At 64.5% G+C, this 54,828-nt stretch carries 57 protein-coding genes, 4 pseudogenes and 1 riboswitch; of the genes and pseudogenes, 31 read left to right on the top strand and 30 right to left on the bottom strand.

From position 1 onward, the window contains the following. Positions 1–322: 322 nt before the first annotated feature. The 3 genes from HGG74_RS17225 (at position 323) to HGG74_RS17235 (ending at position 3,145) form a co-directional block, all read left to right on the top strand. Positions 323–511, top strand: a complete 189-nt coding sequence (locus HGG74_RS17225) for a hypothetical protein (protein WP_205762096.1) — start codon at positions 323–325, stop codon at positions 509–511. Between the two features lie 77 nt (positions 512–588). Beyond that, positions 589–1,623 carry an LLM class flavin-dependent oxidoreductase gene (locus HGG74_RS17230; protein WP_168488364.1) on the top strand — a complete coding sequence of 345 codons (1,035 nt, stop codon included), beginning with the start codon at positions 589–591 and terminating at the stop codon, positions 1,621–1,623. Between the two features lie 73 nt (positions 1,624–1,696). Further along, positions 1,697–3,145, top strand: coding sequence for a lipase maturation factor family protein (locus tag HGG74_RS17235; RefSeq protein WP_168488366.1), 1,449 nt, complete (start codon positions 1,697–1,699; stop codon positions 3,143–3,145). A gap of 71 nt (positions 3,146–3,216) precedes the next feature. Here HGG74_RS17235 and HGG74_RS17240 read toward each other — a convergent pair whose 3' ends face one another. Beyond that, the gene (locus tag HGG74_RS17240; RefSeq protein ID WP_168488368.1) at positions 3,217–4,548 is read right to left on the bottom strand and encodes an MFS transporter; all 1,332 of its coding nucleotides are present in this window, start codon (positions 4,546–4,548) and stop codon (positions 3,217–3,219) included. Between the two features lie 220 nt (positions 4,549–4,768). Between HGG74_RS17240 and HGG74_RS17245 the strand changes: the two genes are divergently transcribed. The 5 genes from HGG74_RS17245 (at position 4,769) to galK (ending at position 10,830) form a co-directional block, all read left to right on the top strand. Beyond that, positions 4,769–5,641, top strand: coding sequence for a shikimate dehydrogenase (locus tag HGG74_RS17245; protein WP_168488370.1), 873 nt, complete (start codon positions 4,769–4,771; stop codon positions 5,639–5,641). 2 nt (positions 5,642–5,643) lie between these two features. Further along, positions 5,644–7,563, top strand: coding sequence for a bifunctional sugar phosphate isomerase/epimerase/4-hydroxyphenylpyruvate dioxygenase family protein (locus HGG74_RS17250; RefSeq protein ID WP_168488372.1), 1,920 nt, complete (start codon positions 5,644–5,646; stop codon positions 7,561–7,563). A gap of 23 nt (positions 7,564–7,586) precedes the next feature. Continuing rightward, entirely contained in the window at positions 7,587–8,390 is an 804-nt protein-coding gene (locus tag HGG74_RS17255; protein WP_168488374.1) for an IclR family transcriptional regulator domain-containing protein, read from the top strand. A 144-nt stretch (positions 8,391–8,534) separates the two neighbouring features. After that, on the top strand, positions 8,535–9,662 hold the full coding sequence (gene galT, locus HGG74_RS17260; RefSeq protein WP_168488376.1) for a galactose-1-phosphate uridylyltransferase: 1,128 nt from the start codon (positions 8,535–8,537) through the stop codon (positions 9,660–9,662). Beyond that, positions 9,655–10,830, top strand: coding sequence for a galactokinase (gene galK / locus HGG74_RS17265; protein ID WP_168488378.1), 1,176 nt, complete (start codon positions 9,655–9,657; stop codon positions 10,828–10,830). The genes galT and galK overlap by 8 nt, the downstream gene beginning before the upstream one ends. 55 nt (positions 10,831–10,885) lie before the next feature. Here the strand turns inward: galK and HGG74_RS17270 are convergent, their stop codons facing one another. The 5 genes from HGG74_RS17270 to HGG74_RS17290 all read right to left on the bottom strand — a co-directional run bounded on the left by HGG74_RS17270 (position 10,886) and on the right by HGG74_RS17290 (position 14,144). Further along, on the bottom strand, positions 10,886–11,389 hold the full coding sequence (locus tag HGG74_RS17270; RefSeq protein WP_168488379.1) for a hemerythrin domain-containing protein: 504 nt from the start codon (positions 11,387–11,389) through the stop codon (positions 10,886–10,888). Between the two features lie 9 nt (positions 11,390–11,398). Next, positions 11,399–11,863, bottom strand: a complete 465-nt coding sequence (locus HGG74_RS17275; protein WP_168488381.1) for a universal stress protein — start codon at positions 11,861–11,863, stop codon at positions 11,399–11,401. A 45-nt stretch (positions 11,864–11,908) separates the two neighbouring features. Next, positions 11,909–12,115, bottom strand: a complete 207-nt coding sequence (locus HGG74_RS17280; RefSeq protein ID WP_168488383.1) for a hypothetical protein — start codon at positions 12,113–12,115, stop codon at positions 11,909–11,911. Between the two features lie 93 nt (positions 12,116–12,208). Next, entirely contained in the window at positions 12,209–13,051 is an 843-nt protein-coding gene (locus HGG74_RS17285) for a DUF1206 domain-containing protein (RefSeq protein ID WP_168488384.1), read from the bottom strand. Between the two features lie 82 nt (positions 13,052–13,133). Continuing rightward, the gene (locus HGG74_RS17290) at positions 13,134–14,144 is read right to left on the bottom strand and encodes a GmrSD restriction endonuclease domain-containing protein (RefSeq protein WP_168488386.1); all 1,011 of its coding nucleotides are present in this window, start codon (positions 14,142–14,144) and stop codon (positions 13,134–13,136) included. 129 nt (positions 14,145–14,273) lie between these two features. Between HGG74_RS17290 and HGG74_RS17295 the strand changes: the two genes are divergently transcribed. Continuing rightward, positions 14,274–16,430, top strand: a complete 2,157-nt coding sequence (locus tag HGG74_RS17295; protein ID WP_168488387.1) for an amylo-alpha-1,6-glucosidase — start codon at positions 14,274–14,276, stop codon at positions 16,428–16,430. A 128-nt stretch (positions 16,431–16,558) separates the two neighbouring features. Here HGG74_RS17295 and HGG74_RS17300 read toward each other — a convergent pair whose 3' ends face one another. Beyond that, on the bottom strand, positions 16,559–18,103 hold the full coding sequence (locus HGG74_RS17300; RefSeq protein WP_246262991.1) for an amino acid permease: 1,545 nt from the start codon (positions 18,101–18,103) through the stop codon (positions 16,559–16,561). Between the two features lie 482 nt (positions 18,104–18,585). Continuing rightward, a riboswitch (glycine riboswitch) is annotated at positions 18,586–18,690 on the bottom strand. Positions 18,691–18,905: 215 nt separating this feature from the next. On the opposite strand from HGG74_RS17300, the gene HGG74_RS17305 reads away from it, so the two are divergent. After that, a complete protein-coding gene (locus HGG74_RS17305; RefSeq protein ID WP_168488388.1) occupies positions 18,906–19,634 on the top strand; it encodes a hypothetical protein in 729 nt (242 codons plus the stop codon). Between the two features lie 52 nt (positions 19,635–19,686). Here the strand turns inward: HGG74_RS17305 and HGG74_RS17310 are convergent, their stop codons facing one another. Both HGG74_RS17310 and HGG74_RS17315 read right to left on the bottom strand, forming a co-directional pair. Continuing rightward, on the bottom strand, positions 19,687–19,923 hold the full coding sequence (locus HGG74_RS17310) for a DUF6480 family protein (RefSeq protein ID WP_168488389.1): 237 nt from the start codon (positions 19,921–19,923) through the stop codon (positions 19,687–19,689). 77 nt (positions 19,924–20,000) lie between these two features. Then, positions 20,001–20,858, bottom strand: a complete 858-nt coding sequence (locus HGG74_RS17315) for an NAD(P)/FAD-dependent oxidoreductase (RefSeq protein WP_168488390.1) — start codon at positions 20,856–20,858, stop codon at positions 20,001–20,003. Between the two features lie 88 nt (positions 20,859–20,946). On the opposite strand from HGG74_RS17315, the gene HGG74_RS17320 reads away from it, so the two are divergent. Next, the gene (locus tag HGG74_RS17320) at positions 20,947–21,786 is read left to right on the top strand and encodes an SDR family oxidoreductase (RefSeq protein ID WP_168488391.1); all 840 of its coding nucleotides are present in this window, start codon (positions 20,947–20,949) and stop codon (positions 21,784–21,786) included. 29 nt (positions 21,787–21,815) lie between these two features. Further along, positions 21,816–22,163, top strand: a complete 348-nt coding sequence (locus HGG74_RS17325) for a hypothetical protein (protein WP_168488392.1) — start codon at positions 21,816–21,818, stop codon at positions 22,161–22,163. A 79-nt stretch (positions 22,164–22,242) separates the two neighbouring features. Here HGG74_RS17325 and HGG74_RS17330 read toward each other — a convergent pair whose 3' ends face one another. Beyond that, positions 22,243–23,103, bottom strand: a complete 861-nt coding sequence (locus HGG74_RS17330) for a hypothetical protein (RefSeq protein WP_168488393.1) — start codon at positions 23,101–23,103, stop codon at positions 22,243–22,245. 183 nt (positions 23,104–23,286) lie between these two features. Then, complete coding sequence (locus HGG74_RS17335; protein WP_168488394.1) at positions 23,287–23,481, bottom strand: hypothetical protein; 195 nt, start codon at positions 23,479–23,481, stop codon at positions 23,287–23,289. Positions 23,482–23,635: 154 nt separating this feature from the next. On the opposite strand from HGG74_RS17335, the gene HGG74_RS17340 reads away from it, so the two are divergent. Then, positions 23,636–23,842, top strand: coding sequence for a DUF2188 domain-containing protein (locus HGG74_RS17340; protein ID WP_168488396.1), 207 nt, complete (start codon positions 23,636–23,638; stop codon positions 23,840–23,842). A 29-nt stretch (positions 23,843–23,871) separates the two neighbouring features. Here HGG74_RS17340 and HGG74_RS17345 read toward each other — a convergent pair whose 3' ends face one another. The 4 genes from HGG74_RS17345 to HGG74_RS21700 form a co-directional block, all read right to left on the bottom strand. Next, entirely contained in the window at positions 23,872–24,159 is a 288-nt protein-coding gene (locus HGG74_RS17345) for an antibiotic biosynthesis monooxygenase (protein ID WP_168488397.1), read from the bottom strand. Between the two features lie 275 nt (positions 24,160–24,434). Then, positions 24,435–24,560 (bottom strand): hypothetical protein, encoded by a 126-nt coding sequence (locus tag HGG74_RS22025; protein WP_281356167.1) that lies wholly within the window; start codon positions 24,558–24,560, stop codon positions 24,435–24,437. 66 nt (positions 24,561–24,626) lie between these two features. Continuing rightward, positions 24,627–25,304 carry a DUF305 domain-containing protein gene (locus HGG74_RS17350; protein WP_168488398.1) on the bottom strand — a complete coding sequence of 226 codons (678 nt, stop codon included), beginning with the start codon at positions 25,302–25,304 and terminating at the stop codon, positions 24,627–24,629. 529 nt (positions 25,305–25,833) lie between these two features. Further along, on the bottom strand, positions 25,834–27,003 hold the full coding sequence (locus HGG74_RS21700) for a tyrosine-type recombinase/integrase (RefSeq protein ID WP_246262993.1): 1,170 nt from the start codon (positions 27,001–27,003) through the stop codon (positions 25,834–25,836). Between the two features lie 703 nt (positions 27,004–27,706). On the opposite strand from HGG74_RS21700, the gene HGG74_RS17360 reads away from it, so the two are divergent. The 7 genes from HGG74_RS17360 (at position 27,707) to HGG74_RS17390 (ending at position 32,198) form a co-directional block, all read left to right on the top strand. Beyond that, positions 27,707–27,943, top strand: coding sequence for a helix-turn-helix transcriptional regulator (locus HGG74_RS17360; protein WP_168488400.1), 237 nt, complete (start codon positions 27,707–27,709; stop codon positions 27,941–27,943). Between the two features lie 2 nt (positions 27,944–27,945). Continuing rightward, complete coding sequence (locus HGG74_RS17365; RefSeq protein ID WP_168488402.1) at positions 27,946–28,296, top strand: hypothetical protein; 351 nt, start codon at positions 27,946–27,948, stop codon at positions 28,294–28,296. 47 nt (positions 28,297–28,343) lie between these two features. Next, positions 28,344–28,562, top strand: a complete 219-nt coding sequence (locus tag HGG74_RS17370) for a hypothetical protein (protein WP_168488404.1) — start codon at positions 28,344–28,346, stop codon at positions 28,560–28,562. Continuing rightward, positions 28,559–28,993: a hypothetical protein gene (locus tag HGG74_RS17375; protein ID WP_168488406.1), complete on the top strand. Its 435-nt coding sequence runs from the start codon at positions 28,559–28,561 to the stop codon at positions 28,991–28,993. Before HGG74_RS17370 ends, HGG74_RS17375 begins: the two co-directional genes overlap by 4 nt. Before the next feature lie 276 nt (positions 28,994–29,269). After that, complete coding sequence (locus HGG74_RS17380) at positions 29,270–29,836, top strand: hypothetical protein (RefSeq protein ID WP_168488408.1); 567 nt, start codon at positions 29,270–29,272, stop codon at positions 29,834–29,836. A gap of 271 nt (positions 29,837–30,107) precedes the next feature. Beyond that, positions 30,108–30,899, top strand: a complete 792-nt coding sequence (locus HGG74_RS17385) for a hypothetical protein (protein WP_168488410.1) — start codon at positions 30,108–30,110, stop codon at positions 30,897–30,899. A gap of 291 nt (positions 30,900–31,190) precedes the next feature. Continuing rightward, positions 31,191–32,198 carry an endonuclease domain-containing protein gene (locus tag HGG74_RS17390; protein ID WP_168488412.1) on the top strand — a complete coding sequence of 336 codons (1,008 nt, stop codon included), beginning with the start codon at positions 31,191–31,193 and terminating at the stop codon, positions 32,196–32,198. A gap of 451 nt (positions 32,199–32,649) precedes the next feature. Here the strand turns inward: HGG74_RS17390 and HGG74_RS17395 are convergent, their stop codons facing one another. Then, a complete protein-coding gene (locus tag HGG74_RS17395) occupies positions 32,650–34,038 on the bottom strand; it encodes a hypothetical protein (RefSeq protein WP_168488413.1) in 1,389 nt (462 codons plus the stop codon). Between the two features lie 144 nt (positions 34,039–34,182). Between HGG74_RS17395 and HGG74_RS17400 the strand changes: the two genes are divergently transcribed. Then, on the top strand, positions 34,183–35,463 hold the full coding sequence (locus tag HGG74_RS17400; protein WP_168488415.1) for a DUF4357 domain-containing protein: 1,281 nt from the start codon (positions 34,183–34,185) through the stop codon (positions 35,461–35,463). 136 nt (positions 35,464–35,599) lie between these two features. Here the strand turns inward: HGG74_RS17400 and HGG74_RS17405 are convergent, their stop codons facing one another. The 4 genes from HGG74_RS17405 to HGG74_RS17420 form a co-directional block, all read right to left on the bottom strand. Then, a complete protein-coding gene (locus HGG74_RS17405; protein WP_168488417.1) occupies positions 35,600–36,010 on the bottom strand; it encodes a hypothetical protein in 411 nt (136 codons plus the stop codon). A 1-nt stretch (position 36,011) separates the two neighbouring features. Next, positions 36,012–36,575 (bottom strand): hypothetical protein, encoded by a 564-nt coding sequence (locus tag HGG74_RS17410; RefSeq protein WP_168488419.1) that lies wholly within the window; start codon positions 36,573–36,575, stop codon positions 36,012–36,014. A gap of 1 nt (position 36,576) precedes the next feature. Continuing rightward, positions 36,577–36,966, bottom strand: coding sequence for a nucleotide pyrophosphohydrolase (locus tag HGG74_RS17415; RefSeq protein WP_168488421.1), 390 nt, complete (start codon positions 36,964–36,966; stop codon positions 36,577–36,579). A gap of 240 nt (positions 36,967–37,206) precedes the next feature. Further along, positions 37,207–38,226, bottom strand: coding sequence for an FRG domain-containing protein (locus HGG74_RS17420; RefSeq protein ID WP_168488422.1), 1,020 nt, complete (start codon positions 38,224–38,226; stop codon positions 37,207–37,209). A gap of 736 nt (positions 38,227–38,962) precedes the next feature. Between HGG74_RS17420 and HGG74_RS21235 the strand changes: the two genes are divergently transcribed. Together HGG74_RS21235 and HGG74_RS21240 are read left to right on the top strand one after the other, a co-directional pair. Next, positions 38,963–39,709 carry a hypothetical protein gene (locus tag HGG74_RS21235; protein ID WP_205762099.1) on the top strand — a complete coding sequence of 249 codons (747 nt, stop codon included), beginning with the start codon at positions 38,963–38,965 and terminating at the stop codon, positions 39,707–39,709. 274 nt (positions 39,710–39,983) lie between these two features. Beyond that, positions 39,984–40,751 (top strand): endonuclease VII domain-containing protein, encoded by a 768-nt coding sequence (locus tag HGG74_RS21240; protein WP_205762101.1) that lies wholly within the window; start codon positions 39,984–39,986, stop codon positions 40,749–40,751. An 82-nt stretch (positions 40,752–40,833) separates the two neighbouring features. Here HGG74_RS21240 and HGG74_RS22265 read toward each other — a convergent pair whose 3' ends face one another. From HGG74_RS22265 to HGG74_RS22290, 4 genes and pseudogenes are all read right to left on the bottom strand, one after another. After that, positions 40,834–41,019 carry a GIY-YIG nuclease family protein gene (locus tag HGG74_RS22265; RefSeq protein ID WP_376766154.1) on the bottom strand — a complete coding sequence of 62 codons (186 nt, stop codon included), beginning with the start codon at positions 41,017–41,019 and terminating at the stop codon, positions 40,834–40,836. Between the two features lie 72 nt (positions 41,020–41,091). Then, on the bottom strand, positions 41,092–41,493 hold the full coding sequence (locus tag HGG74_RS17435; RefSeq protein ID WP_205762103.1) for a BRCT domain-containing protein: 402 nt from the start codon (positions 41,491–41,493) through the stop codon (positions 41,092–41,094). Between the two features lie 99 nt (positions 41,494–41,592). Next, positions 41,593–43,443 (bottom strand): GmrSD restriction endonuclease domain-containing protein, encoded by a 1,851-nt coding sequence (locus tag HGG74_RS17440; protein ID WP_168488426.1) that lies wholly within the window; start codon positions 43,441–43,443, stop codon positions 41,593–41,595. 105 nt (positions 43,444–43,548) lie between these two features. Continuing rightward, positions 43,549–43,899, bottom strand: a pseudogene (locus HGG74_RS22290) (IS982 family transposase); the annotation flags it as partial. A gap of 459 nt (positions 43,900–44,358) precedes the next feature. Between HGG74_RS22290 and HGG74_RS17450 the strand changes: the two are divergent. The 3 genes from HGG74_RS17450 to HGG74_RS17460 all read left to right on the top strand — a co-directional run bounded on the left by HGG74_RS17450 (position 44,359) and on the right by HGG74_RS17460 (position 46,293). Continuing rightward, a complete protein-coding gene (locus tag HGG74_RS17450; RefSeq protein ID WP_168488429.1) occupies positions 44,359–45,321 on the top strand; it encodes an AbiTii domain-containing protein in 963 nt (320 codons plus the stop codon). Positions 45,322–45,616: 295 nt separating this feature from the next. Beyond that, positions 45,617–45,886 (top strand): hypothetical protein, encoded by a 270-nt coding sequence (locus HGG74_RS17455; RefSeq protein WP_168488430.1) that lies wholly within the window; start codon positions 45,617–45,619, stop codon positions 45,884–45,886. Continuing rightward, a complete protein-coding gene (locus HGG74_RS17460; RefSeq protein ID WP_168488431.1) occupies positions 45,874–46,293 on the top strand; it encodes a hypothetical protein in 420 nt (139 codons plus the stop codon). The genes HGG74_RS17455 and HGG74_RS17460 overlap by 13 nt, the downstream gene beginning before the upstream one ends. A gap of 123 nt (positions 46,294–46,416) precedes the next feature. On the opposite strand, the gene HGG74_RS17465 is transcribed toward HGG74_RS17460, so the two are convergent. Then, positions 46,417–47,082 (bottom strand): hypothetical protein, encoded by a 666-nt coding sequence (locus HGG74_RS17465; RefSeq protein ID WP_168488323.1) that lies wholly within the window; start codon positions 47,080–47,082, stop codon positions 46,417–46,419. Continuing rightward, positions 47,079–47,270, bottom strand: a complete 192-nt coding sequence (locus HGG74_RS17470) for a hypothetical protein (RefSeq protein ID WP_168488432.1) — start codon at positions 47,268–47,270, stop codon at positions 47,079–47,081. The genes HGG74_RS17465 and HGG74_RS17470 overlap by 4 nt, the downstream gene beginning before the upstream one ends. 137 nt (positions 47,271–47,407) lie before the next feature. On the opposite strand from HGG74_RS17470, the gene HGG74_RS17475 reads away from it, so the two are divergent. Beyond that, the gene (locus tag HGG74_RS17475) at positions 47,408–47,830 is read left to right on the top strand and encodes a hypothetical protein (protein WP_168488433.1); all 423 of its coding nucleotides are present in this window, start codon (positions 47,408–47,410) and stop codon (positions 47,828–47,830) included. A gap of 127 nt (positions 47,831–47,957) precedes the next feature. Then, positions 47,958–48,266 carry a hypothetical protein gene (locus HGG74_RS17480; RefSeq protein ID WP_168488434.1) on the top strand — a complete coding sequence of 103 codons (309 nt, stop codon included), beginning with the start codon at positions 47,958–47,960 and terminating at the stop codon, positions 48,264–48,266. A 2-nt stretch (positions 48,267–48,268) separates the two neighbouring features. On the opposite strand, the gene HGG74_RS17485 is transcribed toward HGG74_RS17480, so the two are convergent. After that, on the bottom strand, positions 48,269–48,676 hold the full coding sequence (locus tag HGG74_RS17485; RefSeq protein ID WP_168488435.1) for a hypothetical protein: 408 nt from the start codon (positions 48,674–48,676) through the stop codon (positions 48,269–48,271). Positions 48,677–48,830: 154 nt separating this feature from the next. Further along, a pseudogene (locus HGG74_RS17490) lies at positions 48,831–49,983 on the bottom strand (IS3 family transposase). A 215-nt stretch (positions 49,984–50,198) separates the two neighbouring features. Between HGG74_RS17490 and HGG74_RS17495 the strand changes: the two are divergent. Next, positions 50,199–50,915 carry a hypothetical protein gene (locus HGG74_RS17495; RefSeq protein ID WP_168488436.1) on the top strand — a complete coding sequence of 239 codons (717 nt, stop codon included), beginning with the start codon at positions 50,199–50,201 and terminating at the stop codon, positions 50,913–50,915. A 10-nt stretch (positions 50,916–50,925) separates the two neighbouring features. Continuing rightward, positions 50,926–51,795: a hypothetical protein gene (locus HGG74_RS17500; protein ID WP_168488438.1), complete on the top strand. Its 870-nt coding sequence runs from the start codon at positions 50,926–50,928 to the stop codon at positions 51,793–51,795. A gap of 46 nt (positions 51,796–51,841) precedes the next feature. On the opposite strand, the pseudogene HGG74_RS22295 reads toward HGG74_RS17500, so the two are convergent. Further along, positions 51,842–52,452, bottom strand: a pseudogene (locus HGG74_RS22295) (transposase); the annotation flags it as partial. Positions 52,453–52,880: 428 nt separating this feature from the next. Between HGG74_RS22295 and HGG74_RS17510 the strand changes: the two are divergent. Then, a pseudogene (locus HGG74_RS17510) lies at positions 52,881–53,796 on the top strand (IS5 family transposase). A 245-nt stretch (positions 53,797–54,041) separates the two neighbouring features. On the opposite strand, the gene HGG74_RS17515 reads toward HGG74_RS17510, so the two are convergent. Beyond that, positions 54,042–54,683 (bottom strand): hypothetical protein, encoded by a 642-nt coding sequence (locus HGG74_RS17515; protein WP_168488440.1) that lies wholly within the window; start codon positions 54,681–54,683, stop codon positions 54,042–54,044. Positions 54,684–54,828 lie beyond the last annotated feature (145 nt).

Raw genomic sequence — 54,828 nt, forward strand, 5'->3', positions numbered from 1 at the left:
GGCGGCGAAGGCAGCGGTGCCAAGCACCGCCCTGCGGCGGTCGGCGGCGGTGGGTTCGTTCATGGGCACCATTCTGCATCGCCCTCCCCCGGCCGGCCACGGGCGGCGGGGCCGGACCGCCGGCGGCTGTTCCGGCGGGCGCCGCGATGCTCTGCTCCCTCCGGCCGGAAGGATGGCTTCATGGCTCTTGATACCGCCCGGATCCGCGCCCATTTCCCGTCCCTGTCCTCCGGCGGCACCCTGGCTCCCGACGCCACCGGGCCGGCCGCTGCCCGGCCTGCTCGAATCCAACCGGGCGGACAAACTGCTGCCGTCAACCAGCATGGTGCCCGAGCGCTTCGGGTACGGCACGCTGCCCGGCGAAGTCCTGGGCGGCGTCGACGCGGTCGCCGTGCACTCGAGGGCAACGTCCCGCACCGCCACTAGGCCGCTCACCGTCCGCGGACGGGAAGCCGCCGGCATCAGCAGGTTCCTGGCCGGAGGGAATGTCCAGGACTCCGCGCAGGAATAACGTGCGCCCGCGCCCGGTTGCGTGAAAAGATGCAAATGCATCAATTTTACCGACACCGCACCAGGAAGGCGCCGCACATGGCACACGCAATCGAGCTCGGCCTCGACACCTTTGGGGACGTCACCTACGGCCCCGACGGGAAGCTGCTGCCCCACCACCAGGTGGTGCGCAACGTCGTCGAGGAGGCCGTGCTCGCGGACGAGCTGGGCCTGGACTTTATCGGCATCGGCGAACACCACCGCGAGGACTTCGCCGTCTCCGCCCCGGACGTGGTGCTGGCGGCCATCGCCGCGCGCACCAGCCGCATCCGCCTCGGCTCCGCCGTCACCGTGCTCAGCTCGGACGATCCGGTCCGGGTCTTCCAGCGCTTCGCCACGCTCGATGCCGTCTCCAACGGCCGCGCCGAAGTGATCCTGGGCCGCGGCTCCTTCACCGAGTCCTTCCCGCTGTTCGGTTTCGACCTGGGCCGGTACGAGGAGCTGTTCGAGGAAAAGCTGAACCTCTTCACCGAGCTGCGCAAGGAGGAGCCGGTCAGCTGGTCCGGCAGCACCCGGCCGCCGCTGCAGGGGCAGCGGGTCTACCCGCCGACGGCCTCCGGTTCCCTGCCCACCTGGATCGCCGTCGGCGGCACCCCGCAGTCGGTGGTCCGGGCCGCACACTACGGACTGCCCCTGATGCTGGCCATCATCGGCGGGGCACCGCTGAACTTCGCCCCCTTCGTGGAGCTGTACCACCGGGCGCTGGAGCAGTTCGGCCAGCCGCAGCTGCCCGTCGGCGTGCACTCCCCCGGCTACGTCGCCGCCACTGACGAGCAGGCCCGGGAGGAAATGTGGCCGCACTACGTGGCCATGCAGGAGCGCATCGGCCGCGAGCGCGGCTGGAGCCGGATGAGCCGGGAGCAGTTCGAGGCCGAGGCAGGCCCGGACGGGGCCCTGTTCGTCGGCTCCCCGGAGACGGTGGCGGCCAAGATCGTGGCGGTGGCGCGGGGGCTGGGGCTCTCCCGCTTCGACCTGAAGTACAGCCTGGGCACGCTGCCGCACGAGCAGCTGATGACCAGCATCGGCCTCTACGGGCGCGAAGTGGCCCCGGCGGTGCGCGAGCAGCTCGCCTAGCCAGCCCTGCCGCCGTCCGGGCCCGGCGGCAGGCCTTGACACCCTCGGGCGCCGTTCTAACGTGGAAAATGCCATGGACTGGTTCAACGCCGAGGGATTTGAGCTGGCGCGGCAGGTGCTGCAGCGGGGCATCGCCGCGATCTACCTGATTGCGTTCCTCTCCGCCGCCGCGCAGTTCCCGGCGCTGCTGGGCGAGCACGGGCTGCTGCCGGTCCCGAAGTACCTGGGCTGGTCGGGGGCCCGCGGGCCGACCCTCTTCCGCCGGCACTACAGCGACCGGCTGCTGCTGGCCGTGGCCTGGACCGGGGCCGCAGTGTCGGCGCTGCTGGTGGCCGGGCTGCCGCAGGCCGGGCCCTCGTGGCTGCCGATGCTGGCGTTCCTGCTGCTGTGGGGTCTGTACATGTCGATCGTGAACGTGGGGCAGACCTTCTATGCCTTCGGCTGGGAGACGCTGCTGCTGGAGGCCGGCTTCATGGCAGCCTTCCTCGGTTCCCACCAGGTGGCCCCGCCGTACCCGATCCTGCTGCTGTTCATCTGGCTGGCCTTCCGGCTGGAGTTCGGCGCGGGGATGATCAAGATGCGCGGGGACCGCTGCTGGCGGGACCTGACCGCCCTCTACTACCACCACGAAACCCAGCCGATGCCCGGGCCGGCCAGCTGGTTCTTCCACCACCTGCCCAAGCCGCTTCACCGGCTCGAGGTGCTGGGCAACCACATCACCCAGCTGGTGGTGCCGTTCCTGCTCTTCGCGCCGCAGCCGGTGGCCAGCGTGGCCGCCGCCGTCGTGATTGCCACCCAGCTGTGGCTGGTGATCTCGGGCAACTTCGCCTGGCTGAACTGGCTGACCATCATTATCGCCTTCGCCGCCGTCAGCGACCGCGCGGTCCAGGCAGTGCTGCCGGGCCTGGGGGACTTCACTCCCGAGTACGGACCCACGCCCGCCTGGTTCACCGTCGTGGTGCTGGCCGTCTCGGCCCTGCTGCTGGTGCTCAGCTACTGGCCGGCGCGCAACCTGCTCTCCCGGCACCAGCTGATGAACAGCAGCTTCAACCGCTGGCACCTGGGCAACGCCTATGGGGCCTTTGGCTCGATCACCCGCCAGCGCTACGAAATCATCGTGGAAGGCTCGCTGGACGGCGTCGACTGGCGCGAATACGAATTCAAGGGCAAGCCCGGGGACCCGGCCCGGATGCCGCGGCAGTTTGCCCCGTACCATCTGCGGCTGGACTGGCTGATGTGGTTCCTGGCCCTGGGCTCGCGCGGGGAGAACTGGTTCATCCCGTTCCTGCGCAAGCTGCTGGAGGCGGACCGGCCGACCCTGCGGCTGCTGCGCGTGGATCCGTTCGACGGCGAGGCCCCCAAGTATGTCCGGGCGCGGATCTTCCACTACCGGTATTCGACCTGGGCGGAGAAGCGGGCCACCGGGCAGTGGTGGATCCGCCGGCCCGCCGGGGTGCTCGTGCAGCCGCTGACGCTGGCGCGGGGCAGCCAGCGCCGGGCCTGGCTGGGCGACTGGAGCTGAGGCCGGGGCCGGGAACCGGGAAAAGCACGCAGGCCCCGCGGCGATGCCGCGGGGCCTGCAGGTGGGACCGGCTAGACCTTGGCCGGCTCGCGCAGGCCCAGCTCCGCCGTCGGCACCTGGTAGGTTTCGCGGGCGGTCAGCGCCGAGACCGCGGCAACGGTGCAGATGGCCGCGGTGAAGATGCTGGTCGCCACCCAGCCGCCCGGCTGCAGGCCGCCGATGGCTGCGACGATGGACGGCGCGAACCCCGCCATGAGGAAGCCCAGCTGCGTGCCGATGGCCAGGCCGGAGAACCGGACGCGGGCGCTGAACATTTCGGAGTAGAACGAGGGCCAGACGGCGTTGGCCGCCGCATAGCCGCAGGAGAAGACCAGCACGGAGAGGGCGAACTGCAGCAGCATGTTGCCCGATTCCATGGACAGCAGGTAGAGGGGCATGGCCACCGCGGATGAGAGCGCCCCGTAGATGAACACCGGCTTGCGGCCGATCCTGTCGGCGAGGTTGCCGAAGAAGGGCTGGGTGAACAGGGCCACGACATTGCCCGCGACCACGAGCCAGAGCGTGATGCCCTCGTCGACATTGCCGACCTCGGCCCCGTACTTGATGGCGAGGGTGCCGTACACGGTGGAGACGGCGGCGATGAAGGCGCAGCAGATGACGCGCAGCACGTCGCGCCAGTGGTTCTTCAGCAGCACCCCGACCGGCAGCTTCGCGATCTCGTTGTTGGCCTTGGCCGCCTCGAAGGTGGGGGTCTCGTGCAGGGAGCGGCGGATGAAGTAGGTGACGATGACGACGACGGCGCTGAGCCAGAACGGGATGCGCCAGCCGATGCCGTACTTGATCTCGTCCGGCAGGGCCACCACGGGCACGAAGATCAGGGCGGCGAGGATCTGCCCGCCCTGGGTGCCGGTCAGGGTCCAGGAGGTGAAGAAGGAGCGGCGGTTGTCCGGGGCGTGCTCCAGGGTCAGGGAGCTGGCACCGGCCTGCTCGCCGGCCGCGGACAGGCCCTGCATCAGCCGGCAGAGCACCAGGATGGCGGGGGCCCACCAGCCGATCGTGGCGAAGCTGGGGATGCAGCCGATGACGAAGGTGGCCAGGCCCATCAGCACCAGGGTGAACATCAGGACCTTCTGGCGCCCGATGCGGTCGCCGAAGTGGCCCACGAACACGGCGCCGACGGGCCGGGCGATGTAGGCGAAGCCGAAGGTGGCCAGCGACATGATGCTGGCCTGGGCGTTGGCGTCCGGAAAGAAGACGTGCGGGAAGATCAGCGCGGCGGCCGAGCCGAAGATGAAAAAGTCGTAGTACTCGACCGCGCTTCCCATGAAGCTGGCCAGCGCGGCTCTGGCCGGCGTCTTTTGGTGCACAGCGCTGTTTTCGCCGGTGGGCGCCGAGGCTGTCATGGCATCTCCTTGCTACTGTCCCGTCGGGACGTTGGGGACCGGCTTCCGGCGCTAGGGCCGCCGGGCGGTCCGGCTGCAACATTTGTGCGCTTTCCGCACGCTTGTGCAGCATTCGAACGTCACAACAATGTAGCCGGGACCACACCCCAATGCAAGCCGCTTCACATTTTCGTGCGCTATGCGTACGATTGTGCAGAAATCGAACAGCGGAAGGACCACCGTGAGCACAGTGTCGGAATCCTATTTGGTTGGACTGATCGGCGAGGGCATCACCATCTCGCTCACCCCGCCGATGCACGAGCGCGAGGCGGACCAGCACGGCCTGCGCTACCTCTACCGCCCGATCGACCTGTCCGCCATCAACCGCCCGGCCGGGTCCGTCGGCGAGCTGCTGCGCCAGGGCCGGGACCTCGGCTTCAACGCCTTCAACATCACGCACCCGTGCAAGCAGCTGGTCCTGGAGCACCTGGACGAGATTTCCGACGACGCCCGCCGGCTGGAGGCGGTCAACACCGTGCTCGTCCGGGACGGCAAGCTGATCGGACACAACACCGACTTCTCCGGGTTCGGCACCGCCCTGGCCTACGGCCTGCCCGGCGCCGGGCTCGGCTCGGTGGTGCAGCTGGGCACCGGCGGGGCCGGTTCGGCGGTGGCCTATGCCCTGCTCAAGTCCGGAGTCCGGACCCTGACGCTGACCGACCTGGCCCCGGAGCGGGCCGCCGCCCGCGCGGCCGCCCTGGCCGCCCTCTTCCCGGACCGGCAGGTCGGGTCGGTGCCGGCCGCGGACCTGCCGGCGGTGCTCGCCGCGGCCGACGGCGTCGTCAACGCCACCCCGGTGGGCATGCACACCCACCCGGGCCTGCCGCTGGACACCGGCCTGCTTGAGCCCCGCCACTGGGTCGCCGACGTCATCTACCGCCCGGTGGAAACCGAACTCATCACGGTGGCTGCGGCCAAGGGCTGCCGGACCCTGGACGGCGGGCACATGGCCGTCGGCCAGGCCGTGGACGCGTTCCGCCTGATCACCGGACTGGAGCCGGACCCGGCCCGCATGCGCGCGCACTTCCTGGACCTGCTGGCCGAGGGCCGCTGAGCATGCGCACCTCCATTGCCACCGTCTGCCTCAGCGGCACTCTGGAAGAGAAGATGCATGCCTGCGCCAGGGCGGGCTTCGACGGCATCGAGATCTTCGAGCAGGACCTGCTGGTCTCCCCGCAGAGCCCGGCACAGATCCGCGCGCTGGCGGCCGAACTGGGCCTGAGCCTGGACCTGTACCAGCCGTTCCGCGACTTCGAGGGCGTGGACGAGCAGCAGCTGGCGGACAACCTCTACCGCGCCGAGGCCAAGTTCATGCTGATGCGCGAGCTGGGCATGGACCTGATGCTGCTGTGCAGCAATGTCGCCACCGCCACCCTGGGCGATGATGGGACCGCCGCCGCCCAGCTGCGCCTCCTCGGGGATCTGGCCGCCCGCTACGGCATCCGCATCGCCTACGAGGCGCTGGCCTGGGGCAGGTTCGTCAACGACTTCGAGCACGCCTGGCGGATCGTCGAGCTGGCCGACCATCCCAACATCGGCACCTGCCTGGACAGCTTCCACATCCTCTCGCGCGGCTGGGATCCCGCCGGCATCGAGAAGATCCCGGCGGAGAAGATCTTCTTCGTCCAGCTGGCCGACGCCCCGCAGCTGAGCATGGACATCCTCTCCTGGAGCCGGCACTACCGGGTCTTCCCCGGCGAGGGCGCGTGGGCACTGGACCAGTTCCTGGGCCACCTGGTCCGCGGCGGCTACGCCGGGCCGGTCTCTTTGGAAATCTTCAACGACGTCTTCCGCCAGGCCGACGAGGTGCGCACCGCCGTGGACGCGATGCGCTCGCTGATCTGGCTGGCCGAGCGCACCTCGGTCCACCTGCAGGAGACCGACGGGCCGCAGGCGCGCTACCCGATGGAGCTGGCCACGCTGCCGCAGGTGCCCGAACCCACCGGCTTCAACTTCGCCGAGGTCAAGGCCGAAGACACCGGACAGCTCCAGACGCTGCTGGGCCAGCTCGGCTTCACCTTCCAGGGCCGGCACCGCACCAAGGCGGTCCAGCTGTGGACGCAGGGCCGGGCCCGGATCATCATCAACGAGCAGCAGGCGCGGAACCAGGAGCCGGCGATCGCGGCCCTGGGCTTCGACGTGGCCGACCCGGTGCGCGCCGCCTCGCGGGCGGTGCAGCTCAAGGCCGAGCCGGTACCGCGGCAGAGCCAGGCCGACGAGGAGGTCCTGCAGGGCGTGTACGCCCCGGACACCACCGAGGTCTTCTTCTGCCAGGGCACCGGCGACGGCACCGCCGCCTGGACCCGGGAGTTCGCCCGTCCGCAGGACAGCAGCGCAGCCGGCACCGCCGGGAACACCGGCCTGGACCTGGTCACCCAGGTGGACCACGTGAACCTGGCCCAGCCGTGGCAGCACTTCGACGAGAGCGTGCTCTTCTACGAGAGCACCCTGGCGCTGGCGCCCAGCCCGTCCACCGAGGTGCCCAGCCCGGTCGGCTTGGTGCGCAGCCAGGTCATGCGCACGCACGACGGCGCGGTGCGCCTGGCGCTGAACATTGCGCCGCTGGTGATGGAAAAGCCCGGGCCGTCGTCGGAATCGGCCTACCCGCAGCACATCGCCTTCGCCTGCACCGACCTGGTCGCGCTGGCCCGCCGCGCCGTCGCCGCCGGGCTGGAATTCCTGCAGATCCCGGCCAACTACTATGCCGATCTGCAGGCCCGCTTCCGGCTGGACCCGGCGCTGCTGGCCACCCTGCAGGAGCTGAACCTGCTCTATGACCGGGACGAGCACGGTGAGTTCCTGCACTTCTACACCGCCACCGTCGGCAGCGTGTTCTTCGAGGTCGTCGAACGCCGCGGCGGCTACAACGGCTACGGTGCCCCGAACGCCCCGGTGCGGCTGGCCGCCCAGTACCTGCTGGCCCAGCGCAGCCGGGACGGCTCCGCTAAAATCGCTGGATATGCCCGGAACCGGTGACTGCCGGGCGGAAAGACGGAACCATGACACAGCACACCGACGTGCTCGATGACGAAAACCCTGCCTACTGGGTGAAGTCGGTGGAGAAGACCTTCTCCATCCTGCTGGCCTTCAGCCCCGACGAACCGAGGCTGACCATCACCCGCGCCGCGGCCAAGGCCGACCTCAGCCGGGCCGCGGCCCGGCGGTTCCTGCTGACGCTGGCCGACCTGGGCTATGTGCGCATGGACGGCAGTTACTTCGAGCTCACCCCGCGCTGCCTGGACATCGGTGCCTCGTTCCTGGCCAACCTGTCGCTGCCGCAGATCGCCGAGCCACACCTGAAGGACCTGGCCGTCAAGCTGAACGAGACCGCCTCGCTGTGCGTGCTGGACGGGACGGACGTCGTCTACCTGGCCCGGGTGGCGGCCCCGCGGCTGCTCAGCGTCTCGGTCAATGTCGGCACCCGGTTCCCGGCCTGGGCCACCTCCATGGGCCGGGTGCTGCTCGCCGGCCTGCCGGAGAGCGTCCGGGAGGACTTCTACGCCTCGCTGAACCTGCAGCAGTTCACCCACCACTCGGTCAGCAGCATCGAGCAGCTGCGCGCCGAGGTGGACCGCGCGGGGCGGCAGGGCTTCTGCATGGTCTCCCAGGAGCTCGACGACGGGCTGCGCGGCGTGGCCGTGCCGGTGCGCCGCGGCAACGACCTGATCGCCGCGATCAATGTCTCGCTGCAGACCCACCGGGTGTCCGAGGCCGAAATCGCCCGGACCGTGGTGCCGGAGCTGCAGGAAGCCGCGCGGGCCATCGCCGACGACTTCGGCGGCCGGAGGGCCATCTCCGCCTGACCGCCCGGCCGCCCGGGGCCGGTCCGCCCCGGCAGCGGACGGGCAGCCATGGGCCAATTTCCCGTGCGGGCCGCATATCGGTTGGCCACTTTTTGCCCGCGGTGGGTTAGGTTGAACGGGACAGGCGCGAGGTAGGAGCCACGCATGGGCCCGATGACCATCACCCGGCTCGCGGACGGCCGGGAACTGTTCTATTTCGATGACGCGTTCCCCTCCGGCGGCGCTGCCGGGACCGCGGGTCCGCCGGCCTCCCGGGCGGTGCCGGATGAACGGCAGCTGCCGGAGCGGCCGCTCCCCGGCGAGCTGCGCTTCGATGTGCTCACCGGGGAGTGGGTGGTCGTGGCCGCCCACCGGCAGGACCGGACCCACCTGCCGCCGGCGGATGAATGCCCGCTGTGCCCGAGCAGCGGCGGACGGCGCTCGGAAATCCCCGCCCCGGACTACCATGTGGCGGTCTTCGAGAACCGCTTTCCCTCCCTGGGCCCGGATCCGGTGCCGGCCCCCGCGGACCCGGGCTGGGGCACCGCGGCCCCGGCCGGCGGCCGCTGCGAGGTGGTGGCCTTCACCTCCAGCCATACCGGCAGCTTCGCCGCCCTGGGTTCGGCACGGGTCCGGACCGTCATTGATGCGCTGGCCCAGCGCACCGGCGCCCTGAGCGCGCTGCCCGGAGTCCTGCAGGTCTTCTGCTTCGAAAACCGCGGCCCGGAAATCGGCGTCACCCTGCACCACCCGCACGGGCAGATCTACGCCTACCCGTACATCACCCCGCGCGCCGCGGTGATGGCCCGCGCAGCGCGGCGCCACTACGACGACGCCGCGGGGCGGGACACCCTGCTCGCCTCGGTGCTGCGCCGCGAGCGCCAGGACGGCAGCCGGATGGTGCTGGAAGGGCAGCTGTTCAGCGCCTATGTGCCCTTCGCCGCGCGCTGGCCGCTGGAAATCCACCTGGTGCCGCACCGCCACGTGGCGGACCTGGCCGGGCTCTCCGGCCCGGAGCGGGAGGAGCTGGCGGTGCTGTACCCGGAGCTGCTGGGCCGGCTGGACGCCCTCTACGGCAGCCCCACCCCGTACATCGCCGCCTGGCACCAGGCACCGGTGGATGCGTACTACCGCCCGGCCTGCTGCCTGCACCTGCAGGTCACCTCGCCGCGGCGGGCCGCGGACAAGCTCAAGTACCTGGCCGGCTCGGAGGCCGCCATGGGCGCGTTCATCAACGACACCGTGCCCGAGCAGATGGCCGCCCGGCTGCGGGAGGTGGCCGGCCGTGGCTGAACCGGACCGCTCCCCCGCCGGGCTCGCGGACGAGTTCGCCCGGATCTTCGGACACCGGCCGGAGGGCATCTGGGCCGGGCCGGGCCGGGTGAACCTCATCGGCGAGCACACCGACTACAACGCCGGCTATGTGCTGCCCTTCGCCATCGACCGCCAGACCTGCGTGGCCGTCGCGCGCCGGGCGGACCGCAGCGTGCGGCTGGCCACGATGCTGTCCCCGCACGAGGTGTCCGCCGCGGAACTGGACGAGGCGGGTCCGGGCCGGCCGGGCGGCCGGGCGCGGGACTGGACTGCCTATCCGTTGGGGGTGGCCTGGGCGCTCGGCGAGGCCGGCGTGGACGTGCCGGGGTTCGAGATGCTGGTCGATTCCACGGTGCCCGTGGGCGCAGGGCTGTCCTCCTCGGCCGCCCTGGAGTGTGCCGCCGCACTGGCCCTGGCCGAACTGGCCGGTGCCGGGCTGAGCCTGCCGCAGCTGGCCGCCGCCGGCCAGCGGGCCGAGAACGACGTCGTCGGCGCCCCCACCGGCATCATGGACCAGACGGCGTCCCTGCTCGGCCGCGAGGGAGCGGCAGTGTTCCTGGACTGCCGCAGCGGCAGGACCGAGACCGTGCCCCTGCGGCTGGAGGCGGCGGGCCTGGACTGCCTGGTCATTGATACCAAGGTCTCGCACGCCCACGCCGACGGCGGCTACGCGGACCGCCGCGCCGCCTGCGAGCGCGCGGCGGCACTGCTGGGCGTGGGTGCGCTGCGCGACCTGGCGGTGTCCGACCTGCCGGCCGTCCGGCGGCGGCTCGACGGCACGGCCTTCCGCCGCGTGCGCCACGTGGTCACCGAAAACGCCCGGGTGCTGGAGGCTGTCAGGCTGCTGCGCGGTCCCGGCCCGCTGGCCGTCGGCGGCGTGCTGGATGCCGGCCATGCCTCGCTGCGGGAGGACTTCGAGGTCTCCTGCCCCGAACTGGACCTGGCCGTGGAGGCCGCCCGCGCCGCCGGGGCGGCCGGGGCGCGGATGACCGGCGGCGGCTTCGGCGGCTGCGTGCTGGCGCTGGTGCCGCACGCGCGGCTGGCCGCGGTCAGCACCGCCGTCGCGGACGCCTTCGCCGGGCGCGGCTACGCGGCGCCGGAGGCCTTCACCGTGCGCCCGTCGGCCGGGGCACGCCGGCTCAGCTAGCGGACGGAACGGGCCCCAGGAGGCGGCGGCGCACCGCCGTCAGGGGTGGCCGCGGTCAGGGATGCAGGTGCGCCTCGCCGACCAGCGACTCCAGGCCTTCGACGGCGCCGGCCAGGGACAGCCCGGGAGCGCCTGCCAGCAGCGGCACCAGCAGCCGGTCCTCCTTCTCCACGTGCAGCGCGAAGGTCCGTTCGATGGCCCCGCCGAGCACCGCCGCGGCCACCCCGCCGGCCCCGCGCAGCTCCTCCAGCAGGCCGGCCAGCGCGCGGTGCTCGGCCAGCAGGGCCTCCACCAGCAGCCGCCCCTCGGGCAGGCCCGCCGCCGGGGCGTAGAGCTTCTCCTCCTCGGCCAGGACGTGCGGGATGAGGTCCGACTCGCCCCATTCGATCAGGACCGTCCGGGCTTCGTGTCCGGCGACAGCGTCCCCGGCGGCCACCGCGTCCGCCAGGGCCGAGGCCAGGGACTTCAGCCGGTGCAGCAGCTGCCCGTGGTGGTGCTGCAGGGCTGCACGCGCCGGGTCCCGGGCGGCGTCCGCTGGTTCCCCAAGTGGTCCGTTCATGATGTTCTCCTAACTGTCGTCGGCGCTGCCGGAGGTATCTTCCCCGGGGCCGGCCCGGACAATCAGCACCGGGCAGGGTGCATGGGCGACGCAGGCGGCGCTGACCGAGCCCAGCAGCAGGCCGGCGAACCCGCCCTGGCCGCGGCTGCCGAGCACGAGCATCCGGGCGTTGCGGGCGGCCTCGATCAGTTCCCCGGCAGGCTGCCCCTGGACCGTCCCGGACTGCAGCTCGGCCGGTGGCTGCCCGCCGTAGGCCCGCTCCAGGGTATCCGCGAGCACCCGCCCGGCGTCCTCGGCCGGATTCCACCGCACCGGAGCGACGGTGCCGGCGGCTACCTGGTGGTGCCAGGCGGTCACGGCCTCCACCACACAGCCGAGCGCGTCGGCGAGCAGCTTCGCGTGGCGCAGCGCCGCGACGGAGAGGTCCGAGCCGTCCACGCCGACGACGATCCGCTGCCGTCCCTGGTCAGCCATTGTCTGTCACCACCTTCGCGGTGAACCGGGCCGGGCCGGCGCAGCTCACGGTGAAGGCTGCGGCAGCTCGCACTCGACCTTCGGATTCAGCCCGGTGTAGTTCAGCGGCCCGGCAGCGATCGCCGCCGCCACCGTGCCGGCCTGTGCGCAGTTCTCCGGCGGCGCCCCGAAATAACCCCGCTGCGCCGCAGCCAGCACACCGATGGCCAGCCACACCACGACCAGCAGTCCCAGAATCGATCCTGCGCGCATCCTGTCCTCCCGACTCGGACACCGCGGCACACCGGGTGCCGTTGTGAGCAGATTATCCGCTCCCCCGCTGCCGCGGTCCAGCCTCGGCCGCGGTCACATCCTCCCGTACTTGGCCCGGATCATCGCGAAGATGCCGTACGCGATCAGCCCGGCAGCCACGGCGCTGAGCACGTAGACGCCGAGGGGATGGTCCCGCAGGGCCTTCAGGCTCCCGTCCAGCCCGGTCGACTCCGCCGGATCGTGCCGGACCGAGGCCACAATGACCAGCAGCCCCACCAGCCCGAGCGCGATGCCCTTGGCGATGTGCCCGAACACACCCAGGCTCGTCAGCAGCTTGCCCCGCTTGCCGTCCCCGAAGGAAAGCTCCTCCTTGAACCCCCGCCGCAGTGCCTTGACCACAAAATAGACGCCGATGCCGATGACGGCGGCGCCGATGCCAATCAGCACGGGCAGGCCGAAGGGCGTGCCCAGCAGTGCGGCGGTGAAATCGCTGGTGGATTCGCCTGAATCCGTACGCCGGCCGAGCGCGAAGTTGGCGAACATCAGGGCGACGCTGCCGTAGCCGATGCTCAGCCCGCCGGAGGAGACCGCCTTTTCCGCCCGCTCCCGCCGACGCCGGCGCCGCATCCTCAGCGTCGCCTCGCTCAACTGCCACAGCGATAGCCCCGCGCAGCCGGCAAACCCGGCCCACATGAGCACCGGTCCGAACGGGCTGTCCGCCAGCAGTTCGACGGCGCCGGCCGGGTCAGCCTCGCCGTCGCCGCCGAAGGCGATGACCAGCGCGATGGCCCCGATGAGGATGTGCAGCAGGCCGGTCACGGCGAAGCCGAAGCGCGCCAGCACATCGAGCGTCTTGGTGTCGGAAAGTTCCTCGGCGGCGTCCGCCGCCCGGGACGCGGCTTCCCGTGCCCCCTCGGCGGGGCTGGATTCCGTCATCGACCCTCCTGCGGTGCTGCCTGCCTTCCAGTGTCGCCCATCCCGCGTGTGCGCGGTAGGCGGCCGCGCGTGGCGGGACGGCTCAGGATTCGCAGCCCACGCCGTCGCCGTCGCGGTCGAACTTGGTGTCCCAGCCCGGGTCGCCGGCCCGGATCGGGGCCTCCCCCGCGGCCTTGACCTCGGTGCAGTTGCGGTAGGACGGCACTCCGGACCGGGATGCTTCGGCCGGGATCCGGGAGGTGCCGGCGGCCGCGGCCGCGGTGGTGCGCCTGGCGGCCACCGCGGCGGACGGGACCGGTTCCTGCGGGCAGGACGAGAGCACCCGGGCGATGGCATCGTGTTCGGCCTGCGTCATCCACAGCCCGTACTTGGCCTTGACCGCCGTCTGCCGGGCCACGTACCGGCAGCGGAAGCCCCTGTTCGGCGGCAGCCAGGAGGCCGCGTCCGAGTCGGATTTGGCGCCGTTGGCCGGCCCGTCGGCGGCGATCAGGTTCAGCGGGTCGTTGGCGAAGGCGAGGCGCTGCCGTGCGGACAGCAGCTGGGCGCCCTTCTGCCAGGCGTCCGACAGGGCCACCACATGGTCGATCTGCACCGCGGTACTGGTGGCGTTGCCGCGGACAAAACTGATCCTGGCAGCGGTATAGGGGTCGTTCAGCGTCCCGGAGGTGACAATGCAGCCGTGCGTGCCGGCCCGGTGCCGGATCCCGGCCAGGTCCCGGTTCAGGATGTCGTTGCGCGCGTCGCAGCCGTTGCCGTCGGGGTCCTGCCAGCCGTCGCCGAACCGGTCGCGGGAGTAGCCGGTCTTCGGTGCCCGTCCCTTGATGCCGATGGTCGACAGCTGGGCCAGCGCCGTGCCGGCCCGGGTCTCCGCCTGCTGCTGTGCTGAGGGCTGCTGCTGTGCAGGGGTGCCGGATCCGCCGGCCTCGGCGGTCCGGGCCGGCTGCGGCTGTGCCGGCTGCGAGGCTTCCGCCGGCTGTGCCGCAGTGGCGGCGGAAGCGCCGGCGGCGCCGGGCTGGCCGCAGCCGGCGGCACCGGCGGCCACCAGGACGGCGGCGAGGGCGGACAGGACTGTGGTGCGGAACGACACGTTCATGATCCCCGGCTGCTGTGAGTGGAACGCTGAATAGAACGTTTAATAGTACGGGATCCCGGGCGCTCTGGTGCCCCGGCCCGGGCAGGCGTAGATTCAAAAAAGCATGCAGGCACATCGAAGGAGCCAATCGTGGCCGCATGGAACGCTGACAGCATCGCAGGCCCTACCGGAGCCGGTGCCGTCACCTTGGTCGAGGGGGCCAACTTCTGCATCTCGCTGCAGAACGGGGACATTTTCCCCCATCATCCCCACGGGGTCTTCTTCCAGGACACCCGGATCCTCTCCCGCTGGAACCTCACCGTCAACGGAGAGCCCCTGGAGCCGTTGGGCGCGTGGACGCCCGCCCCGTACCAGGGCAGCTATGTCGGCCGGGCGCCGCTGGCGGACGGACGGGCGGACAGCCCGCTCACCGTCGAGCGCAGCCGGGAGCTGGGCGCCGGGATCCTCGAGGACATCACCGTGCGCAACTACGGCCTTGAACCTGCCCACTGCCTCATTGCGCTGGCGGTGGAGGCCGACTTCGCCGACTTGTTCGAGGTCAAGGAAGGCCTCGCTCACCGGCAGTGGCAGCAGACCCGGCGCACCAGGCGCGGAACGCTGACCATCCAGGCCGAATGGCAGGGGGTGCGCAAGGGTGTCGTCGTCCGCGCCCCCGGTGCCGAGGCCGGGCCCGACGGGCTGCTCTTCCGCGCCGTCGTCCCCGCCCACGGCAGCTGGGGCGTGCAGGTGGCGGTGGTCCCGGCCACCGGCGACAGGGCGTGGGCCGGTCCCTCGGTCATGCATTCCCCGGACGCCGTCTCGCCCCGGGACCGCCGGCAGCAGGCGTGGGAGGCCAGCATGCCGGCGCTGCGGATGGGCAACCCGTCCGTCCAACGCACGGTCCTGCGCAGCCACGAGGACCTTGGAGCCCTGCGGATCGTGGACCCGCGGCAGCCCGAGCGCATGGTGGTGGCCGCCGGGGCACCGTGGTTCATGGCCCTGTTCGGCCGGGACTCGCTGCTGGCCTCCTACATGATCGTGGTCCTCGACCCCTCGCTGGCCCTGGGCACGCTGCAGACCTTGGCCAGCCGGCAGGGCACGGTGGTGGACCCGCTGACCGAGGAACAGCCCGGCCGCATCCTGCACGAGGTCCGGCTCGGGGTCGGTACGCAGCTGGCCCTGGGCGGCAAGTCCGCGTACTACGGCAGCGTCGATGCCACTCCCCTGTTCGTGACGCTGCTGGGTGAGGTCAGCCGCTGGGGCGTGCCCGCGGAGGACGTGACCGCGCTGCTGCCGCACGCGGACCGGGCGCTGGACTGGATCCGCGACTACGGGGACAGCGACGGGGACGGCTTTGTCGAATACCGGCGGCTCAACGACCAGGGCCTGGCCAACCAGGGCTGGAAGGATTCCTGGGACGGCATCAACTTCGCCAACGGGCGCATGGCGGAACCGCCCATCGCCCTGTGCGAGGTGCAGGGCTACGTCTACACCGCCTACATCGCCCGGGCCTGGATGGCGTACGACGCCGGGGACCTGGCGTTGGCGGCCGACCTGCGGGACCGCGCGGCCCGGCTGAAGCAGCGGTTCAACCAACAGTTCTGGCTGCCCGACAAGGGCTATTACGCCATCGCGCTGGACAAGGACAAACGCCCCGTCGATGCCTGCGCATCCAATATGGGCCACTGCCTCTGGTCCGGCATCGTGGACAGCGACAAGGCGCCCCTGGTGGCCGGGAAGCTGATGTCCCCGGAGATGTTCAGCGGCTGGGGCGTGCGCACCCTGGCCAGCAACATGGGCGCCTACAACCCGGTCAGCTACCACAACGGCTCGGTCTGGCCGCACGACAACGCGCTGATCGTGGCCGGCCTGATGCGCTACGGCTTCGTTCCCGAGGCCCAGCGGATTGCCACCGCCCTGCTGGAGGCCGCCGACTATACCGGGGGCCGGCTGCCGGAACTCTTCTGCGGGTTCGGCCGCGCCGACTACCCGGAGCCGGTGACCTACCCCACGTCCTGTTCCCCGCAGGCATGGGCCTCGGCGGCCCCGGTGATGCTGCTGCGCAGCATGCTGCGCTACGAGGCGCACCTGTCCCACGGCGGCCTCTGGATGGATCCGGTCCTGCCCGACTCCTGGGGATACCTGCACGCCCCCAACGTGCCGCTGGGCCCGGCCCGGATCACCATCAACGTCTCCGGTTCCAAGGTCTGGGTGGAGGGGCTGCCCCCGGGCGTGGAGCTGCACCGCGGCACGCGCCCGCCGCTGACGGACCTGATGGAACTGGCCGGACCGCGCCGGAGCCGGTAACCGGCCGCCGGCAGCTGCCGGCCGCGGACACGGCGGAGGGCCCCGCACGTGTGCGGGGCCCTCCGTCAGGCCGGCCTGTTTGGGCAGCGGCCGGTGGTCCGGCTGCCGGTGTTATTCGGCTGCCGGTGTTATTCGGCTGCGCCGACGGTTGCCGGTTCGCGGTCACCGGTCTCCCGGCCCTCGGCCTGAAGCCGAGCGCGGAACGCCTCGGCGCGGGCCACGTGCAGCGGACGCCGGCGCAGCACGGCCCAGGCCACGCCCAGGACCGCGAACCAGACCGGGGTCACCAGCAGCGCCATGAGTGTGTCCGGCTGGGTGGTCAGCGCCCAGAGCACGAAGGCGAAGAAGGCGAAGACCACCGAGACCATCACGCGTCCGCCGGGCATCTTGAAGGCGGACGCCTCGTGCAGGGCGGCCCGGCGCCCGCGGTAGACCAGGTAGCTGGCCAGGATGATGGACCAGACGAACATGAAGCACACCGCCGAGACGGTGGTGACCATCTCGAACGCCTTGCCCACGTTCTCGCCGGCGTACAGCAGCACCACGCCCGAGAGCAGCAGCACGCAGGTCAAAAACAGTGCGTTGCGCGGCACCTTGCGCGGGGAGAGCCTGCCGAAGACTGCCGGAGCGTCGCCTTCCTGGGCCAGGCCGAACACCATCCGGGAGGTGGAGTAGATGCCCGAGTTCGCGCTCGACATCGCCGAGGTCAGCACCACCAGGTTCACCACCGTGGCCGCAATGCCCAGGCCGGCCAGGGAGAACATGCCGATGAACGGGCTGTGGCCGGCACGGAACTCGGTCCACGGGGTGACGGCCATCAGGATGACCAGCGCGCCCACATAGAAGAGCAGCACCCTCACCGGGATGGAGTTGACGGCCTTGGGCAGGTTCTTCTCCGGGTCCTTGGCCTCGGCCGCGGTCGTGCCCACCAGCTCGATGCCCACGAAGGCGAACACGGCGATCTGGAAGCCGGCCACGAAGCCCATGAACTCATGCGGGAAGAAGCCGCCGTGGCTCCACAGGTTGGAGAAGCCGGCCGGGCCGGCCTCGGAGCTGAAGCCGGAGAAGATCATCACCAGGCCGGTGACGATCAGGGCCACGATGGCGATGATCTTGATCAGCGCGAACCAGAATTCGGTTTCACCGAAGGCCTTCACTGTCGGCAGGTTCAGCACCAGCAGGATGGCCACGGTGGCCAGCCCCGGGATCCACAACGGGATGCCCGGGACCAGCTCGTTGGCATAGCCGGAGATCGCGATCACGTCGGCGATGCCGGTGACCACCCAGCAGAACCAGTAGGTCCAGCCGGTAAAGAACCCGGCCCACGGGCCCAGCAGGTCGGCGGCGAAGTCGCTGAAGGACTTGTACGCCAGGTTGGACAGCAGCAGCTCGCCCATCGCCCGCATGACGAAGAAAAGCATGAAGCCGATAATCATGTACACAAAGATCACCGACGGACCCGCCACCGAGATGGTCTTGCCCGAGCCCATGAACAAGCCGGTGCCAATGGCCCCGCCGATGGCAATGAGCTGGATATGCCGGTTGGACAACTGCCGCTCAAGGTGGGGTTCCTGGGCCGCGGACGAAACGGACGTACCTCCAGGGGTAGCGGAGGGCTGGGACGGATTGCCGGACGGGTGGCCCGACGCGGTTCCGGTGTTCCGGTCTGACATGCAGATTTCTCTCTTCCTTCTTGCGGTACCGCACCCGCGATGCTCGACGGCGGCGCGCGGTGGTGCACCTGTCCTCGCCCTTGAGGGCAGGCACGTTTGTTAAGCCTTTATGGCACAGGGATGTTGCGGTCCTGTTTCGGACGAACGGATCCTCCGGCATGGCCGGAGCAAGGGAGGCCACCCGGCGCTGCAGGGCGCCGTCACCTCAGCAGGGTCAGCGGCGCAGGGGTCAGCGGCGCGGCGGGGCCTGCCCCAGCCCCCGGGCAGTGCCGGGCAGGCGCGGGTGGATGCACAACGATGGCTGCTGCATTCCGTGGTGGTGGATCAGGGGAGGCTCCATGTGCTGTCAGGGGATGCCGGAGGGCCGGACTCCTCCCCGCTCTGTCATTGACCTGAGAGTTTCCGCCGCACGCCTGAAAGGCGCGCAGCTTGCCCCGTGGGTGAGCCCCGCTGGCTGGACCGGGACTGCTTTTCAGAGGTGCCTTGCCGCGGCGGTACAGGGGCCTGAGAGATTCCCGGGGAGGATTTGCTCCTTCGGCGCCTGCCGTGGATCGTTCACACCGGCAGGACTCTCCCGCCGCGGTTCGAAGGCATATTCAGTTCGTGATGCGTATCACAGGGTATATGCCGGAAGGCGGACTTGCCAAATCGGGGCCGTCCGTCGGCAGGAGCTCCGCCTGTCGCAATTGACATCCGGTTTTGCCCGGCGCCGGCGGCGTGGTCGAATCTTACAGTGCCAACCGCCCGGAGCAGGGTTATTGGCATGCCGTGTCCGCCCCAATAACCACTCCGAGGAAACCCCGTGAGCATTTCCACCGACTACCTGCTCTCCGACGGCTCGCCCCGCTACGGCATCCGCACGGAAACGGCCCTGCCCTCCAGTGCGCCCGCCTGGCCCGATGACGCCCGCCTGGTCCCGCGCGAAGCTTCCCGCCTCGGGCTGCAGCACCTGGCCGCCGCCATCGACTCCCGCCTCACCCGCGCCTGGGCGGACAAGGAGGATCCCCTGCTGGCCGCACTGCGCGCCGGACACCCGGCCGAACTGGCGGCCGCCGAGGACCTGGTCAATGCCGAACTCGGCGGGCGGACCGCCTGGCTGCGCAAGGCCCAGGCCAACCGCGCCGCCTTCCTGGCACCGGTCGCCGGCCGGCGCCAGGCGGACGGCAGGTACGGTACCGCCGTGCTCCAGCGCGCCGTACTCGTCCTGGTGCTGACCGGTGTGGCCGGCGCCGTGGCTGCAGCCACCCAGGGGAACCTGCTGCCGCTGCTCGCCGCCGGGCTGGCGGTCTGCGGCCTGGCCTATGTGCTGGGCAACCTGGTGACGGCGCGCCTGCGGCTGCCCGTTCCGGCCCGGCTGCAGTCAGCCTGGCTGGAGGAAATCCGCCGGGACATCACCGACGCGACCCTGCTGTCGATCCTGCGGAGCAAGGGTGTGGACGTGGACGAGCGGACCGCGCGGGCGGCCGTGCGCGGCTGGGAGCACCTGCGGTTCGTCGCGGCCAAGGTCGACGAGATCCACGCCGGAAGCTAGCCCGCCGCTGCGTCCCACGGCGCCGACTTGCCCCGGCTCCGCGGGACGCCAACTATTCCTCGTGGCCCTGGTCCGCACTCATCTGGTCCTCGGCCGGCGGCGTTTCGCCCGGCGGCACGCCGCCGCCGGGCTCCAGCCCGGTAATGTTCTGGGTCACCGGATCGGGATTGGCGGAGGCGGCTTTGTCCGCGGAGGTCCGTTCCTCGTTGTCGTTGTCGGGCCGGACGCGGCCCGTTTCGGCCGGCTGGTCAGGATTCTGCGGGTCCTTGTCCGGACGGAAGCTGCTCATGGTCCTGCCCTTCACTGGAAAACCAAGGTTGCTTACCCGATTCACCCTAGGCACACGGTCCAGGGGCGGCAAGCCCGTTAGGACGCCGATGCCGCCGCCCGCCGGGCGGCGGACAGGGCGAAGACCGCTCCCATGCCGGCCGCATGGCCCGAGCCGATGGCCAGGTTGACCTGCTGCGCCCCCGTGGTCTGGTCGCCCGCGGCGAAGACGCCGGGAACGGTGGTGAGGCCCCGGGGATCGGTTTCAAGGTCGCCCGATCCGGTGCGCCCGCAGCCGAGCATGTCGGCGATGCCGTCCCGGAGCCGGAATTTCTGCTGGGCGAAGACCCGCCCGAACTCCGCCTGCCGGCCGTCGGAGAAGCTCACCACCACAGGACCGTCGTCCTGCCCGCCGCCGTCGAGCCGTGCCACTTCGGACGGATCCGCCCAGGCGATATCGTCCACCCAGTTGGGAAGTATTTCGCGCATGTGCTCAAGCCACTCAGGCTCACCCAGGGCGAGCACCCGCAGGTTCCTGGATTCGTAGCCGTCGCAGAACGGGCAGTGGACCACCTTCGTGCCCCAGAGGGCGTCGACGCCCGGCACCGGGGACGGCTCGTAGTCCACGCCCTGGGCCAGGACCAGCGTCCGGGCCTGCTCGGTGCGCCCGGAGGCGGTCAGCAGCCCAAAGCCGCCGCCGTCGTTCGCCTGCGCTTCGACCACGGTTTCCTGCCGGTAGCTGAACGTCGGGTAGGCGCGCAGTTGCCGCAGTCCTGCCTCGTACATGGCTGCCGGCGTACCTCCATCGTGCAGGAAGACCCCGCCCGAATGGGACGTGCGCAGGTTGTTCTGCCGGCCCGAATCCAGAAGCAGGACCCTCCGGCGGGCCCTGGCCAGCACCATGGCCGCCGCGAGCCCCGCCACTCCCCCGCCGATGATGACGCACTCATACTCCATGCCGCCGCCCTCCCTTTCCGCTTCTTCTCATCCGGCCCGGACGCGGTTAGTTTGTAAGCCTACTTGCTTTTTCCCGAAAGGACCCACCATGAGCCAGCCTGCACAGCAACAGGAAGTACCCGGCACCCAGTCCGCCATGACGCCGGTGCCGGACTGCGGCGAGGACAGCTACCGCGGCACCGGCAAGCTCAAAGGCAGGGCGGCCGTCATTACCGGCGGCGACAGCGGCATCGGCCGGGCGGTCGCGATCGCCTTCGCCCGCGAAGGAGCCGACGTGCTCATTTCCTACCTGAGCGAAGACGAGGATGCCCGGGACACGGCCCGCCTGGTCGAGGAAGCGGGGCAGCGGGCGGTCCTGGTGTCCGGCGACCTGGATACGGCGGAGCAATGCCGGAAGGTCATCGACACGGCGGTGCGCGAGTTCGGCAAGATCGACATCCTCGTCAGCAACGCCGCGTACCAGATGACCCGCACCTCGCTGGAGGAGATCCCGGACGATGAATGGGAATACACCTTCAAGGTCAACATTTCGGCGATGTTCTACCTGGCCAAGGCCGCCGTGCCGCACATGGCCCCGGGTTCGTCCATCATCGGCAGTTCCTCGGTGAACTCGGACATGCCCAGCCCGGCCCTGGCCCCGTACGCGGCCACCAAGGCAGCCATCGCGAACTTCTCCGCGAGCCTGGCCCAGCTCCTGGGCGAAAAGGGCATCAGGGTCAACAGCGTTGCCCCCGGCCCCATCTGGACCCCGCTCATCCCCTCCACCATGCCGCCGGAAAAGGTCGAGTCCTTCGGCAAGGACACCCCGCTGGGCCGGGCCGGCCAGCCGGCCGAACTGGCCCCGGTCTATGTCCTGCTCGCCTCGGATGATGGCAGCTACATCTCCGGCGCCCGGGTCGCAGTGACCGGCGGACGACCCATCCTCTGACAGGCCTGCAGGAACGGAAGGACACGGGCATGGCGGTCCAACTCAACAAGAAGGGCTTCGAGCATGCCAAGGCCCTGATCCGCGAGGGAAAGGTCGTCCGCGACAGCCGCGACGACTGGAGCGAGCATGCGCCGTCCACGCAGGAGCTGAGCAAGGCCCTGGACCGGGACGGGCCGAAAGAGTATGCGCAGTGGTTCCTTGGTGTTGACGACGAGCACCCGGAGGAGAGCAAGGCCCACTACAAGTTCCCGTTCAGCGACCTGCACAAGATTCACCGCTGCGCGGTGATTTCGGGGGAAAGCCGGGCGAGCCAGAACAACTACGACGACATCCGGGACGCTTTGGGCGAGCTGCTCAAGCGCATCGACGAATCCTGATCCCGGCAGGCAGACGAAAGTGGCCGGCGCGCGCGAAGGTTCGCGGGCGCCGGCCGCTGCCGGGCGCGGGCAGTCCGGGCTACTGGCCCGGGACCGAGCCGGTGCCGTCCTCGGGCACTTCCGGCTCGGCCGGCTCCGGGGCCGGGAGCTCTTCCGGGGCCGCCGGTTCGGTACCGGGGGCCGGCTCTTCGGGCACGGTGGTGTCCGCTTCACCCGTCCCCGGTTCTTCGGGCGCGGGCTGGCCGGGGTCTTCACCGGTGGGGCCGCCGGTTTCCGTACCGGTGCCGTCCAGGCTGTCTTCGGCGGGCGCGGTCCCCTGCTCCTCCGGCGCGGCCGGCTCGCCCTCCTCCTCCGTCTGCTCCGTATTCCGGGAGGCCGGCTCGGTGCCGCCCAGGAACTGGCCCAGCGTCGTGGTCTGCTCCGCGGGGGCGCTGTCGCTGGTCGACGTCGCCCTCACCAGGTTGGAAATCGGCTTGTTGGTTCCGAATTCCACGGCGGTGATCCCCACCATGGCCAGAACGAACGCTGCGGCGCTGACGGCTCCGATCTTGAGCCACGTGCCCGGCGCCAGCTTCCGCCGTTCACGGGCCACTGCGGGTTCGGCCTCCGTGGCAGCCGCGGCAGCGGCAGCGGCGCCCAGCATGCCGCCGTTGGCCTCCGCCAGGCTCCGGCGCCCCGGGATCTTCTTCATCGCAATGGTGGTTGCCGTGGTGAGGGTGCGGGCATAAATAGCCCCGCCCACCGTGGCAATGACCGACCCCAGGGCGGCACCGATCAGCGTTCCGGCGACGCCGAGGAAGGACCCCACAAGGGCGGAGGTTACCGCGGCCAGGGCCGAGCCTATGGTCTGGGTACCGCTGAGTCCGAGGAGCGGTTTTGGCTTGTCGTCTTTGGGTTTGTCGTCTTTGGGCTTGTCGTCGGTATCGGAGTTTTGAGCCATGGTCACACGCATTCAGATCGGGCAGTATTACGAATAGGTAACGGTACCTTATCGCCGCCGGTTCCCGCTCTGAACCGCTTGGAACTGAGATGCTGGTCACAGCCGCAGCTGCCGCCGGAGCCGGACGGTTCCCCGGGACAGCGGAAGGCCCCGCCGGGGCGGGGCCTTCCTGACCGGTTGCGTCTAAACCTTTTCGCGGATGCGCTCCTCCGGAGCCGTGTCCTTGTCCTGGACAAGGAAGGCCCACAGCCTGTCATCATCCGCCTGCACCTGGGGCTCCGGACGCTCCTCAGGCGCTGGTTCACGCTGCCGTTCGGGCTTCCGGACGGCGTCCTTCCTGACGCTCCAGCCGAAATCCCGGTGCGATGAGTAGCACATCACCGACCTCCTTATGGTTGGCTGTCCTTTAATCGTCCTCCCGTTGAGCCGGCTAGTCGATGCCTGACCGGCCCAGTTTGGGAATATGCTTCCCACCGGCGCCGCTTGTGGGTAGCGTGGCAGGTATCCGTTCCTAGGCGGGAAGGAGTCCCCCATGCCCGCCGGCACCATCGAAACCTACTGGGAAGACGGCCACTGGATGAACCGTATCAAGGGCCAAAACAAGGTCATCTCCAGCTGCGGTTCCCGGGCCGTGGCCATCGAGCTGGGAAAGCGGGTCGCTAAGCTCCACGGCGTCCGGCATGTCATCCGGAAGCAGGGCGAGAACCCCGGGCCCACGTACGAGTCGATTCCGGAATAGGCATCGTCGCCGTACCGGCTTGCCGCAGGTCAGGCCGGGATGTCGCTGGCGGTCACCTCGAATTCCTCCACGCCCACGATCTCCATTTTGCTGTCGCTGCTCAGCTGGGCACGGAGCTTGTCGGCCGCCTGCCGGCTGGCGGTCATGGCCTCCTCGGAATCCCAGAGCGTAATGGCCAGGGACTTGCCTGACTCCTTCCCTTTGAGGAAATACAGTCCCCGGCACCCAGGCATCTCCAGCACCTTCCTGGCCTGCTCCTCCGGAGGCGACGGCGGTGTTTCCGGGCCGGTCCTGAAGGTGCTCACTCGTGCGAACATTGCTCCTCCTCCACTCGTTCCTGAGCTGGAGCCTGGCCGCGCCGGTTCCCTCGGAGCAGCCGGACCTTCGCCGGCTTCCGGACATGCTTCACCGGACGCTTCGGGCTCCTCCTACCAGTAAGGACCCGGCGGCGGGCCCGCGCAAGAGGCCGGCCCGCCGGGAACATCGGTGTGGTTCCCGCGGTTCCTGCCGCCGCCAAGTGGCCGGGCAGCAGGCAGGCATGTCACCGCGGGTCTGTATGCCCGGGCGGGGGCTCCTGCAGGACCTGGATACCCTATTCCTCCAGTTCCAGCATCCGGCGGATGCCCGTCGCGGAACTGACGATCCAGAGCACGCCCAGGTCCGGGGCCACCATGGCGACCCAGCCCCGGCAGGACGGTGCCGCCCTGCCGCGCTTCAATGAATCCGCCCTGAAGCGCCCATGGTCCATGCTGCTGGCTCGTCCGCAGCCGGGACACGGCGCGGCTCAGAGGGAAGCGACGAGCTCCTTCATCTGGTCCACTTCCGCCCGCTGCTCCGCCGCGATCTTCTTCGCCAGAGCCATCACCTCGGGGTTCAACCCGTCCTTGGCTTCCTGCTCCGCCATGGCGATCGAGCCTTCATGGTGTCTGGCCATTCCCGTCAGGAACAGGCGTTCGGCATCGATGCCCTGGGCCGACCTGAGCTCGCGAAACTGCTGTTCGCTCATCTCCACCCTTCGGTCGGATTCGTCGTTCTCGCCAGGCTGTCCGGCGTCACGTTCTCCCTCGTTACCGGCTTCGCCATCCCTGGCGTCCATGGACGGCCCACCGGTGGACATCGTGCCCGGTTCACCCCAGGCTTGGAGCCATTCCTTCATTTGTTCAATTTCCTGGGTCCGGGAAGCCTTCATGTCTTCAGCCAGCTGCTTGATCTGCGGATCGATGTCCTTCTTGCCGAGCATGATCTCGCTGACCTCCACCGCCTGCTCAAGATGCGGAATCATCTGGCTCAGGAATATCGTGTCTGCACGACTGTGTTCGGCCGAGGCAGCAGCAGTCTGGGCAGCGGTCCCGGGGGCGGAAGGGGCGGATCCCGGGCTCTCGGATGTGGTATTAGCGCCGCAGCCAGCCAGGACGAGAGCGGCGGCGAAAGCCATCGCCGGAATGGCGGTATGTCGCTTCATTGCGGGTAGTCCTTCGGGAATAGGTTCAGTCTGTGCTGTCAGTACCGGCCGTTTCAGGTCAGCGGACTTGTCCGGTTCGCTGGCTGAGGGACATCAGCTTTTATGCATGAATCCAGTCCTCTCCCGGGCCGCCAAGGACTCGTGCTGAACACGCAAGACGCAACGGCATCAAGGTTGTGAACCAGTGTATGCCCGTGCCGCCTGCATCCAGCAGGATCTGCACATTGCCCTGTGCGTCAGTTGGGCGACGACTGCTGGGATTGTGGTTCCGGTATTCCGATGGCTCTGGGAATCTGTCCGATGGCCGGCAGTGCATCCCAGACGTGGGCGGCTTCCCCGGAAACAGGCCCCGTTGACACGTTGCACACATGGCACTATTGACGGCACAGAAAAAGCCCCTGCCGAGCCGGAAAACCGCTCTAACAGAGGCTTTTATGAGAGCCCCCTGCCGGATTCGAACCGGCGACCCCCTGTTTACAAGACAGGCATTACTTCCTTAGCGTTGCTGGGTAGTAGAGGGACTAGCTTGCTAGTTACTTGCTAGCGCAAATCCTCCGACTTCCTGCAGCGCCTCGTTCAGCCGCTTCGCGCTGTCGTGCAGGTCGTCGTCGAACAGGTCACCGTACACGTCCAGTGTCATGGTTGCCGACGCATGGCCTGCGATCCGCTGGACCAGCTTGATGTTCGCCCCGGCGCTGATGGCCAGCGACACCGCGGTATGCCGGAGGTTGTGGAAGGTGGGCACGAGGAAGTCGGAGTCGCCAGGCACCAGCACGACCCGCTCCAACTCAGCCAGGCCGAGGGCGTGCCAGAGATCCGGCGTCGTCTGATCCACTACCGAGATCCCTGCAGACTTCTGGGCACGGTGCAGTGCTTCCAGCGTCTTGCCGCCGAACTCGGCCACGAGCTTGAACGTGTCGCCGTCCTGGACTCGCTTCTGCTTGTCTGTAACCCGGAGTGCATGCTGCAGCGTCTTGACGGCTGATGACGCCAGCCTGCCCGCCGGGCGGTAGTGGCGGTTGGCGAAGTTCTTGGAGTCAAGAACACGGCCGGTCGGCGATGGGAAGGCCAGGGCCTCCGGGGCCGCGCCGCCGAAGGACTCCTCCACCAGTGCGGCAACGGACTTGGGCACCGGCACCTCGCGCTGCTTCCGCGTCTTGGCCACGGCCTTCTCGACCACGACGGACGGGGTGTCTCCGAACTCGAAGTGCTTGCGGCGCAGGGTCGACACCTCGCCCCATCGCAGGCCGGTTAGTCCGGTGAACAGGACGAATGTCTGCCACTCCCCTGCGCATGCCGCGAGCCGCACCAGCTGGGGCAGTGTAAGGCGGACCTGTGTCTTCGAGCTTTCAACTTCGGGAGTGGCAATCTTACCGCCGGCGCGGTCACGCGCTGGATTGATCGGAACCCATCCCTCCACTACGGCATAGTCCAGCAGACGGGTGAAATACTTGGCGGCACGGTCCTTGCCGTAGGTGCTGGCTGGCTTGCCTGCCGGCGTGGCGAGCCCGTCGAGCCACTCCTCGACCAACCCGCGGGTAATGTTGGCGAGTGCCGTAAACTCCCATCGGGGTCGGACGTAGTGCTCCCAGTTGAACTCGTAGTCCTCCAGCGTCTTCTGCGATGCGGGCCGGTTACCTCGCGCTCCCTTGGCTGCCACGCGCTCGATCCACTTCCCCCAGGCCATCCCTACAGTCATTGACTTGGCCTTGGCCGGATCGACATAAAGCCCTTTGCGCTTGGCCTCCTCGACCTCCTCGAAGTATGCGGCAGCCTCCCGCTTCGTCTTGAACTGCGGCTGATGGCGTTTGCCTGCAGTGTCTACATAGCTGGCAATCCATTTGCCATGCTTGTTCTTCCAGACCCCCCATGCGCTCCCCTCCCAACGATCAACTGTCTTGCAAGAATAACAGTGGGTTCAGGGCAGCTATCGCTGCCCTGCCTTCCCCATGGTCACCACCAAGACCGCTGGTTCGGATTCCATCCGGGCAAGATCGGGACATGACCGTGACACGCCGAGGAAAGGACGACACGCGCTCCTCCTCTTGCGGAAATCTCATCCACAATCTGTGGACAATTCACCGCCTCCGGCGCAGATCCAGGCCTTATTGTGCTGCAAGTTTTGCCCGTACCTGTGGATTCGGAGGGTGATAAATGACATGTGTGTAATACATCCTCAAGATATTCAGAATCGAAGGCTGCAGTAGATGTAGGATGGAGAACGAAGGCGGGTGGTGACCCGCCGGAGCTTATCAGGGCTCCGAAACGACCGAGATGAACACGGTCCAAAGAGCACCCCTCGGGCACTCGGGCACACTTGGCGCGCTCCATCTCAGCGCGTAGCCAACGCCGCAATCCTTTATTGACATGCCGCCATGCGCGGCACGATGCGCAGGAGAAGCGTGCCTTCTTTCGATTCACATACTGACCACCTGCCGGTTACCGCCGTGACCGCGCGGGAGATCACCGGCAATATCTACCTCAGCCGGGCCGAAGCTGCCGCGTACCTAGGCCTTGCACCCAAGACGCTGGCCCAGCACCGCCACGACGGCCCGCCCTACTCACGGTTCTTCGGCGCCGTGCGCTACAAGCTGGCCGACCTTGAGAACTGGGCGCGCCAGCAGCGCGTGGTGCGCTGACGATGGCGGCAGGGACAGCCCTTGACTGGCTGGCCGCCATTGAACCCCGCTCGGCCCTGAGCGACGATGCAAAGACTATTGCCGCCCATCTCACCTACGGATGGCAGGGGATTGGCCAGGACATGCGCCTTGGTCAGCCGGGTTTGCAGCAGTTCACCGGATGGCGGACCCGCGGCCGCATCATGGCCGTCGCGCATGAGCTTCGCCGGGCCGGATTCCTGACCGGCTACGGGACCAGGGAACGCAGGTTCCGCCCCACAGATCCGGCGGAACGTCTGCCCAAGGCCCGTGAACAGGCCGCCGTCAACGATCCTGGGCGCAAGCTCAAGGCCCTGCGCGGCGGCGCCCGGTGAATCCGCTGCGCGCCGTATGGCCATCTGCCGCGCTCGCAGATCCCGGCATGGACGAGAACGTCCGGAAGATCGCAGAGGCCCTGGTCGAGGCCGTTACGGGCCTGTCTCCGGTCTCCCGCACCAACTGGCGCAAGCTCTCCCGCGACATCGGCACGCCGCGGCAAGCCGTATTCGACGCGCTGGAGGCTCTGACCGCCGCCGGCTACATCTCCGGATGGGTCAACGGCGCCGGCTACCGGCTGGCCCTGCCGGAATCGGGAGGGTGACGGCGGCATCCCTGCCTGACTGGGAGCTCCAGAATGCCGGCCGTTACTGGCTCAAGGTAGCCAGGCACCGGGCCGGCAACTGGAATCCCGCGGAGCAGTACGACGCCGGGGAATACCTGGTGGCCGTGGAAGCCTCCGGCCTTAAGCCCAAGGTCAAGCGGACGATCATTGCCACCGCCGGCACCGCCGACCACTGCGGCACCACCACCATAGACCGGGCCACCGTCGCCGCCATGGTGGGATGCCGGAAGCTGGACACCATCACGGCGCACTGGCAGGCAGCCGAGCGGCTGGGGCTGATCCACTCCCGCCGGCGCTGGAACACCTCGAAGGTACAGGCAATGACCTTGCCGCACTGGAGGTTCGAACTGGCCGACGACGTGGCGCCCCTGCCCTGGCCGGACAAAGGCCAGGCCGACCCGCCGTTCTGAGGGCGTGGCAAAAAACGGGTTATCCCATAAGCCATCCACCCCAGTAAAGGGAAAAAGACAGGCAACCAGGCTGCGGCAGCAGGGAGCGAAGCGACACCTGATGCAGTCTCAGCGGCGCTTGTCAGCGGTTTTCAGGCCTCTACCCCCGGCGACACATCAAGGGCACATAGCGGAGCCGCGCCAGCGGCTCCGGCTGGAAGTCTCCAGCACATCAACAAAAGAACAGAGAACCGCTGACGCGGTTCTCCTGAATGACTCAAGGAACGGAGTACCCACATGAGTAAGACCCCATTGGAAGCTGCCCAGGCAAAGCGTTCTGCCACCATGGCCAATCTGGATGCCGCCAGGAACAACCTCCAGATCCAGACCAACGACGCCCAAGCCTCCGTGGCCGAGGTTAACCGCCTCAAGGCCGCCATTGCGGCCGGAGATGCCTCCGTTGCCGGGCAGCTGGTCACCGCCAAGGGCAAGGCCGATGACCTCGCCGCCGTGATTGAGCCGTTCCGGCAGGCCGTCGCCGCCGCCGAACGTGCCGAACGTCCGGCATGTCTGGAGCTTGTGGCAGAGACCTTGAAGGATGACCGCGGCGACCTGCTCACCGCTGCCGAGCTGGCCGAGCTCGAGGCCGAGACGCGGGCAACCATCGACGCCGCGGCCGCCAAGCTGGGGGAAGCCATCCTCAAGCACAATGCCGCCCTCGCGGCAGGCATGGCAGAAGTCCGGGAGGCACAGAAGGGATTGACTCCCAATGTCTCCGTGCTGGTCACCGAATCCGGCTACGGCTCCAGCTTCACCAGGGCATTGTTCATTGACGGTCAGGACTACCGGGAGGCATCCCCGTAGGCTGCCATTGACCGGACCACCAACCGCACCGCCTGCCGGTGATTCGACGCTGCCAATGCCGCCGGGCTGGAGGCCCGGCGCGCGGCCCTGGAGGCCAGCCGCGCCAAACAGGCCGCCTTGGTCAATGACCGCGCCGCCGTACATCCCGGCGCCAGCATGGCCACGCTGACAAAGCCCCGCGCCCTGAACGGCCGTCGGCCCGTCTAACCGTCCATTGGTGGAGGCCTGCCGCCTCATGCGCGGCAGGCCTCCACACTCCAGAGAGGAACCCATGACCTGCGAAATTGAAGACTGTAACCGCCACACGGACACCGCCGGCATGTGCTGCGTCCACTACCAGCGAAGCCGGAAGTATCCCGGCGACCTAGACAAGCTCCATGCTCCCATCGGCGCCTACCGGCAGAAGGGCTGCAAGGTGGAGGGATGCCCCGCACCGCACAAGGCATTGGGCTACTGCAACCATCACCACGTCCGCGTGCACCGCAACGGCACCCCGGAGAAGATCGGCCGCCGGCCCAAGCCCCAGCCCGCGCCGAACCCCTGCCAGGCAGAGGGATGCAGCAAGCTGGCCACAACCAAGACCGCCGCCGGCTACTGCTCCATGCACAAGACCCGGCTTGAACGTCACGGCAGCTTGGACGGGCCGGAAGCTCGGCGCCCTGATCCCATCCTCCGCTTTGCCGAGAAGGTGGAGGCAGACGGGGAATGCTGGGTTTGGACCGGCCCGCCGGACGCTGACGGATACGGACACTTTTACGTGGACGGGCGCAACTACCGTGCCCACCGCTGGCTGTATATGCGGCTGGTCAATCCCAACCTGAGCCCGGAAATGCAGCTGGACCACATCTGCAGCCGTGACGAGGAAGATCCGTTGTGCATCAAGCCCGGCCACCTGCAGGAAATCACCCCGGCAGAACATGCCCGGCTGACCAACCGCCGGGCCGCAATCCTCAAGGACAATCCCGGGATGGAATGGGGCGCGGACCGGAGGCACCGGAGCATGGCTGAACTGTTCTTCGGTCTGGAGAACCATCTGCCTACGGCGCTGCATTCCAAGGGCTGAACGGGTTTCATCGACTTCATTACCCGTCGCCGGCCTTGCTCGCTAAGCACGGGCGGGTAGGGGCTCGCCCCTTCAAGGGGTCCCCCCTGCCCGCCCGTGCTGCAGCCATTCAATAAACCGTCTCCAGTCTGATCGAGGTCAGGCCACCCATGTCTGAATCCAGCTATTCCAAAGCGATCCTGACAGCAGCACTCGGACAAACTTCAGGAGTTCAATAAAGACCAGCACCCCTACATCGTCGGTGATCGAGTCGGACCCCTGCCCACGTTCTCCAGATTCAACCTGGACAAGATGGACGAGCTGGAGGCGAAGGCGGGATCGCAGCGGCCCAAGGGCTATAGCGACCTGTCGTACCCGGCGCGTAACATGCGCGCCATGGAAACGACATGCATCAGGCTGGCCAGGAGTGGCGAGGGCGTTTGCGGCCGCAGGGCGGTGAAGGTCCCGGAGCGGTTGTGCCGGTATCACTTCGGGGAGTACCTGGCAGAGCAGGGCATTACGTGCGTCGGCCCCGGCTCGGACGGCGAGGAGCTGTGCAGGCGGAACGTGTACACCCGCAGGTCACGGTTGTGCGTTTCCCACCGCAACCAGAAGGCGGCCGGTGAGGAGTTGAGGCCGATCCGACACACCAACCCGCCCGGCGTCAAGACGCCGTGCCGGTTCCCGGACTGTGGACGCCCCGCAAAGGCACACGGTCTGTGCAGTGCGCATGACGCCCAATCGAGGAGTGGCGACGGGACACTAAAGCCCTGCGTCGTACGGCGGCCGGAGAGGCGTTCGACCTTCTACCGGGTTGACGGCTTGAAGGAGTGCGGCATGTGCCTGCGGCTGCTGCCCGAGGAGGAGTTTCAGGATAGCAAGCACTTCAAGGACGCGAAGATGTGGCACTGCCGCCGCTGTGCCGCGGATTTTCACTTGCGGCGCACGTTCGGCATCACCATTGACCGTTACGAGGAAATGTTGGCCGAGCAGGGCGGCGTATGCGCGCGCTGCAAGCAGCCCGAGACGAACGGCAAGCGGCTGTCGGTTGACCACAACCGCAAGTGCTGTCCGACGTACAAGAGCTGCGGCAGGTGCGTTCGGAGGCTTCTGTGCCACCGGTGCAATTGGATCGTCGGCCGGGCCGAGGAGAGTGCTGAACTGCTCCGCAACCTAGCCGCCTACATCGAGGAGTGGGACGAGAAGCTCGGGTGGGTCGACGGGGTCAACCTGAAAACAGCGTCTGCCACCGAATTGGCCAACCACGCGCAGACAGGTCCCCAAGCGGTGTGGTTGAAGGTGCGAGGTCGCCAAGAGTAACTACAGATACCGTTTTCCTGTCTACCAGTACTGGATCAACCCTCTTTCGCCTCACCGCAGCACTATACGGTCATCAAGGAATTTAGCTGGTTGCCCCACGCTCAATACTTACGACTCTAGCTGTCTCACTAAACGTTCCTTTATGGGGATGGGTCAGCTGCCCGACCGTCGCCAAAACTAGACCTTGATTTCCGGCATTCACCTTGCCCCAACAATCAGTCTCATGTAGACCTGTCTCAAATTCGTCCACACAAACCTTTACTGAGATGCGAGGCGGAAGACTGGCACGATTCGCCTATGCCAGGGTTAGCCCCGCAGGCCAAAGCACAGTTCTGCAGTCGCAGGCATTGCAAGCCGTTAGGTGTGAAAGGATTGTTAGGGATCGTGATGTCAGCAACACCAAGGCCGTGCTGATCCGGCACATGTCTCGCTGCATGCTGTCGTTACTACCTTATAAGCCATTGCGCTTTTGATGCCGCCGGCGCTGGATCTGCAAAGCGGCTAAAAGCACACCTGTTGTTGCTGCCCCGATCGACGTGGTAACGACAAACGCTTCAACGGATGGATTGAATAGAACAGCGGCTCCCGTGTAACAGAGACCAATAGGCGCCAGCAGTGCTGTCAATACCTGGACCAAGCTATTCATGCGCTCTTGGGATTCTTGAATTTTGTCAGCTTGGGTGGCGGCAGCCCGGGCCTGAAGCGAAGAAGCCAGACGTGATGCCTCTGTGATGTCCTCCGCAAACCGCTGTGCATCGTAATGCATATTTGATTGCTCCTGCATCCTCTGCAAGATCACATCCATCGGCTTCTGCTTTGAACGCGTCATTGAATCGAACCAGATGAGTCGTTTAAAATTAAAGTAACTGATCTCCAGACTCAAAAGTTGAGCGGCATCTGCGATGGAGCGCTTGCGGAAATTTTCGTCGAACTCTCTGATCGCTGACATCTGTGTTTGTGCCAGTAAGAGGACATCTAGAAAAATCGTATGGCAGTAGACGCGAAGGAACTCCAGAGAATCATCCCGTGGCAGACTGAACGAAAGACCATCGCGCATCACTAACGCGTGCCAGCCAATCTTTCGTGGAGTCACCCTTAGTTCGTCGAGACGTTCGCTAGTAACATCAAGCCTGCCTGGAGAGATACCTGCAACGAGTAGATATTGAAGATGGTCGGATTCTAGTGACTGATTAGTGTTAGCCAGAAGTTCGGGCGCATGAGTCAATGTAATCACACGCGACCGCACGGAAGTAAGGCTCCACCCAGCCGGGATCACTCGGGAGAGGATCGATAGGAAATGGCTCCATTCTGCAGTGTGCCCATCCGGCAACTCAGGATTCCAAAAACGCAGCGCGCGCAGATCATCCGCATTGTCAAGGTAGTGAGCCTCCGGTGCCATACCTTCTTTCGGGCGACCGCCAGTGAAATGAACAGCCAAGATAGCGGATTCAGGAGATGAGCTGACGATGATCGGTGGCTGACTGAGGAATTCGCAGGCAAAGAACGATAGCGAACCCAGTTCGCCGAGGCGTTCCGCCACGTGGTGCCGTCCCGTCAGGATTCCAGCGTCTTCCTGCACGCCGAGTCCTGAAGCGTAAAGGAGTTCTCCGGCACCGCCGTCTACGGCAGTCAGCCTGGCGTCAGCAGTTGTCGATCGACTTGTGAGCCGGTCTTTGAGATCACTTCTCGATGGCGTCTCCACCGGCAACGGGCCAGGCATCCACGTCTTGGAAAGCACGTGTCGAGCAGGACCACCATGAGCGCGCTCAAGCCTCAGCAGGAGTACACCTCCGAGCGCCTGATCTGGATTCGAATCAAGAAACCTGACGGAATTCCCCATGCTACCTTTCTGGCTGGCACTGCCCGGTGCCCGAGTCAGACTCCGGTTAACCGTTTAAGTGTTCACTAGATACTCTCATGTCGGCAGACGCGCGCAGGTGTACGCGTGCTCCTGTACACAACAGATCAAGGGAGTAATCAGCAAATGACCAGTATTTTCCATGGCTTTGAGGAGTACCTGCTACCGGACGACACCGTGAAAACCGCTGCCCTCACGGAGGGCTTTGTCGCATTGGATGCCAATGTGCTCCTGAACCTCTACAAGATGGACGACGGCGCGTCAAAGGTCTGGATGAAAGCCTTCGAAGCGTTAGGACCCCGGCTATGGGTCCCTCATCAGGCGATGGTTGAGTTTTGGCGAAACCGTGCTCGCACGGCGGTTCATCCCATCACTGCCAACCAGGCTCGAAATAAGATCATCAGTGCTCAAAGAACCATTGAGGATGAGTACCACAAGTGGTCCTCCAGCCGAGGCCACGGTGATTTGGACGCAGCGATACTCGAAGAGGCGATCAGCGCGGTCCAGAAAATCATTGTGGAAATAGATGATTTCATTGATAGCCGCAAAGTTCGCTTCTCCGTCAATCCGAACAATGACGAAGTAGTCAACGAGCTTGAACGCATCCTTGCCGGAAAGATAGGATCTCCCTATCCGGACGACGAATACAGGGAGCAGATCGAGACCGCCAAGTCCCGTTTCGATAACCAAATACCGCCCGGATACATTGATGCCGAGAAGGGCACCGACAAGCAGTATGGCGACTTCCTGCTATGGCGACAGGTGCTCGATCATGCAAAGACATTGAGGTCCAAGGGCAGATTGAAAATCGTGCTCGTCACGGCCGAGAAGAAGGATGACTGGTGGCGGAAGGTCGAAACCTCGGAAGAAAATAGTGGCCATCGAGCTCCCCGCTTTGAACTCCTCCTTGAGGCTAAGAATGAATGCAATGCTGATCTAATCATGCTTAGTCCCTCAGACTTTCTGACCGCAGCAGAAACCGCCTTCAAGATCGGCCTGTCGGAAGAGATCATCAAATCCACGCAAGCTGCATCGAGTGAACCAGGCGCCGATGAAGCGACTATTATCGAGGACACTCTGTACCTGCGGGCCTTCGGACATGAAACGGCCACAGGCAAGGAGCAGGAAGGCGGCGGGATTCTGGTTCTATCAGGCACCACTCGATCCGTACCCACCCAGACAACTCCTGCGCACATTGTATCGACCAGGGAGAAACTCCTGAATGGGGGAATCTTTCGGCCTCGTGATTCTGACACGTGGGAGCTTACTGAACCTTATTTGTTCAGTTCTGCCTCGACCGCCGCCGCTGTTATGCTTGGCCGTAGTGCAAATGGCCTTGATGAATGGAAGAACCGACAGGGACTGTCTATCAAGCAATTAAGAGAGGCTCAAGACGCAGAGAACTAGATATCGCCCTGACTGCTGGGAAGTGAAGGGGATTGTCACGGCTTACAGCGTCACTAGCGCGCAATTCTTTACAAATACTAATCTTTGTAGCTACTCGTTCTCCGGTGTGGCGGTTTAAACTATCTAAGCCGTCCTGTCAATTTACGAAGTCTTTGAGGCGGTGATGTTCAAAGTAGCGGTGGGATGCCGGATGTTCTTTCCAGAATTCCGGCTTCCGTCCACGCAGGTGATTATTGATGTACACAGCCACGGCTCCGACGTCAGGGGCAAGGGAACTGACCTCTACGGTTCCTTCTGCATTCAGGCATATGAAGCCCCGACCAAAGAGCTCATCACAGCCGAGCTTACAGTTGGGCATTGCTATGTTCTCGAAGTCCTGTTTTTCAGTGTCCGAGCATGCAGACCGGCGCTTGATGTGTGCGGCGACAAGGAACTCGATGGGCATGATTCGCTCGCACAGGGCGCAAATGCCAGCGTTGCCGGGGAGGACGTAGTTGCGCAAGTAGGCTTGTTCCTTGCGCCTGAGGACGGTTGCTTCCTCGTCCAAGTCATCGAACTCCCGGTCGGGTTTCTCCTTCGTCGCCAGCCGCGGGACTGTCGGGCAGGTCGAGGAACTCCACGACCGAGGCGCTTGGCTCGAGGCCTAGGACTACGAATTCCTGCACGGCAGCGTTGCGTTTGCGCCCGATCAGCTCATTGAGCGTAATGGTGGGCAGGGTGAAATCCCTCGGTTCCAGCAGCGCGAACATGTATTCCCACGTCTGCACCTTACCGTTCGCGGTCTTGGTCTCACCCCAGAGGGAGCGTGCCAAGGCTTGACTGCGGAACGTGTGGCTGACTTCTGCCACGGACACCCTGCTGCCGCCGTGAACGAAGAGGAGGTAGTCGCCTGGGGCGACGCGTTTCCACCGCGCTGCGTTGCGTCCGTCCTCTCCGGGTTTCGCTCCCCAGAGGCGTATCCCTCCGTTGTCCGAGAACGTCGTCAGTGCCGCTTGGTCCGGCAGCGACACATGAGAGTGCACAAGCGATAGCGGAACCGGAGACAGCATGGTCGATGTGTAGTGTTCCTGGGCCGCCTTGTTGGCACACGGCTGCAGAATGATGTTCGACATGTCAGTTTCCCCCGGTAATCTGGCCATGCGGCTCCGGATCCGCGAGCTCTGTGTATTTGCGCGCTGAACCCTTCGCCAAGGAAATCGGGTAGCGGCTTTGGTTAAGCTCGATCTTCTCGACAAGCGCCTCCTCGAGGTCGACGCCGCAGACGTCGCTGATCCGCAGGAGGTAGGAGAACACGTCGGCGAGTTCGTGCCGGAGCTTCTGCCTGTTCGATGGCTCCGCCAGCCAAGCTTCAACGTCCGCGTCACTTGTCCACTGCAAGAGTTCCGCCAGTTCACCGGCTTCGCCGCACAGCGCGAGGATCAGGTTGCGGGGAGTATGAAATTGTTCCCAGTCCCTGTCAGCAGCGAACTGCTTGACTAACTCTTGAAGTTCCTTGACCGTCATGAACCAACAATAGGTCGGCCTGTGCGAGCAGGCCTCATTTGTTCTGAGGTATTACGAGCAGAGACGAACAACCGCTCGTCAGTTCAGTACCGACCCGTATCAGAAGAGGACATGTCACCGCACTTAATGAGATTCTGAACGTGAGCTCCGCGTTTCGTAGTGTTTCGTAGTCGGTTTCCATCAACCGCTATCGGCGGGAAGCGCCGAGAACATGCTGCACCAGCGCTGACGAAAGCGGCCCTATTCGTTATTCGATTCGTTGGAAGGGTTTGCCCAATAGGTCGGCATGCTCCCTGAATTTTCTTGGAGATATATTCCCCTGTCGAAAAGGTCGAACCCGGCGTCATTGGTTTTAAGGAACTTCACGAATCCGGCCATATCCGGGTACATGGTCCGGTGAGATCGGTTGAACTTGCTGTGCAGGAAATGGCTGAGATCCCTCTTTAGCTCGGGGCTTATGACTATCCCTGCGACCGATAGGCCGCGCCAGCCGGTGAAGTCTTCGACGCTTTTCGGTGTTGGTTCACCTCGTAAACGTTTCAGTAGGCGTGTGGCGCTGGGGTCCCATGGCAGCCCCACGACAGGACCGTCTTGCTGTTCATTCGGGTATATGCCCGTGAGGAAAAGCCCTTCTTGGGCTTTCATGCGCTCGTCTTGGGGTCGTGGTTCGACTAAGACGCATCCGCCGAGATCGCCCGCTCTGGTTAGAGCGGAAATCAGCGTCGGCGCACCAGGAACGGCCTGCGTGTCAGAAAACGGGTTGGGAACTTGAGGGGCCGTAACAACCACCTCATCCGGCACCACCAACGCGACCAAGACACCGGCCACGTCTTCCTTGGTTTCGTCCGAACACGCGAACCACAATGCCGTCAGGGGGTTGTATGTAACGTCAACCAACCGCGTTGGGGCACCGTGGTGTTGCAACATCGCCAGCAGGTGTAAATCCGTGACGCTGCCATATTCGGAAAGCCCGATAGCCCACTCACGTGCCGCATACAGGATTTCGAGCTCGCGCTGTCGAAGATACTCCTCCGTCAGACTGGGGAACCTGTCATCACCACGGCCCATCTCTTGATGCAACTGCCGGACCAGACTTGAGTTAACTTCGAAGGAAGAGTCCGGAAGGCCCCTCCAAACAACACGATTCGACAGGCTGGTCTCAAAGGCGGCGACACCAATCAGGCGCCAGAGATCTTGGAGGTTCTCCGCTTGGATTCCCCATGCGCCTTCCCACGGCCCCACTTCTATATTGTCGCTCATTGGTAGACCCCCTAGGTTCTTCCATACCCCTGTTTGCCGTAAGCATGCCATAGCCGGCGGCACCGAGCGAAGTATGGGCTTATCTGTCTGGCCGCCAGTATCGGCAGGTGCGAGCGGGTTGTCACCGTGGAGGAGATCTTCGAGCTCAAGATCCCACTGCGCGACGTGGTCGGGCTGCAGTGCCGGCAGGCAACCGCAGCGTAAAATACACATTCCTGTTTGTGGTTGCCTAGGCATCGTGTCAAGATGCGTAATCGGGGAATAGCACCTCCTAGGTAGAAGGCGGACGCGCAGGCCGCTGGACTGGTTTAATTCCGGCTCGACGCGTGGTGGCAGTCCTCGGTCGAGATTGACAGTGATCTTCCCCCACAGAAGTCGCTGTGGTTCTATGACGGCCAGGTTTACTGGCGCAAGGGTGATCAAACAGTGCTTGCATCGGAACCCAAGGCCATTGCCGAGGCGGCGGGCAGGTTTTAGGTCAAACCACAAGGTGCCCCGGTCTCAAGTGAAGATCGGGGCACCGTTTGTGGGGGGTGAAGGTTGCGTCAGAGTCCAGGATCGGAAGCGGCTCGCCGACGACAGCGATGCGGACGCCGGCCGATAATTGCCGCGTGCTAGCCTAGCCCCGGCGCAAGCGCGTCAACTCGCATTTGTTTTTGGGGGCATTATGAAATACACGGGGGCTCGCCGTGCTCAAATTACCGGGCGGTGGCGCCCGACTGTCTCGTTTTGGATCATGGCCGCTGTCCTTATTCTGCTGTTGATTTCGTCGGCGGCTACCAGCGGCTTTGCCGGAATCCTGATGATGCTCGGCGTCTTCGCTCTGTTCACGGGGCTCTACGGCTTCATCTTCAAGCGGAGGTCCTGGGCTGGCTTTCCGAGTCGTAAAGTGGCTGGTCTCGCGGGTGCAGGCGGCTTGATCGTTGCCATGATCGGTGGCGGGATCGCGGGTCCCTCGACAACGGCGACGGCCGATGCCAAGAACGTTGGGGCTCTTGCCGATGTCGCAACGCCGACGCCGACGGCCACCGAGACGAGCCCCGCTCTCACCGCCTGCACGGATGAGGATGCGACCAGGCAGTTTCAGGACGAGGTGTTTGTCTGTACTGTAAACCGCGCCGACAAGCTTGTTTGGCTAGATAAGGCGACTTCTGACACGTTGCTCGCTGACCGGGCGGCGGAGAAGGCGGCAGCTGAAAAGGCCGCCGCCAAGAAAGCGGCAGCCGAGAAAGCCGCCGCTAAGAAGGCAGCAGCCGAAAAGGCGGCGAAGGAAAAGGCCGCTGAGGAAAAGGCAGCGGCCGAGGAAGCGGCAGCCGAGCAGGCAGCGGCCGAGCAAGCCGCAGCCGAACAAGCAGCCGAGCAGGCGCCCGCAGTCGTCCACCCCGGGGCATTCTGTAGCGGCGGAACGGGCGTGAGCTCGACCGGCAAGCCGATGGTTTGTGCTCCAGCCTCCGACGGCCGTAACCGTTGGCAGTCCCAATAGGGAGAGACAAATAAAGAGCCCTGTTAATATTGCGGGGCTCTTTATTGGTCCTGTTACTAGATGGGGACGCTTTAGGCCCATGGAATGATCCGCGGAGCGATGCTTTTGCCCCTATAACTACTTAGCGATGTATACCTCATGGCTAGCCGCTCACGAGCCTGGTCCGGATGCCGGCACGGGATCTTAAGTGGACTTCACGCGTACCCGGCGAATGATGTGATCGCCATGGCTTAGTCCTAACGATTTTGTCGGGGTCGGACGCTAGCATACGGCCATGATTGAGTACCGTGCGTGCGTAGGACCGAATTATACCGACACAGGGGACTGCGGTCGCGCTGCTCATGTGGCCACGCCGCAGCCGATGTGCAGTGGCCATTACCAGCAGTGGAAGCGAATGAAGAAACTGGTCCCGCTGCGCATACACCGGCCGTCCCAGACCGAGGGTAAGATCTGCGCCGGCCCCAGCAAAGTGGAGGGTAACGAGTGCGGCCGTCCCGCCTATCAAAGCACTCCCATGCTGTTGTGTATTGCCCACGCTAGCCAGCTGAGGCAGAAGAACGAAATGGTTCCGCTGCCGGAGCCATGGCTCAAGCTCAATCGAGCGGCACGGGACGATAAGGGCAACAAGCAATGTACCCGCTGCAAGAGATGGTTGCCCGAGAGCGCTTTTGGCAGCTCGAAATCGGCTCCGGATGAGCTGAAAGGCCATTGTAGGCAATGTGAGGCGGACCGCCTACTGCTAAACAAGTACGGGCTCACGGTGGAACAGTATGAAGCATTGCTCGCCATGCAAGGTGGCGTGTGCGCCATTTGCCAGAAGCCACCGCTGGAGGGCGTTCGACTATGCGTTGACCACGACCACGGTTGCTGCGACGAAACCTACACCTGCGGGCAATGCGTACGCGGACTGCTACACGCAGACTGTAACGCCGCCCTTGGTTACTTCAATGACTCGGTGGACTTCCTCCGCGCCGCGATTGAATATCTGACAAGGGGAACCATCGACCTACGCGACATCGACACACAAGGAGAAATCGCCTAATAGCTGGCAGATTATACGGCGGATGAGTGAGGGGCGTTGCGTTTGCGGTTGCAAAATGACCTAGGGAAAGGGTCAGCATCGGTTATGAATATGAGATCATGTGCTCGCTGCCTAGATGCCCTGCCAGGTGGCAGCCCAGCGTCAGCCGTAGTGTGGAGCCCTCGGCGTTGCCGCGGTAGTGGTATCGGATCCGGTGCCAAAGCGTCTGCGTGCTCGGCCGTGTACCGTTACGTGGCGGCTCTTTCCAGGCAATGCCGATGTAGAGCAGCGGTGGTGGCTAATAATTACCCGAAGCCCGGTAGTCTCCGAAAGGCCAACTAGAGGCGGGCAGCCCCAACCCCTAGGCGCCAGATGGTATTGAACGTCGGTGCTGGATGCACGGTGCCGCGCGATCGTTCAGGAGTGCTTCGAAGCCAGCATCGTCAATGATGCATATGTGATTGCCCCGCGCAGCTTGTTCGTCAATAAATACGAGAGTCTGACTGCGCCCGTTCTTCCCGTCGATGACTACATCTGGGTGAAGTCCACCGAGGACGAGCAGGGTGGAGCTGACGTTACGGGTTCCTGGCTGGGGAAAGCCGCCCTTCATTGAGATGTCTTTTTCCAGTTGTTTTCGTGACCGGTGTTCTCCACGGTAGAAAGTCTTCCCGGTGAAAAGGACCCGCTGTCCGCGCAACGTCTCCACGGTTCCTTCACAGTCATAGTTGTTGTTCACCATGCCTATTCTTGAATCGAAACCCATTCCAAGCAGCCTTTCTGAGGTGCTCCTTCGATGGAGGCATCCTAAGCCCCCGGCCTCGAGGCCACGCTGACCGTTCGTCTCGCAGCGTAGGATCATCCGCTATTCAGCGTAAGCGGATTCGGCCAGTTCGTCCTCGATGCTCGTGCGGGGAGCTGACTCACTGGTGTGAATATGCGCATCCACAACATTGGTAGTCGCCGCGGAGATCCCGCCGAGGGCCTCGGCGATCCGCCGTCCGAGGGCCGCACGACGCTGGGCGAAGAAGTCATCGAACTCGGTCACTTCGGTGGGCAGCCATGGGAGATCGTTGCGGTCAAGGTATGCCTGGTAGGCACTCGGCGTCTTATAGACCGTGGACGCCCACACTCCCGGAGGCGTGTCGGACTTTGAAATGTTCTCCACGCCTTCGAGCAATTGGAGGTTGGGGAGTTGATCCCGCTTGGCCTGTAGGTCGTCAGCGGTGTCACGATCGAGACCCGCCTGTTTCAGCTTCGATCGGGACAGCAAGGCTTGCGGGAACACATGGTCGACGTGGTGGATATTGCGCGTGTTGACATGCGGGAACAGCGCCGCCATTACCGCAAAGGTGCGTGGCGCACCATAGTTAAGGTTTAGGATGTCCTCGATCTGCTCGGGGGTGATTGCCAGAGACTTGCCCCGTGCAGCCATCCGTCTCTCGATTTCGGCGATCGGGAATCCGTTCGCACCATGGTCGTTGACCGCTTGGCGCAGGTCGCGTAGCAGTGAATCGAGGCCGGACCCCCACACGCCTTGAACGATGAGCGATCGCAGCGTCCACGAGCGCAGCACTTCACGGTCGGCGGTGTGGGCGACCGACTCCCGATACTTCTGGGTAAGACCTCGTCGGTGGACGTAGTAGGCGATTGGGATGAGCACACTGCCTGCGCTGAGTGTGACATTCGATAGGCCGAAGTCGCTGAGTAGGCCGGCGGCGACCTTGAGCGAGTCGCTAATCGCGTCCCAGTCGCGGTCGAGGATGGCCATGTTTTCGGCGGTGAAGTTCTTGACCTTGAAGCCGATGTCGCTGATGCCGGCGAGCACGAGCCCGGACTTCAGCACGACATCCTGGGTGAAACCGAATCCCTGGCCGGTGGAGTTGAGTGCATCTACTAGTCCGTGGATCGCGTATCGGGCGTCGCGCTCCTTCCACTGCGCGGTAGCGATCGACAGCAGCAGGTCGCTGTATGAGAGCACGGATCCAGCGGAGTTTACACGGATGAAAATGTCCAGTACCCGCTCTACATCCTGCTCGGTCTCTTCGTAGAAGTGGACTCCGGGGGCACTGTGAATCGCCTTCCACAACTGGCTGAGCATGTTGCGTGCCGCCCGATCGTTGGCAAGCCCTGCGTCTCCTGCGAGGTCCCACAGGTCGCCAAGGTCATCGGTTTCGTAAACGCGGTGCACGGGGAACCAGTAGCGCGATTCCTCCGGGGCCACCGCAGCGAGCTGGCCGCCAGTGAGGAAGCGGAAGTCGTAGCGCAGGCCGGCTTCGTTCTGTTCAGCCTCGCCGAGCACATTCAGGTAAAGCTTGCGCTCGGGATAGTTTTCGGGGTTGTTGCCCCAAGCGCGCTTGTTCTTGTAGGCATAGGTGCCGCGAAGGCCGATGTTCAGCGAGGTCAATCGTTGCTGGCCATCGAGCATCGCGGTCACCGCCTGGCCGGGCGCGATGTCGAGCATCGGGTTGTGGCGTGCGTTGAACTGGTTGTAGTCCTTGAGGAACCCGTAGAAACGGAACTTCTTGACCGTCTCGGGATCAACCTTCCATGACAAGAAACTGCCGATCGGGTAGCCGCGCATGATCGAGTCGAACAGGCCGATAACCTGCGAGGGTTTCCAGACGTACTCGCGCTGGATCGCGGGCAGGATCAGGTCGCCCTTCTGGATGCGCCGCAGTGCGTCTGCAATCGTGGTCGGTGGCAGGTATCCCATACGTCAAGACCCTACTATCGTGTTGCCGCAGCTCAGACTGACGACGCTCCGGGATGTCCTGGCCGAACACGCCCACCGCAGGACCGGCACCAGCGCACATCAGGCAGCCTGCCCTGCCAGGGCCGAGCGCCTGACCGTTTCCCGGCTCGCCCCGCTGGGGACCCGGGTGGAATCGAGCAACCGCAGACTTCCGTCCCAGGACGGCACGTCCCCGGTTAGGGCGGTGGTGGCCGCGGCGATCACCCCGGCCAGCCGGCGCAGCCGCTTGCTGAAGCCGGACTGGCCGGGAAGTTGCGGGAACATGCCGGCCAGATGCTTCCGGATGTAGTGGATCCACCGGCGTTCGGAGGTGATGCCGAGCAGGGTGCTGGGCCGCGGTCAGGCACAACAGTTCGGCGTCGGACAGGGTCGACTTGCGGCCTGGCACATGGTTTGGGACCAGCCCGGCCCGGGCAGGAGACGGTCATCGAGATGGACGTGGCCTAGCTCTTACTCGGGCAGTCCGCAAAAAGTTCGCAGTACGTCCGCAAACCCCTGATCCTGGACAACTATAGCCAATCATGAAAACCCGGAAGCTCGCGGAAGTCAGCCCCGCCCGACAATAGCCAACAGTACATTCCGAATTCTGGCGTGACTTCACCGACTACGGGTCCTGGCTTGCCGCACATATGAAGGTCTGGCTTCGCGATCAGGGGCGGATCACTGCGGCGAACATTAGGCAGGCGGAGGAAGCATACGAACGTCTGGGACCGCCGCCGGCCAAGAAATCATTCCACCCAGGAGGGGAGGAAAGGCAGCCGACCGGGGAACTTGGCTGGCCATCTTACCGGAACCGCAGTCGTTGACGCCGATGTGAGAATGTCAGGGAGCCACGAGAGAATGTAGGTACGACTACACGAACTCTCTGGGGGCACGTTGAATCACGAAGAGCAGGCCGAGGCGCTCGCCCTGACAAAAGATCTGCTGGACGATATTGAGCTGGACAGGACCACGCTGGACAAGCAGATCCTGAAAGCGTCTAGGTTGGCTCGTATGCTAAACGACGAGCAGGTCATGGACTGGCTCAGGCGCGAGAGGAACGGCTACTACACGGGAGACGACAAAACAAACGCATACTTCCAGAGGACCGGACGACATGGCGCTGACGCGAATAGCAACATATTTGATGGAGTGCTAGTTCTCCAGCAATATATGCGAACCCATGAACTCCAGCTCGAGCAATTGAAGGTGCCCAATGTATCCGGCGATTACGCGCTGCTGAGCGTCGGCAAGGTTACAGACATCATTACGAACGTCGGCAGAATCATGCAACGGTACAGTCGGATCCTCAGCAAGGTCAGCGGCCTACTTCACACGTTTGTCACTACGAGCTATCTGTCGCTTCGGTTCAGCACCAAGCAGGACACCATGTTCGAGAAGGCCAAGGCCGAGATTGACGCCGAACTTCTTCGGCTCGATGAGACCACACTGCGGAAGCTCGACGCCGCGTATTCCAATCTTCAGGTCGGCGACGAGGAATCCATCTCTGCGGCAATGAACAGTGTGCGCCGTCTGATCGTCAGTTTCGCTGATCTCGTGTTCCCTGCCACGGAGGAAACCCGCCCGAATCCCGGCGGAGGAAACCCCATCAAACTCGGCTCCGAGCAGTGGCTGAACAGAATCAAGGCGTTCATCGACGACAACGCGGGTAGCTCCAAACGGCAAACGCGGCTCAAGCAGGCAATTTCGGGAATCTCCGAGCGCGTCTCCAGTGGAGTCCATACAGACGTGACTAAGACCGAGGCTGAGTATCTGTTTTTGTCGGCATACATCCTGCTTGGCGAAATGCTCAACATGAAGAAGTGCGCGCAGGAAACGGCGGTCACAGTGACGGTCTAAGGCTGCGGTCCAGGGACTCGGGTAACTTATCCTTGGTTATACGATCTTACTGAGGGGGCAGCCTATGGGGGCGAAAGCAACAACGGGGTCAGTGCTGCTTCTCTCGACGTTGGCAATTCTGATGGTGATCTGGCTGGGAATCAAGGCATCCAGTGACTCACCTCCTACAGGCCTAGAGAGCCTCTTGTTAGTCATCTTGAGCGGAATATTCCAACTTCTCGCTGTCGTCATAGGGTTCTTCAGTTCGCGATCAAGCAGAGGTCTAGCTAAGACAGCTACTAGAAGCCTTACAACAGTGGGTAAATGGGCGCGGCAGGCGGTAGAACTGGCTGAACAAACGCAAGAAGCGCCAAGAAACACAGTGGCAGGACTTCAGGCGGTAGTCGGAAAATTAAATGTGATCGTCAGCATGATCGAAGACCTGGTTGTCAATGAGGTCGAGAACTGGCGAGACATGCATCAGCAAGAAGTTAATTCGGTGGATAAACAATCGACTACGCCGCGAGAGTTATCAAAGTCAGAACATAAGGTCGACTCGGGAGGGCCAAGCCAGTGGCAAAAATAACCGGAAAAGTTGCCCGCCTCTTGGATGAGCGCGAACTTGTCATAAACAGGGGCGGGGAACATGGAGTCATGGAGGGGATGCGCTTCCGTATTCTTAGTGATAAAACCTATGAGGTTACGGACCCCGATGATGATGACGTAGTAATAGGTGAGCTTCCGATCACTAAGACGGTCGTGAAAGTCATCGAAGTACACCCTCGAATGTGCGTGGCTAAGACTTTCAGGACTATTCCTGGCACACCTGGGATTCTGACTTCTACTGTTTGGGGTAGTTCTTTTATGGGCAAGAGTGCGAGGACAGAAGAAATTCTAATTGCGAGCGACCAAGAGGCTTTCAGAGATACACTTACTGCCGATGATCTAGCGGTACGGGTTGGAGATATTGCTGAAGAATACAAGGAGAACTGACTCCCTGCCTACGAGCGATGAAGACTGGCAACTTGGGGCGTAGAAAGAGCCGTAGCTGGCAGATAGTCCAGCTACGGCTCTTCCGTATGGTCAGCGGGCCGCTGAGAACTCGCCAGGGAGCTCCTAATCCATGGGTGGGGCGTCGAGGTGCTGTGCGACGTCCTGAGTCATCTGCGCATACTGGTCCTTCAGCTCTTCAGGCACGGCAAGGACTGAATCGAAACCACCGGTCGGCATGACATTCATGCCGGTGAACTCCTTAGGCAGTTCTGCAAACTGGCCGACCATGACGAAATCCTGCACCTGTAGAGGATCGGCCCCTTCGATGTGCTTGTTGTAGACGTCGACCTTGCGGTTGTACGCATCCGTGCCAACCACCTCACTGTCGATTTCCCAGTTGTCCAGTGCAGAAGCCGCACCGGAGAAGGTGAATTTCTCACCCTCCGGCGAGTAAACGCTGATCTCGTACATGTTGATGTGTTCGGTGCCCTTGCGGTTATCGACCTTCACCGTGGCGTAGGTGACAGGACCAGCACCGGCCATGTCACGGATCTCTTCGATCTCGGCATCAGGTTTGGACGGCAGGGTGATTCTTCCTGTCGCGCCTTTGTACTCGAAGTAGTACTCACCCGGGCCGAATGCCGCCGGCAGGGCGGCAGGTGCTGAACTTGCCGGTGCTGCCGCCGGATTTTCTGTCGCGGCCGGTACTGCACCTTCGCCCGCGCTGCCTGAGCCGCATCCGGTCAACCCGACAACCAATGCCGCCGAGAGCAGCAGAGACTTTTTCACGATTCCTCCCCCTGGTGCTTGTCGATAACCCTTGCGGTTCCGAGCGCGAGGATGAACAGAACGACGGCGAGAAGGAGCATCAGGAGCGCCAGCCCAGCCTCGCCTCCGGTAATTGCGGCGGACACGCCGACCAGGTTGAAGCAGCAGAGGACAATGCTCACCGTCAGAAGGACGTAGAGGTATTTCATCGCAATACTCCTTCGGCGCTCCGGCCAGTCTAAGCCCCAGGTTTGACGATTCACCGATTTCGTTCGGAATCACCTTCCGTGACCGTCACGGGCATGGCGGAGCTGTAACTGCACGTGCCATACTTCGCCCTGATCACGTGGACTATGGCCGGCTACGGCGGATCGATCACGACGGCAAGGACGGTCTTAGGCTCGCCCGGATAAACGGCAGAGGTGTGCTGCTGCCCGGGTTTCAGGGCAGCGGCTGCAATCTGCCTCATGACGCGACCTTGTCAATGTTCGCTGCCATGCATTGGCTGCCTGACCTGTTCGTGAATCCGGCTTTGTCCAGATACTCGGCGATGGTCTGCCATGTATTGCCGGCTGAACGCCAGCGCCTGACCTCGACCAGAACATGCTTGCTGCTCATCCTCGACAGGCCCGTTCTTGTCGTAGCCGTACGGATAGCTGCCGGAGTCAAAGGTGAATCGATCGAGGCCATCGCCTGTTATGGCGCCGCAGTCCCCAAAGCAGGCGGCTCCGGTGAAAGGATACAGTTGCACCGGCACGTCTCTCTGTAACGGCACAGGCGGATATACTCCGCGGCACGCTTACCGGCTTCCCTTACTGTTCCGTTCCCGCTGTTAGTTCGGGTAGTGGGGTCTCTTGTTTCCTGGCTGGTACGAAGCTGAGTGCCCGAATGAGCATGTGAACAAGGTGGACCCTGCCCGCGCCGGCATCCTCATCGAAGCCGCGCCTCGCTGGCATCCTGACTTTGAGAAGTACCCGGTTACTAGGGCACCGTACATGCGAGAACCTTACGTGCGCATCACGCACAACAACGTGTCCGTAGACGGTAAGGCTATTGGCTGGACCTCGGAGCATGTGCACTTCAAATGGCAGGACGGCGACTTCAAGATGCATACCCGCTGGGTGCCGGCCTCATGGGTGAAGCGCATAAGCCGGGAAGAGTCGTCCTGGCAGGATCCCTACGACATCCTTGATGGAGAGGGCTGACATTAGCACTCCAATTCGACCGCCCGTGAGGCATCGGACCCGTCGTAGTACCACTGATTGCGTTCTTTTACATAGGTCCACGCGCTGCTGTACGTATAGAAGTAAGTACTTTTGAACGGTGGCGGGCAGTTCATCAGGGATATGGTGCGGAGGTTGTATTTGGTCCCCCTGGCCTCATTGTGGGCTACGTTGTGCCATGCGCCTCTGGGCCACTGGTAAAGCCAAACAAACACATGGTGCGTCTCGCCAATCGCTTCATGGTTGGCGGCCCCGTAAACGTACCTGCTGGCGATACCTTGATGGATGTAGGGCGGTTCGGCGGTGGCTCGCCTGTGGTTGCTGTCGATTGTCGCCGGGGATGCTGCCGGCATAGCGGTTGTGCCCAGACCCACAAGAAGCGTGATGATCATGGCGCGGACCTTAAACCGGAGTCCCGTCCGGGGCCGCGAGGGGTGGGGGCTGTGGTGGTGCTGTGGTGGTGCTGTGGAGCATGTTGCGCCTGGTTTCAGGTAAAGCGGATGCAATGGCACCCCGGGCTGCTGAAGGTTTGCTTGACTCGCAGGTTTAGGCCGCCAGGGTGACGGCGGGTTTCATTATTGTCTCGTATTCAATCGGGGTGAGTTTGCCCAAGGCCCGCTGGCGCCGGCTGCGGTGATAGGTCCTTTCGATCCAGGTCACCATGGCCAGGCGCAGTTCCTGGCGGGTTGCCCAGCGACGGGTGTCCAGGACGTTGTTCTGCAGCAGCGAGAAGAACGATTCCATGGCGGCGTTGTCTCCGCACGCGCCGACGCGTCCCATCAAACCAACCAGGCCGTTGTTGGCCAGGGTGCGCACGAATTTGGTGGAACGGAACTGGGATCCCCTATCCGAGTGCACCACTGTTCCAGCCGGATTCCGGCGGCTGATGGCCATCCTCAGGGCGGACACGGCCAGGGCGGACTTCATCCGCGAATCGATTGAGTAGCCAACGATCCGGTTGGAGAACACGTCCTTGATCGCACACAGGTACAGCTTGCCCTCGTCCGTGCGGTGTTCGGTGATGTCGGTCAGCCACAGCTCGTTCGGCGCCGCAGCGGTGAAGTTCCGGCCGACGAGGTCGTCGTGGACCGGCGGGCCGGCCTTGCGGTTGATGCCGCGCTTCTTGGCGAAGACGGACCAGATCCGCTGGGCGCTGCACAGCCGCTGCACCCGGTTTTCGCCCGCGGAGATACCGAGGGCTGGCAGTTCGTCGGCGATGAACCGGTACCCGAACGCCGGATCGTCGGCGTGGATGTCCAGGGCCGTGTTGATCAGGTGGGCGTCGGCCCAGTCACGGTTGGAGACAGGGTTGGCCTTCCACTGGTAGAAGGCCTGCCTGGAGAACCCGAGCACCGGGCAGGTCACCGCCACGGGGATGCCGTCGGCCGTCTTGGTCAAGGACCAGCGGGAAGCTCATTTTGGGGGCAGTTCCCGGGCGAAGAACGCGGCGGCCTTAGCGCAGGATCTCGTTCTCTTGCTCCAGCAGCCGGATCCGCTTCTTCGCCTCGCGCAGTTCGGCCGCTTCCTTCTCCGTCACACCCGGGACGATGCCGTCCTCGATGTCGGCCTTCTTCAGCCAGTTATGCAAGGTCGCTTCGGAGATGCCGAAGTCCTTGGCGATCTGCGCCAGCGGGGCTTCGTGCTTGCGGGCGACCGCGACGACATCACGGCGGAACTCGGCAGGATAGGGCTTGGGCACAGGAACATCCTTCCTGCAAGGACAGAATCCTCACAAGCTAGGAGTCAACTGAACCGGGGGCAGTCCCCAGTTCTGTGCCTCATTGGATGCGTATCCATGGGCCAAGTCTCAGTTCTAATCAAGGGGCAAGCCATAGCTTGGGAGACCCATCGACACGCAAAGTCATCAAGAGTACGATGCTCCAACTACGGGCGATTCTACATGAGGAGATCACCTTGAGCCCACAATATTGCAGCACGGAGAGGAAAAATGTTCCGGAAATTGAGCTCGCTGAATTTCAGAACATTATCTACCATGTGAAGCCGAGTCCTCAAGACCGTTATCGCTCATTCCGCGGCCATACCCTTGCCGGGTGGGCGGCCAGCCTCGAGGCCACATTCATCAACGGCAGATGGGAAATAGCCAATGCCGATCTCGGCCGTAAACCGATTCACCAGATCGCCTTCATCACTGGCCATCTCGAGTACCCTGAAGTCAGCACCCTTGGCAAAATAACATTTGAGGGTCCGATCATCGACGTGCCACTGGCTCTTGACGAGCCCGAAATCAGGTTGGCAGAACCTCAGTCGCGTCCGCCACATGTCGGCTGTGGCGAGTTACTACGGCTGTTAATGGGGGAAGAAGCCTCCCGGGAACTAGTTCACCAAGAGCTCAACGAAACAGACGACAATAGAAGGATCATTGTCGAATTGCTGCAGGACAACTACGAGCCACTGGCAAGGGCCATTTCCGAACGCCGTGACCCTGGATTGACCTACGGTCTCGTTGTGAACGAGACAGCCATGATCTTCAACCCTTCGAACGGCGATTTGATAGAGGCTGGATCTGTTGATTCGAGTCAACTAGGCAATGCTGCGCATTCTAGGAAGCGCATCATATCCGTCACCTCCTTGACTTCGCTTATGGGCGACGGGGCGCCGCCAAATGTGTAAGCGAGCCATAATGTCCAAGCTGAAGAAAGCTCCTCCTGATAACACTGCGGATCCCGATCCTGCTCAGCCAAGTGAGCCGCCAAAGGAAGATGATCCGGCAAAGGAAGAGCGACTCAAGGAATTCGACGCTAATATCACCAGCTTAAACTATATGCAAGAGCATCTCTATACACTTGCAGCAGGATCACTAGACCGAAGGAAATTTGCCGCAGAAATAGTCCTAAAGGCGTCCGCTGCCATTGCGACCTTATACTCCGGAGTGTTGGCATTGATTTTCTCGGTATCAGGCACCCAGCTCCCCCTCAGGGGAATTCTTGCTCCGGTATTTCTCGGACTGGCGGTAGTCTTATCCGCGGCGTCCCAAGCATACACCACCCCACGGGTAAAAGAAAATACTGAAGGAGACACAGCGGATACCAAGCCAGACGAGGATTGGGTTATCGCCAGGGGCGGGGGTGCGTTCGAACCACGAGCCATCGCTCGCGTAAATATTTTCATCCAAATCGCTGCGAAGATGGCACAACGCAACTCTTGGATGCTTCGTGCTAGCGTCATAGCCCTAGGCGTGGGGCTGGCAGGAATCGCGCTTCCTTTTATTTCGAGTGGCTCTCCACCCTCGAATGCCGATAGAGAAGCGTCCATTTCGTCCTCATACCCTTGGCCTACGGCAAGTCCCACCGCCACCAGTGCGAATGACGTTGCTCTGTACCAAGCTCAGGTCGACGAAGTCGCAGCCGCCAGAGCAAACGCCAGAGCGAAACCACTAGCGCCTCAGAGTTTTTTGAACTCAACAGGATTTTTCGCCGGATCGCTGGTGGTCGGTTTACTGATTGTCGTCATTGGTGCGACTGCTCCTAACCGCTCCAAAACGCACCGCTAAAGGGGCTCTTCGCGTTTCGTGGTGAATTCCATGCCGCGGTGCATGTTCAGCAGGCCGTCGTTTTGGCGGCGCTTCTGAGCATAACCCGGGTGCTGTAGTTCCAGCTGTTGACGAATCCGCGTCCCGTTCTTTTGATGTGCTTGATGGCTGTGTTGTTCGCCTCGACCTTCGCGGTCGTGGCGCCGGTGACGATGAGGACTTCGATCTCCTTCCACCAGCGGTTCACGGTGCGCCAGAGCCGGTTGGTGCCCACGCCCCTGCTGTCGCGGCCGTCGACGATCCCAAGGACCTGGCCGGTGTTCAGGTCCACGATCGTGGTCATCCAGGGCTCGTAGCGTTTCCACTGGTTGGCCTGCGGGTCATTGAAGAAGCGCACCGAGCGGAACCGTGTTCGTCGATGCCCAGCATCCGCGGCTGGAGCCTGTCCACGTCCGGCAGCAGGGTGGCCGCATGGTTGAGCGCGTCCTGGACCAGCCGCCATGAGACCCCGTGCGCCGCCGCCGTCTCGGCGGCGGCCCGGCCGGAGTTGATCACGGCCGAGACCAGGGCATCGCGCAGCCGGCGGGTGGAGCGGGCCCGGCACGGCACCTGCGGTGTGGACTCGGCGAAGGTCCGGCGCGGATACAGCGCCTGGTCGCAGAAGAACCGGTACTTGGCCAGAGTTCCCCGGCTCCATGATGGCGCTCCACTCATGCGACTGTGGGCCGAAGATAGTGTTCGTTAGCATGGTTAGTCCGCCCTTCCCAGAGCTGACGCCCAAGGTCAGACGGAAAGCATTTGCGTCGCCGGCGTTGGCGAAAGTGCCTCGCACTTCAAAGTCACCGTCAGCTCCGTCGCTGTTGTACGCGTCGTGGGTGATGAAGTCCGCGTGCACGTTGAGCACCCAATCGGCCTCAGCACGAGACCTGTTTCGGGCCCAAGTACCCACAGCCCAGGCAATTCCGGTGCTTACTGCTGTTGCGAGCGCGACGGAAGCAGCAACGGCCTGCCAGAAGGTGTCCGGATTCTCGACCGGGACAGCGTACACCGATAGCTCGGCGCGAGAGGGCGACTAGGGCGTGTTGCTAAACCGTCTTGGTTCGGGGATGCGGTTGGCTGGTTGTATGAGTCAACGCGATCTTGTCTCTGATGAGGTGTGGGCTGTGATCGGGCCCCTGTTCCCGGCGTGGAAGGGCAACGGGCGTCCGGTGGCGGATCGGCGCCGGGTCGTGGAGGGCACGGCGTGGAAGTTCCGCACCGGTGCCCCGTGGCGGGACCTTCCGGAGAAGTTCGGGAACTGGAACACGGTGTTCAAGAACTTCGACCGCTGGGCCAAGGACGGCACCTGGGCACGGGTCCTCGAGCATGTCCAGTCCCGGGCGAACGCGGCCGGGGAGCTGGACTGGGTCGCCTCGATCGACTCCACGATCGTGCGCGTCCACCAGCACGGGGCGAACCTTGCCCGCACCACAGGGGGCCCGGCCGAATTACATGAAACTGGGCCCGGAGCCCGGTGACCATGCGATCGGCCGTTCCCGGGGAGGGCTGACCACCAAGCTGCACCTGGTCGCGGACGGGAAAGGCAGGATGCTCGCGGGTGTGCTCACGGCCGGGAACGTGAACGACACCACGATGATGGCCGCCACTTTGGACCAGATCCGCGTCCCGCGTACCGGGCGCGGCCGTCCGCGCAGGCGCCCTTACCGGGTCCTCGCGGACAAGGGCTACCCCTCGAAGACGAACCGGTCCTGGCTGGCCGCCCGCGGGATCAGTACCACCATCCCCGAGAAGGCCGACCATGCGGCGGCCCGCCGCAGGAAGGGCTCCCGCGGCGGCCGGCCACCGGCGTTCGACCCGGAAGCGTACAAGGGCCGCAGCGTCGTCGAGCGCTGCTTCAACAGGCTCAAACACTGGCGAGGCATTGCGATGCGGACCGACAAGACAGCCCGGAACTACTTCGCCGCGATCACCCTCGCGGCATCACTCGCGTGGCTCAACGCCAGCTTTAGCAACACACCCTAGGGGGCCAGTGCAAAAAGTCCGCAAGAGGCCCACAAAGCAGCAGTATCTGCCAACTACAGGCAACGGCTAATCCGGCGGAGTCTAGCCGTTTTCAGCACTGCCCAATCATTGGCTAACAAGGGGGCGGAGTTCTGGATCATTTCGCCGTAGTCTCGTCCTCGCAGATCATCAAGGGCAGGGTCCGAGACGTGCAGGCCGTATAGCCACCGGAGACGAGGGAAGCTGCAGAGCAAGAGGCCTTTCGATTACTTGAGCAGGCCCGTCTCCGCAGACAGTGCGGCAATCACATCATGCATATTGGGCGCGAGACAGGGCGGTAGTGGGTTGGTGTCGCCGATGGGCCTGCCGTTTTCCAAATGTTCAATGTCGATCATGTCCGTATCGACCACATATTCAGATTCAGCCCTACCGGTGTTACGGGCCAGCAGCGCATGCGCAGGAACACTGGCCGTCCAGATGTGTCCGATCTGCCGCCGAGCAAATCCTCCGGCATAAGCGCGCGCTATCGCAAGATCATCTGTCCAGGACATCCGTTCTCTGAACTCCTCGGCACTGCCTCGATACAGCCTGAGCAGACCGGCAGGCCTGCGGGAACGCTTCCCGTCCACCGTGTATCCGGCCAAGTCGAACAGGTCTCGCCACGTCTCCGAGTCCAGCACCATCTCCGGATACTCAGCATCCGACCATGCCTCAGCGACAAAGGTTGTCGCCAGTCCTTCCGTCAGCATGTCGGCCCAGAGAAGTTCAGCCAGCAATGCGGGGGTATGATTGCGCCCGACATGGGCCGTTGCGCGGCGCAGGACACCCTCAGTCAGCGATGCGGGACTCTCCTGGAACCAAGCCACATTGGATGCCACGTCCTGCATGAACGGAAGATCCGCAGTCATCCCGTCGCCCCTGTAAGCCTCGGAACGACCAGCGAGACTGCAAAGAAATTCATTACTCTCCAAGGTGCATTGGCGCGTCTCTCTCGCCGCATTCGGCATCTAGATGTACTGACCACGGACATTGGTGATACCCGGCGTGGGCGCG

The organism is Arthrobacter mobilis, assembly GCF_012395835.1.
Taxonomy (GTDB): Bacteria; Actinomycetota; Actinomycetes; order Actinomycetales; family Micrococcaceae; genus Crystallibacter; species Crystallibacter mobilis.

Excerpts from the sequence above, each read along its gene's own strand:
- HGG74_RS17230 (WP_168488364.1), top strand. The coding sequence starts at position 589 with ATGGCACACGCAATCGAGCTCGGCCTCGACACCTTTGGGGACGTCACC.
- HGG74_RS17315 (WP_168488390.1), bottom strand. The coding sequence starts at position 20,858 with ATGGAGTATGAGTGCGTCATCATCGGCGGGGGAGTGGCGGGGCTCGCG.
- HGG74_RS17395 (WP_168488413.1), bottom strand. The coding sequence starts at position 34,038 with ATGGGGAATTCCGTCAGGTTTCTTGATTCGAATCCAGATCAGGCGCTC.
- HGG74_RS17515 (WP_168488440.1), bottom strand. The coding sequence starts at position 54,683 with ATGACTGCGGATCTTCCGTTCATGCAGGACGTGGCATCCAATGTGGCT.
- HGG74_RS17485 (WP_168488435.1), bottom strand. The coding sequence starts at position 48,676 with ATGATCATCACGCTTCTTGTGGGTCTGGGCACAACCGCTATGCCGGCA.
- HGG74_RS17385 (WP_168488410.1), top strand. The coding sequence starts at position 30,108 with ATGACCTGCGAAATTGAAGACTGTAACCGCCACACGGACACCGCCGGC.
- HGG74_RS17290 (WP_168488386.1), bottom strand. The coding sequence starts at position 14,144 with ATGAACGTGTCGTTCCGCACCACAGTCCTGTCCGCCCTCGCCGCCGTC.
- HGG74_RS17365 (WP_168488402.1), top strand. The coding sequence starts at position 27,946 with ATGGCGGCAGGGACAGCCCTTGACTGGCTGGCCGCCATTGAACCCCGC.
- HGG74_RS17350 (WP_168488398.1), bottom strand. The coding sequence starts at position 25,304 with ATGAAGCGACATACCGCCATTCCGGCGATGGCTTTCGCCGCCGCTCTC.
- HGG74_RS17330 (WP_168488393.1), bottom strand. The coding sequence starts at position 23,103 with ATGGCTCAAAACTCCGATACCGACGACAAGCCCAAAGACGACAAACCC.
- HGG74_RS17235 (WP_168488366.1), top strand. The coding sequence starts at position 1,697 with ATGGACTGGTTCAACGCCGAGGGATTTGAGCTGGCGCGGCAGGTGCTG.
- HGG74_RS17435 (WP_205762103.1), bottom strand. The coding sequence starts at position 41,493 with ATGGGTTTCGATTCAAGAATAGGCATGGTGAACAACAACTATGACTGT.
- HGG74_RS17325 (WP_168488392.1), top strand. The coding sequence starts at position 21,816 with ATGGCGGTCCAACTCAACAAGAAGGGCTTCGAGCATGCCAAGGCCCTG.
- HGG74_RS17280 (WP_168488383.1), bottom strand. The coding sequence starts at position 12,115 with ATGCGCGCAGGATCGATTCTGGGACTGCTGGTCGTGGTGTGGCTGGCC.
- HGG74_RS17420 (WP_168488422.1), bottom strand. The coding sequence starts at position 38,226 with ATGAGCGACAATATAGAAGTGGGGCCGTGGGAAGGCGCATGGGGAATC.
- HGG74_RS17255 (WP_168488374.1), top strand. The coding sequence starts at position 7,587 with ATGACACAGCACACCGACGTGCTCGATGACGAAAACCCTGCCTACTGG.
- HGG74_RS17335 (WP_168488394.1), bottom strand. The coding sequence starts at position 23,481 with ATGTGCTACTCATCGCACCGGGATTTCGGCTGGAGCGTCAGGAAGGAC.
- HGG74_RS17270 (WP_168488379.1), bottom strand. The coding sequence starts at position 11,389 with ATGAACGGACCACTTGGGGAACCAGCGGACGCCGCCCGGGACCCGGCG.
- HGG74_RS17225 (WP_205762096.1), top strand. The coding sequence starts at position 323 with ATGGTGCCCGAGCGCTTCGGGTACGGCACGCTGCCCGGCGAAGTCCTG.
- HGG74_RS17320 (WP_168488391.1), top strand. The coding sequence starts at position 20,947 with ATGAGCCAGCCTGCACAGCAACAGGAAGTACCCGGCACCCAGTCCGCC.
- HGG74_RS17285 (WP_168488384.1), bottom strand. The coding sequence starts at position 13,051 with ATGACGGAATCCAGCCCCGCCGAGGGGGCACGGGAAGCCGCGTCCCGG.
- HGG74_RS17380 (WP_168488408.1), top strand. The coding sequence starts at position 29,270 with ATGAGTAAGACCCCATTGGAAGCTGCCCAGGCAAAGCGTTCTGCCACC.
- HGG74_RS17345 (WP_168488397.1), bottom strand. The coding sequence starts at position 24,159 with ATGTTCGCACGAGTGAGCACCTTCAGGACCGGCCCGGAAACACCGCCG.
- HGG74_RS17340 (WP_168488396.1), top strand. The coding sequence starts at position 23,636 with ATGCCCGCCGGCACCATCGAAACCTACTGGGAAGACGGCCACTGGATG.
- HGG74_RS17370 (WP_168488404.1), top strand. The coding sequence starts at position 28,344 with ATGGACGAGAACGTCCGGAAGATCGCAGAGGCCCTGGTCGAGGCCGTT.
- HGG74_RS17470 (WP_168488432.1), bottom strand. The coding sequence starts at position 47,270 with ATGAAATACCTCTACGTCCTTCTGACGGTGAGCATTGTCCTCTGCTGC.
- HGG74_RS17240 (WP_168488368.1), bottom strand. The coding sequence starts at position 4,548 with ATGACAGCCTCGGCGCCCACCGGCGAAAACAGCGCTGTGCACCAAAAG.
- HGG74_RS17415 (WP_168488421.1), bottom strand. The coding sequence starts at position 36,966 with ATGACGGTCAAGGAACTTCAAGAGTTAGTCAAGCAGTTCGCTGCTGAC.
- galT (WP_168488376.1), top strand. The coding sequence starts at position 8,535 with ATGGGCCCGATGACCATCACCCGGCTCGCGGACGGCCGGGAACTGTTC.
- HGG74_RS17300 (WP_246262991.1), bottom strand. The coding sequence starts at position 18,103 with ATGTCAGACCGGAACACCGGAACCGCGTCGGGCCACCCGTCCGGCAAT.
- HGG74_RS17440 (WP_168488426.1), bottom strand. The coding sequence starts at position 43,443 with ATGGGATACCTGCCACCGACCACGATTGCAGACGCACTGCGGCGCATC.
- HGG74_RS17390 (WP_168488412.1), top strand. The coding sequence starts at position 31,191 with ATGGACGAGCTGGAGGCGAAGGCGGGATCGCAGCGGCCCAAGGGCTAT.
- HGG74_RS21235 (WP_205762099.1), top strand. The coding sequence starts at position 38,963 with ATGGCCGCTGTCCTTATTCTGCTGTTGATTTCGTCGGCGGCTACCAGC.
- HGG74_RS17310 (WP_168488389.1), bottom strand. The coding sequence starts at position 19,923 with ATGAGCAGCTTCCGTCCGGACAAGGACCCGCAGAATCCTGACCAGCCG.
- HGG74_RS17410 (WP_168488419.1), bottom strand. The coding sequence starts at position 36,575 with ATGTCGAACATCATTCTGCAGCCGTGTGCCAACAAGGCGGCCCAGGAA.
- HGG74_RS21240 (WP_205762101.1), top strand. The coding sequence starts at position 39,984 with ATGATTGAGTACCGTGCGTGCGTAGGACCGAATTATACCGACACAGGG.
- HGG74_RS17500 (WP_168488438.1), top strand. The coding sequence starts at position 50,926 with ATGTCCAAGCTGAAGAAAGCTCCTCCTGATAACACTGCGGATCCCGAT.
- HGG74_RS17275 (WP_168488381.1), bottom strand. The coding sequence starts at position 11,863 with ATGGCTGACCAGGGACGGCAGCGGATCGTCGTCGGCGTGGACGGCTCG.
- HGG74_RS21700 (WP_246262993.1), bottom strand. The coding sequence starts at position 27,003 with ATGACTGTAGGGATGGCCTGGGGGAAGTGGATCGAGCGCGTGGCAGCC.
- HGG74_RS17400 (WP_168488415.1), top strand. The coding sequence starts at position 34,183 with ATGACCAGTATTTTCCATGGCTTTGAGGAGTACCTGCTACCGGACGAC.
- HGG74_RS17250 (WP_168488372.1), top strand. The coding sequence starts at position 5,644 with ATGCGCACCTCCATTGCCACCGTCTGCCTCAGCGGCACTCTGGAAGAG.